Raw genomic sequence first — 56,184 nt, forward strand, 5'->3', positions numbered from 1 at the left:
TTTGAACAAGCAATGCGGTGAGAGTTTTATACCTTGGCTTTGGCCTTCTCGACGGCGTCGTCATCTTGCTGACGTTGTTCGCAGGTCTTGAAACCCTTGTCATCGACATGTCCGGTGGCATCAAAGCGCACGTAGTAGGCCTGTTGCTTGCCTTCTTGGTTGAGGATGTAGTTGTTGCAGGTGCCACCATGAGGCAGATCGATCACCGTGGAAGGGCTGCCGCCAATGGCTATGACCCGTTGCATGGTCATACCGTCCTGCACTTGTTTCACCAGGGGCGCATCACGGTAGGTGACGTAGTCGACGGGGTTTTCCGGGCGGCTGCCGCACGCGGTCAAGGCGGTGGTGGCCAGAAGGATTGCCAGGGTCTGTTTGTACATGGTCATGCTCCTTGCTGAAGGTCTACAGGGTTGGAACCACAGCGAACGTCCGGAGTTCGATTGCGATTGCCATTGAAGTGCCTGTAGTGTTGGACCACTTTCCACGGAACGGGGATTGCAGCCATGGCCCAAGGGCTTGCCACGCGTTATCCACTGGTGCTGGTACCGGGCATGCTTGGTTTCGTTCGACTGCTGCTGTACCCCTACTGGTTCGGTATCGTTTCAGCCCTGCGCCGGGGCGGCGCCAAGGTCTTCGCCATTCAGGTGTCACCGCTCAACTCCACCGAGGTGCGCGGTGAGCAATTGCTGCAGATCATTGAAGACATTCGGCGGCGCACTGGTTGCGATAAGGTCAATCTGCTCGGCCATAGTCAGGGCGCGCTCACCGCTCGCTATGCGGCGGCCAAGCGACCGCAATGGGTGGCTTCGGTGACCTCCATTGCCGGGCCCAACCACGGCTCGGAGCTGGCTGACTACCTACTGGAACATTACCCTGCCGACAGCGCCCGAGGGCGTTTGCTCAAGGCTTTTTTGCATGCACTCGGGATACTGATGGGCTGGCTCGAAACCGGCTGGCACGGCCCCCGGCTACCCATCGATGTGCGCGCTTCGCACCATGCCCTGACATGCGCTGGCGTTGCCCTGTTCAATCAGTCTTATCCACAGGGCTTGCCCAGCACATGGGGCGGTGAGGGGGCGGCCGAGGTCAACGGTGTGCGCTATTACTCCTGGTCCGGTACGTTGCAGCCCGGCCTCACTGACAAGGGCTTGAACCGCCTGGATGGCAGTAACCGTTTCTGTCGTTTGTTTGCGCGCACCTTCGTGCGTGAGTCCGGTCAGTGCGATGGCATGGTCGGGCGCTACAGTTCACACCTGGGCCAGGTGATCGGCGATGACTATCCGCTCGACCACCTGGATATCGTCAATCAGTCATTGGGCGCGGTAGGCAAGGGCGCCGATCCGCTAAGGCTGTTCACCGAACATGCGGCGCGGCTCAAGGCTGCGGGGTTGTAGCGGGTACCGGACGCACTGGGGTTTTCCAGCGTTCGGCAAGGATTACGCCGGCCAGGGTCATCAGGCCGCCGACCAGGTGAAACAGCGCCAGTTGTTCATCCAATACCACTGCCGCGATCACCGCTGTAATCGCCGGCAATAGGTTGAAAAACAGCGTGGTGCGGCTTGGCCCCAGGCGGGTAACCGCCTGCATCCAGGCCAGTGGAGCAACCATCGAGGCGAGCACGCAGGCGTACAGCACCAATCCTATGTTGCCGGTGTCGAGGCCGGTTTTTTCCGAGAACAGAAACAGCGGGAACAGCACAATGATCGCCACCAGCACCTGCAAATACAGCAACAGCAGTGGCGGGAGCCGTAGCTGCCATTTTTTCAGCAAGGTGCTGTACAGCGCGTAAGCCAGCGTGGCGATCAACATCAGCGCATCGCCGCCGTTGAGGCCATGTTGCAGGAGCAAGCCCAGGTCGCCGCCCGACACCACGACCAACACGCCGATAAATGACACCAGCGCCCCGATCAAGGCGCCGAAAGTCAGGCGCAGGCCCAGGCTGAGGATGGCCATTGCCAGGGACATCAGCGGCATCAGCGAGAGGATGATGCCCATGTTGGTTGCACTGGTTACGGCGGCGGCGAAATAGGCCAGGCTCTGGTACACCGCCATACCCAGCACGCCGAGAATGAAAATCTTGCCCAGGTTCGGGCGGATTTGCGCCCAGTTGCGCAGCATCGGCCTCAGCAGGAAGGGCGTGAACAACAGCCCGGCCAGCAGCCAGCGATAGAAGCCGATTTCGGCGGGGAAAATTGCTCCGGCCGACATTTTGGTGATCACGGTGTTGCCGGCCCAGATCAGGATAGCCAGCAGCGGGAACGCATAATTCATGTTGCAGAAACTCGTGTGGGTACAGGACGCTATTATCCACCTGTCTGTCCTGTTGCTTATACTTGTATCCAGACAATCGGCCCATTGATCCAGACAACATGTCACGCAAATACGTCAATATCCCCACATTCGCTGCCTTGCCGGCACCGGTGTACTTCCGCTACGACGAGTTCGGTGCCGATACCCACGGCCCTGCGCATCGTCATGACTGGGGACAACTCAATTACACCGCCCACGGCATCATGCACCTGGAGATTGACGGGCAGCGTTTTGTCTCGCCGCCGCATTATGCGGTCTGGGTGCCGCCGGACACTGAACACAGCTGCTACAACCCTCAGGCCATCGTCTACCGCTCGGTGTATCTGGACCGTGCGTTGTGTCAGGCATTGCCAGCGAAGCCGTGCACACTGGTCATCAGCGAGATCCTCAAGGCCATCCTCGGCGACTTTGCCCGGCGTGACGTCAACATTCCCGAGAACGAAGCTGATCAGCGTCTGGCCCAGGTGCTGGTCGATCAACTGTGCCTGGCGCCAACCCAAACCTGCTTTCTGCCCTTTGCTCGCAGTGCCGGCCTGGATGGCATTCTCCAGGCGCTGCAGGTGGCCCCTGCCGACAATCGTCCATTGGCCGATTGGGCCGCCAGTGTGCACGTCTGTGAACGCACCCTGGCGCGACAATTTTTGCGGGAGCTGGGCATCAGCTTTGGCGAGTGGCGTTTGCGCCTGCGCTTTCTGTGTGCGATCGAGGCGCTGGAGAAGAATCTGCCGATCCAGCAGATTGCCTATGACCTGGGCTACAGCAGCCCCTCGGCGTTTATTGCCATGTTCCAGCGTCATGCCAACTGTACGCCGGAGCAATATCGACGTCAGGCTCGCACTGCTACTATGCCTGCCCGGTGAAGGCTGGCAGACTGCGCCTTTCCCTGCAGTTGTCCTTTGAGGTTGTATGACCTTCACCCCGCGCCAGATCAAAATGGCCAGTTGGATCATCGTGTTCGCCGGCCTGCTGCTGGTGCTTCCGCTCAAGTTGTTGCCCAGCCTGCTGGCGGGCCTGCTGGTGTTCGAACTGGTCAATATGCTCACCCCCAAGTTGCAGCATTTGATTGCCGGAGAGCGTGCGCGCTGGTTGGCGGTGGCGTTGCTCGGCACCCTGGTGGTCAGCACCCTGACGCTGCTGTTTGCCGGCGCGATCAGCTTTTTGCTGCATGAGGCGGAGAATCCTGGTGCATCGCTGGACAAGTTCATGCTGCTGGTGGATCAGGCTCGCGGACAGTTGCCACCTTTCGTTGATGCCTACCTGCCCGCCAGTGCAGCGGAGTTCAAGGTGGCTATCGGTGTATGGCTCAAGACCCACCTGGGAGAGTTGCAACTGGTGGGCAAGGGCGCTGCGCATATGTTCGTCACCTTGTTGATCGGGATGATCCTTGGCGCAATTGTGGCGTTGCAGCGTCTGCCTGATATCTCCCGTCGTAAACCGCTGGCCGCGGCGCTGTTCAATCGCCTGGCGCTGCTGGTGCAGGCGTTTCGCAATATCGTTTTCGCGCAGATCAAGATTTCCCTGCTCAACACCTTTTTCACCGGGATCTTCCTGGCGGTGGTGTTGCCGATGTTCGATGTGCACCTGCCGCTGACCAAAACCCTGATTGTGCTGACGTTCCTACTGGGCTTGCTACCGGTGATCGGTAATCTGATCTCCAACACCTTGATCACTATCGTCGGTTTGTCGTTGTCGATCTGGGTGGCCATGGCGGCGCTGGGCTATCTGATTGTTATCCACAAGGTCGAGTATTTTCTCAACGCACGGATCGTCGGCGGGCAGATCAGCGCCAAGTCGTGGGAACTGCTTTTGGCAATGCTGGTCTGTGAGGCGGCGTTCGGGCTGCCGGGCGTGGTGGCGGGGCCGATCTACTATGCCTACCTCAAGAGTGAGCTGAGGCAGGCCGAGCTGGTGTGAGGCGTTGCTCGCGGGGCAAGCCCGCTCCTGCCGGGAGGGTCCGGTGGAGTGGGCTTGTACAAAAAGCCATCAACCGTAGCGTTTGCGCGCCTCAATCGCCAGACCGCTGCCGATGCTGCCAAAGATATTGCCTTCAACATGGCGTGCATTGGGCAACATGGCTGCCACGCTCTGGCGCAACGCCGGAATACCGCTGGAACCGCCGGTAAAGAACACTGTATCCACCTGGGCGACACCAACGCCAGCCTTGCTCAGCAGTTCGCTGACACTGCCGCGAACACGCTCGAGCAGGTTATCGATAGAAGCTTCGAACAGTGCGCGGGACAGGTCCACGCTCAATCCGGCCTCAACGCGCTTGAGGTCTACCAGGCGGCTGTCGGTATGGGTCAGCTCGATCTTGGTTTCTTCCACTTCCATGGCCAGCCAGTGGCCTGCGCGCTGTTCGATCAGTTTGAACAGGCGGTCGATGCCATTGGTGTCTTCGATGTCGTAACGCATGCTGCCCAGCGCGAGCTGGGATTTTTGCGAATAGACCGAGTTGATCGTGTGCCAGGTGGCCAGGTTCATGTGGTGACTGGTAGGCATGAACGCGCCGCTTTTCATGCGGCTGCCGTAGCCAAACAGCGGCATTACACCTTGCAGGCTCAGTTGCTTGTCGAAGTCAGTACCGCCGATGTGTACGCCGCCCGTGGCTAGAATGTCACTTTGACGGTCATCGATCATGTGGCGCTCAGGGGCCAGGCGAACCAGAGAGAAGTCCGAGGTACCACCGCCGATGTCGACGATCAGCACCAGCTCTTCACCCTGGATGCTCGACTCATAGTCGAACGCTGCGGCAATGGGCTCATATTGGAACGACACTTCTTTGAAGCCGATTTTCTTCGCAACTTCAGCCAGGGTGTCTTCGGCTTCCTGGTCGGCAGCCTGGTCGTCATCGACAAAATGTACCGGGCGGCCCAGCACGACTTCGTCGAAAGCACGGTCAGCGTTGGCTTCGGCGCGCTTCTTCAGCTCACCGATGAACATGCCCAGCAGGTCCTTGAACGGCAGTGCGGTGCCAAGCACGCTGGTGTCGTGCTTGATCAGCTTGGAGCCCAGCAGGCTCTTGAGCGAGCGCATCAGGCGGCCTTCATAACCTTCGAGGTATTCGTGCAGGGCAAGCCGGCCGTAGGCTGGGCGGCGCTCCTCGATATTGAAGAACACTACCGACGGCAGGGTGATCTTGCCGTCTTCCAGGGCGATCAACGATTCCACACCAGGGCGGTGCCAGCCGACGGTGGAATTGGAGGTGCCAAAGTCGATGCCGCAGGCACGGGCCGGGGATGCGTCATTCATGGGTTGTACTTCCGGGGGAAAAACGGCCGCGCAGTTTATGCCAGTGGCCAGCAGAATCAAGACCGATTATCTGCTTTACAGCAAACCCAAGGGTGCCTTGAAAGGCTATGCTTGACCCCAATCTTCAGAAGCATTGAACAACTGATGGTGATTCCTTAGATGGACTTCAAAGACTATTACAAAATACTTGGCGTAGAGCCCAGTGCGGATGACAAGGCGATCAAGACCGCCTACCGCAAGCTTGCGCGCAAGTATCACCCCGACGTCAGCAAAGAACGCGACGCCGAAGAAAAATTCAAGGAAGCCAACGAGGCCTATGAGGCCTTGAGCAACCCGGAAAAACGCGCCGAGTACGACGAGCTGCGCAAGTACGGCCAGCATGGCCGTCCGTTCCAGGGGCCACCAGGCTGGGAAAACCGCAGTTCGGGCGGTTTCGAAGGGGGCGACTTTTCCGACTTCTTCAGCTCGATCTTCGGTGCACGTGGCGGCAACGGCAATCCTTTTGGCCGCGGCCAGCAACGTAGCGCCGGTCGGCGAGGGCAAGACGTGGAAATGGAACTGGCGATTTTCCTTGAGGAAACCCTGTCCGGCGAATCCAAGCAGATCAGCTTCCAGGTTCCGCAGTACAACGCCAACGGCCAGCGTACCGGTTTCACCACCAAGACCCTGAATGTAAAAATTCCGGCGGGTGTGACCGACGGCGAGAAAATTCGCCTTAAGGGCCAGGGTGCTTCGGGTATTGGCGGCGGCGCCAACGGCGACCTGTTCCTGACCGTGCGCATGGCACCGCACCCGCTGTTCGATGTCGAAGGTCACGACCTGATCATCACCGTGCCTCTGGCACCCTGGGAAGCCGCGCTTGGCACCAAGGTGGCGGTACCGACGCTGACCGGCAAGATCAACTTGACCATTCGTCCGGACAGCCAGAGTGGCCAGCGCCTGCGAGTCAAGGGCATGGGCCTGGCGAACAAGCAGGGCGAGCGTGGTGATCTCTACGCGCAGTTGAAAGTGGTAATGCCTAGCCAGAGCGACGACGCAACCCGCGAGCTGTGGAGCAAGTTGGCGCAAAAGGCAGCGTTCAATCCGAGGACTCAATGGAGTAATTGATCATGCGCAGTACCCTGGTCGTTCAACTGGACATGCAGACCCTTTGTCGGGAAGCCGATCTACCGGCGGCCTATGTGATCGAGATCGTCGAACACGGCATTGTTGAACCTTCCGGGCGAACGCCGGAAGAGTGGTTGTTTGACGATCAGGCTGCGGTGTTGGCCACGCGCGCGGCGAAACTGCAGCGCGAGCTTGAGCTTGAGTGGGAAGGGGTGGCCCTGGCCCTGGAGTTGCTGGAAGAGGTTCAGCAACTGCGCAGTGAGAACAGCATGCTCAAACAGCGCCTGGGCAGGTTTGTCCAAGACTGAAAGGCGATCACACCCTCCGCGTGGGGACGGGCTAGTCCCCGCGAGGCCTTACAGTAATTTGTAATACAGGGCTGTGGGCCGATAGCTGCCGTCCGGGCTGCAGGCGTACTGGGGAATTTCTCCGGCCTTGGTATAGCCAAGCGATTGATAGAATGCCTCGGCCCCAGACCCGGCCTCGGTATCGAGGTACAGCAAACCGCGCTGCTTCTGTCGTGCCGAGGCCTCCAGCGCCTGCATCAACTGCTGACCCAACCCCCGGCGCCGTGCCGAGCTATGCACCAGCAACTTTTGCACCTCGGCGCGGTTCAGGCCGTTGAGCTTCTGGCACAGCCCCAACTGTACACTGCCCAGTACTTCCTGGTTGTTGCTGACAACCCAAAGCAGAAGCTCACCGCTGATCATGCGCTGTTTGACTTCATCGAGGTAGCTGTTGGCCTGCTGCGCATCAATGTGTTCCAGAAAGCCTACCGAGGCGCCGTGGCGTACGGCATCAAGCAGCAACGTCAGCAGACCGTCGCGGTAGTGAGTAAAGCTTTCATGGGTGACACGATTGAGGTGCGCTGCATTCATAAAGCTTCACTCCAATGAGCGTGGGGAGGCGCCGGGGTTGAGGATCAACTGCATAAAGGTCAGGTCGAGCCAGCGCCCGAACTTGACGCCCACCTGTGGCATCTGCCCGTTGAGGGTAAAACCCAGGCGCTCGTGCACACGGATAGAGGCCGCGTTGCCGCTCTCGATGGCGGCGACCATCACATGCTTGTCGCACGCTCGGGCGCGCTCGATCAGTGCCTCCATCAGCGTGGGGCCCAGGCCGTTGCCGCGTTGATCGTTGCGGATGTACACCGAGTGTTCGACCGTATGGCGAAAGCCTTCAAAGGGTCGCCAGTCACCGAATGAAGCATAGCCGAGCACTTCACCGCTGATGCTGTCCGCCGCCACCAGAATCGGGTATCGCTGGGCCTGGCGGGCATCGAACCAGGCTTGGCGATTGGCTAGATCAACGGGTTGTTCATTCCAGATCGCCGTGGTGTTGAGCACGGCGTCGTTGTAGATGTCGCGAATGCCCGGCAGATCGGCAGTTCCGGCGTCACGAATCAGATAAGTCATGGCAGCTTCTCGGACGTTTGCAAAATAGTGCTCAGGTTAAATGGTTACCAGGCCGCGTACACCTTCGGCCTCCATGTTTTCGCCGCGTCCGGCCTGCACAATTTCGCCCCGGGACATCACCAGGTACTGGTCGGCAAGCTCGGCGGCAAAGTCGTAGAACTGCTCGACCAGCAGGATGGCCATGTCCCCCCGGGCGGCCAGCTTACTGATAACCGCACCGATCTCCTTGATGACCGAAGGTTGGATACCTTCGGTAGGCTCATCGAGGATCAGTAAGCGGGGCTGACTGGCCAGGGCGCGGCCGATTGCCAGTTGCTGTTGCTGGCCACCGGATAAGTCCCCACCACGGCGGTGCTTCATTTGCAGCAGGACCGGGAACAGCTCATAGATGAATGGCGGGACGCTTTTGGCCTGACTGGCGCCGAAGCGCGACAGCCCCATCAGCAGGTTTTCTTCAACGCTCAAACGCGGAAAAATCTCCCGGCCCTGAGGTACATAGGCAATCCCGGCCTGCACGCGCTGGTGTGGCTTGAGTGCGGTGATGGTCTTGCCTTCCCAGTGCACGCTACCTTCGCGGGTGGGCAACAGGCCCATCAGGCAGCGCAGCAACGTGGTCTTGCCAACACCGTTGCGACCTAGCAGGCAGGTGACCTCACCCACCTTGGCCTCGAACGACAGGCCGCGAAGAATATGGCTGCCACCGTAATATTGGTGCAGAGAGTCGATTTTCAGCATGTAGTTGTCCTTGCCCCGCGATAGGGTCGAATCAGCGCCCCAGATAAACCTCGATCACCCGATCATCTGCCTGCACCTGCTCAAGCGAGCCTTCGGCCAGCACGCTGCCTTGATGCAGCACCGTGACATGGTCGGCAATGCTGCCGACAAAGCCCATGTCGTGCTCCACCACCATCAGCGAATGCTTGCCCGCCAGGCCCTTGAACAGTTCGGCGGTGAACTCGGTTTCGGCGTCGGTCATGCCCGCCACTGGCTCGTCGAGCAGCAGCAGTTGTGGGTCCTGCATCAACAGCATGCCGATTTCCAGAAATTGCTTTTGGCCATGCGAGAGCAAGCCGGCCGGGCGCTGAGCTTGGGTGTGCAGGCGAATGGTGTGCAGGACTTCGTCGATACGGTCCTTCTGCTCGCCGTTCAAGCGTGCGAGCAGGCTCGCCATTACCGACTTGTCAGCCTTCTGCGCCAGCTCCAGGTTCTCGAACACACTCAAGGCTTCGAACACCGTGGGCTTCTGGAACTTGCGGCCAATACCGGCCTGGGCGATCTGCACTTCGCTCATGCGGGTCAGATCCAGGGTTTCGCCAAACCAGGCCATGCCTGTTGTTGGCCGGGTCTTGCCGGTAATCACATCCATCAGCGTGGTTTTACCGGCGCCGTTGGGGCCAATGATGCAGCGCAACTCACCGACGCCGATGTACAGATTCAGGGCGTTGAGTGCCTTGAAACCGTCGAAGCTGACACTGATGTCCTCAAGGGTCAGGACGGTGCCGTGCCGTGTATCCAGACCTTCGCCTCGCGCTTGCCCAAGACCGATGGCCTCGCGCCCGCTACCTGCACCAAGGACCGGTTCGAGCATGAATTCCAGATGGACTGGCGGCAGGGGTATCGCTCTCATTGTTCACCTCGTTTCTTCAACAGCCCGACCACCCCTTTGGGCAGGTACAGGGTGACCAGAATGAACAGCGCCCCCAGGCAGAACAGCCAGTACTCGGGGAACGCCACGGTGAACCAGCTCTTCATGCCGTTGACCAGGCCTGCGCCCAGCAGCGGGCCGATCAGGGTGCCGCGACCGCCCAGGGCCACCCACACTGCAGCCTCGATGGAGTTGGTCGGCGACATCTCGCTGGGGTTGATAATGCCTACCTGCGGCACATACAGCGCCCCAGCCAAGCCACAGAGCACGGCGCTGAGTACCCAGACAAACAGCTTGAATCCCCGTGGATCGTAGCCACAGAACATCAAGCGGTTTTCGGCATCGCGTAGCGCGGTCAGCACCCGGCCGAACTTGCTTCGCGCCAGGCGCCAGCCCAGGTAAAGGCTCAGTACCAGTAATGCGACAGTCAGCAGGAACAGCACCGCGCGGGTGCTTTGCGCGGTGATCTGAAAACCGAGAATACTGCGAAAGTTGGTGAAGCCATTGTTGCCACCGAAGCCGGTTTCATTGCGAAAGAACAGCAACATCCCGGCGAACGTCAGGGCCTGGGTCATGATCGAGAAGTACACCCCCTTGATGCGCGAGCGGAAGGCGAAGAAGCCAAACACCAACGCCAGCAAACCAGGTGCCAGCACTACCAGGCACAGGGCCCAGGCAAAGTGCTGGGTACCCGCCCAATACCAGGGCAGTTCGGTCCAGGACAAGAAGGTCATGAATGCTGGCAAGCCATCACCCGCGGCTTCGCGCATCAGGTACATGCCCATCGCATAGCCGCCGAGGGCAAAGAAGAGGCCGTGCCCCAGTGAAAGCATGCCTGCATAGCCCCAGACCAGATCAAGTGCCAGGGCAACAATGGCGTAGCAGAGGATCTTGCCGACCAGCGTCAGGGTGTAGGCCGACACCTGCAGGCTGTGCCCCTCGGGCAGCAACGACAGCAACGGCAAGGCCAGCAATACCAACAGGACCATAGCGCCAACCGCCAGGGTCCAACGCGCGCCGGCCTTCTGGCTGGCGATAACAAGCAGAGGCTGGTTCATCAGTCGATTACCCGTCCCTTGAGTGCGAAGAGACCTTGCGGGCGTTTCTGGATGAACAGAATGATCAGCGCAAGGATGAGGATCTTGCCGAGCACAGCACCGATCTGCGGCTCCAGCAGTTTGTTGGCGATACCCAGGCCGAATGCCGCCCAGAGGCTGCCTGCCAGTTGGCCGACGCCCCCAAGTACCACCACCAGGAAAGAGTCGATGATGTAGCTCTGGCCGAGGTCCGGGCCGACGTTGCCAACCTGGCTCAGGGCAACCCCCCCAAGCCCGGCAATGCCGGATCCCAGGCCAAACGCGAGCATGTCCACGCGCCCGGTGGGTACGCCGCAGCAGGCCGCCATGTTGCGGTTCTGGGTGACGGCGCGCACGTTCAGGCCCAGGCGCGTGCGGTTGAGCAGCAGCCAGGTCAGCAACACCACGAACAGGGCGAAGCCGATGATCACCAAGCGGCTGTAGGGCAGGACAAGATTGGGCAGCACCTGAATTCCGCCAGAGAGCCAGCCAGGATTGGCCACTTCGACGTTTTGCGCGCCGAACAACAGGCGTATGGCCTGGATCAGGATCAGGCTGATACCCCAGGTAGCCAACAGGGTTTCCAAAGGTCGCCCATATAGATGGCGGATCACCGTGCGTTCCAGCAACATGCCCACGCCGGCACTGACGCAGAAGGCCACGGGCAAGGCGATCAGCGGGTAGAACTCGATGGCGCTCGGCGCGTAGCGTTGCAGCACAACCTGCACCACGTAGGTGGCATAGGCGCCGAGCATCAGCATTTCACCGTGGGCCATGTTGATCACCCCGAGCAGGCCGAAAGTGATCGCCAGCCCCAAGGCTGCCAGCAGCAGAATCGAGCCCAGTGACAGGCCACTGAATGCCTGGCCGAGCAGCTCGCCAATCAACAACTTGCGCTTGACCTGGGCCAGGCTGGTTTCGGCAGCGGTGCGCACCTTGCTGTCGCTTTCTACGCCCGCTTCGAGCAAGGCTTCAAGCCGCGTACGGGCCATGGGGTCGCCGGTTTCACCGAGCAGGCGCACCGCCGCAAGGCGTACGGCAGGGTCGCCGGCAACCAGTTGCAGATTGGCCAGCGCCAGCCCGAGGGCGGCATGTACGGCGGCGTCTGCTTCGCTGGCGAAACGCCGGTCGAGGAACGCTACTTGTGCGGGCTGCGCACTTTTCTGCAACTGCTGGGCGGCAGCCAGGCGTACCTGGGCGTCATTGCTGAGCAGTTGGTGGCTGGCCAGGGCGTTATTCACAAGGCCGCGCAGTCGGTTGTTAAGGCGCAGCTTGCGCGAGTCGGTGGCGCTCAGGCGGCCTTGCTGCAGTTGAGTGAGCAGTTCAAGCCGGGCAGGGTCCGGTTGCGCTGCCCAGTCCTGAAGCAAGCGAGCCTGCTCGTTGGCTTTGGCTGCAATGAAGTAGTCGGCATCGCTGGCCTGGGCGCTGAAGGGCAGCAGCAAGAGACCGAAGAAAAGGCACCAGAGAGCCTTGGGCATGACAATGTCCTTGTGGTGTGGGTGGGGGCGCTATCGCGGGGCAAACCCGCTCCCACAGGCGGTCGCGGTGGTAGCGGGCGTGCTCAGCGATTGGCTCAGTTACCCTTCACCGCATAGTCCGGTCGCTTGTCATTGCCGGGGATAAACGGGCTCCAGGGTTGCGCACGCAGCGGCTGCTCGGTTTCCCAGACCACATTGAACTGACCGTCGTCCTGGATTTCGCCGATCATCACCGGCTTGTGCAGGTGGTGGTTGGTCTTGTCCATGGTCAGGGTGTAGCCCGACGGGGCCTTGAAGCTTTGCCCGGCCAGGGCTTCGCGGACCTTGTCGACGTCAGTGGACTTGGCCTTTTCCACCGCCTGGGCCCACATGTGGATGCCGACGTAAGTGGCTTCCATCGGGTCGTTGGTTACCGCCTTGTCGGCGCCCGGCAGATTCTTGGCCTTGGCGTAGGCCTTCCAGTCACTGACGAATTGGCTGTTGACCGGGTTTTCCACTGACTCGAAGTAGTTCCACGCGGCCAGATGCCCGACCAACGGTTTGGTATCGATGCCGCGCAACTCTTCTTCACCTACCGAGAAGGCCACCACTGGCACGTCGGTAGCTTTCAGGCCCTGGTTGGCCAACTCTTTGTAGAACGGCACGTTGGAGTCGCCGTTGACCGTGGAAATCACTGCGGTCTTGCCGCCTGCAGAGAATTTTTTGATATTGGCAACAATGGTCTGGTAATCGCTGTGGCCGAAGGGGGTGTAGACCTCTTCTATGTCCTTGTCTGCTACGCCTTTGCTGTGCAGGAAGGCGCGCAGGATTTTGTTGGTGGTGCGCGGGTAGACATAGTCGGTGCCGAGCAGGAAGTAGCGCTTGGCCGCGCCGCCGTCTTCGCTCATCAGGTACTCCACTGCCGGAATCGCCTGCTGATTAGGCGCAGCACCGGTGTAGAACACGTTGGGCGACATTTCTTCACCCTCGTACTGTACGGGGTAGAACAGCAGGCCGTTGAGCTCCTCGAACACCGGCAGTACCGATTTGCGCGACACCGAGGTCCAGCAACCGAAGACCACCGCGACCTTGTCCTGGGTCAGCAACTGGCGGCCTTTCTCGGCGAACAGCGGCCAGTTCGATGCCGGATCGACCACCACCGCCTCGAGCATCTTGCCGTTGACGCCGCCCTTGGCATTGATTTGCTCGATGGTCATCAAGGCCATGTCCTTGAGCGAAGTCTCGGAGATCGCCATGGTCCCGGACAGCGAATGCAGGATGCCGACCTTGATGGTCTCGGCGGCCTGGATACTCCAGCTCAGCCCCATCGCCGCGATGGACGCGCTGAGGGTGAATGCCTTGATCAGACTGCGACGCTTCATAGTGCTCTCTCCGATGAGTTCGAATGTGCGGTAAGGCAGATGGCGACTTCTGGAGAGAGCTTTAGCAAGGGCTGTGCCGGAACCTGCAAGGGCTCTGGCACGGGCGTCAGGAGATGGAAAGGCGAAAATCTGCACCGGCCTGGGGCTTTATCCGACAGGCGGTGCAGCCGATTGCGCTGCGTTGGTGCGCAACCGGCTTGAGGATCAGTTCTGCTGGGACTCCAGCTGCTGACGATTACGTCGCACGAACTGATAGGTCACTGCCAGCACAAGGAACCATAGCGGCGTGACGATCAACGCCTGACGGGTGTCGCTTTCCAGGCTCAACAGCACCAGGATGAACGCGAAGAACACCAGGCACACGACCGACATGACACGCCCGCCTGGCATCTTGTACTTCGAGGCCAGGTGCAGCGCCATGCGATTCTTGCGGTAGCTCAGGTACGACAACAGGATCAGGGTCCAGACGAACATGAACAGAATCGCCGACACCGTGGTCACCAGGGTGAAGGCTTCGATCAAGTCGGGAATCACGTACATCAGCGCCGCACCCAGGAGCAGGCAGGTGCAGGAGAAGTACAGGCCGTTGGCCGGCACCTTGCGGCTGGAGAGGTGTTCGAAGCTACGTGGTGCGTCGCCTTGTTGAGCCAGGCCAAAGAGCATACGGCTGGTTGAGAACACACCGCTGTTGGCCGATGAAGCCGCTGAGGTCAGAACCACAAAGTTGATGATGCTCGCCGCCGCCGGCAGACCCGCGAGGACGAACAACTCTACGAACGGGCTTTTGCCCGGGACCACATCGCGCCACGGGGTAACGACCATGATGGTGATCAGCGCGAGCACGTAGAAAATGATGATCCGCACTGGAATCGAGTTGATCGCGCGCGGTAGCGTGCGCTCCGGGTTCTTCGCTTCTGCGGCAGTGGTGCCTACCAGTTCGATACCGACGAAGGCGAATACGGCAATCTGGAAACCGGCGAAGAAACCCATCAGGCCATGGGGAAACATGCCACCATCGTTCCACAGGTTGGCCAGATCGGCGGTGCGACCGGCGGGCGACTCGAAGCCTACCAACACCATGTACAGGCCGGTGCCGACCAGGGCCAGGATGGCGACGATCTTGATCATGGCGAACCAGAATTCGATTTCGCCGAACATCTTCACCGTGATCAGGTTCAGTGACAGCAGCAGACCGACACAGGCCAACGCTGGCGCCCATTGCGCAAGGTCGGGAAACCAGAACTGCGAGTAGGCGGAGATGGCAATGACGTCGGCAATACCGGTAATGATCCAGCAGAACCAGTAGGTCCAGCCGGTGAAGTAACCCGCCCAGGGACCGAGCAGGTCGGCGGAGAAGTCGATGAACGACTTGTATTCCAGATTCGACAGCAGCAGTTCGCCCATGGCGCGCATGACGAAGAACAGCATGAAGCCGATGATCATGTACACGAAGATGATGGACGGGCCAGCCAGACTGATGGTTTTGCCCGAGCCCATGAACAGACCGGTGCCGATAGCGCCACCGATGGCGATTAGCTGGATATGACGATTGGATAGACTGCGTTCGAGGTGTTCGTGTGCATCAGGCGAGGGGTGTTGCGGGGACAGATTCGCGGTCATAGGCTAGGCATTCCGTTCAGTGCAATTTCTTGTGCGCGTTAGGCTAACACGCGCCTTCCTGGCGCAACCGCGACAATATGCCTCAAGACCAAAGCGCGGTTGACGCCGATCAACGCTTGCGCATCAGGGCGATGAAAAACAGACCGCCGGTAGCTGCAGTGGCGATGCCGATGGGAAGGTCCTCGGGCGAGATCAGCGTGCGCGCGGCAACATCGACCCAGATCAGGAACAGGCTGCCGAGCAACAGACACACCGGTAGCAGGCGCGTGTGTTCGGCACCGACCAGGCGCCGGGCAATGTGCGGGATCATCAGGCCGACAAAGCCGATGGAACCGCTGATCGCCACCAGTACACCGGTCAACAGCGAGCAGATCAGAAATGCTGCCAGGCGGACCGAACGGGCATTCAAACCGAGGGTGACCGCGGTTTGCTCACCGGCCATCAGCGCATTGAGCGCCCGGGCCATGCCCAGCAATAGGGTGAGGCCGAGCAATACGCTGATCGCCGGTATCGGCAGCAGCTCCCAGCGAGCCAGGCCCAGGCCGCCGAGCATCCAGAACATGACCGCGGAGCTGGCGCGGTGGTCGCCGAGAAACAGCAGCAGGTTGGCGATAGCCATCATCACGAACGCGACCGCCACGCCGCACAGCAGCAGGCGGTCGCTGTCGAGCCGGCCGCCGCGGCTGGCTATCGCCAGCACCAGCAGCATGCTGCACAGGGCGCCGATGAACGCTGCAAGTGGCAGCGTCAGCATGCCCAGCACTTCACCGATATGCAGTACCACCAATACCGCACCAAGGGTGGCGCCGGAAGTGACGCCGAGCAGATGCGGGTCGGCCAATGGGTTGCGGGTCACCGCTTGTAATACGGCGCCGATCATGGCCAATCCACCGCCCACCAACGCGGCGAGGAGCATACGTGGTACGCGAATGAGCCAGACAATATGCTCCTGACCCGTGCTCCAGGCAGGTACCTGGGGGGCGATACCGAAGACCTTGAACGCCAGCACGCGCCACACGACCTCGACGGGTACCGGCGCTGCACCAAAGCCCAGGGATACCACGCAGGACACCAGCAGCAGGCCAACCAGAGCGAGCAACAGCAACCGATAGCGATTCATGCGCCGTGCAGGCCTGCGGCAATGGCTTCGATGGCCTCGACGTTTTCCAGGCTGGGCGTGGCTGCCACATAGGGAATAACCACGAAGTGCTTGTCGCGGATCGCCTGCACCGACTGCAATGCCGGGTGCTGCTCGAGGAAGGCCTGCTTCTGTGCGGCGCTGATTTCGCCGTAGTCGACGATGACGATCACTTCAGGATTGCGCTCGACCACGCTTTCCCAGTTGACCCGCGTCCAGCTGGCTTCGATATCGTCGAGCACGTTGTGACCACCGGCAGCCTCAATCAGTGCCTGGGGCATCCCCAGGCGCCCGGAGGTCATGGCCCGGTCTTCGCCACTGTCATATAGAAACACGCGCGGGCGCTGTGCAGGCAAGCGCTGTTGCACCACAGCGATGCGTTGTTGCATCTGCTCGATCAACTGCTCGGCTCGCGCTTGCACATCGAAGATTCTGCCCAAGTTGCGCAAGTCGGTATAGGTGTCGTCGAGGCTGGCCGGCGGGCGCTTCATGACAAAGGCACAGGACTCCGTCAGTTCGTACACCGCAATGTCCAGGGGCGCCAGGGTCTGTGGGGTCAGGTCGCCACCGACACGCATACCATAGTCCCAGCCGGCGAAAAGAAAATCGACATTGGCGTTGAGCAGGGTTTCCACCGACGGATACTTGCTGGCCAGCTCCGGCAAGCCATCGAGCTCTTTGCGCAGTTCAGGCGTGACGGCTTTCCAGCCACTGACACCGCTGTAACCGACCATGCGCTGGCGCAGGCCGAGGGCGAGCATCATCTGCGTCATGTTGATGTCATGGCTCAAGGCGTGCTCAGGGGCCTTGTTGAAGGTGACCTGGCGGTTGCAGCTTTGCACGGTCAACGGGTACTGGGTGGCCTGGGCGAAAACGCTGGTGCTGGTCAGCAGGCCCAGCAGCAGGAGCAGGGTGGTTCGAATCATCGCTGGGTTATCCAGGTAAGGCGTGGGTGGTCGGCGAGAGGGTGGCGGTCAATCAAGGCCTGTACACCAAAGACCTTATGCAGTAGTTCGGTTGTGAGGACTTCGCTTGGCGTACCGCTGGCAACGATACGGCCGTGGTCGAGCACATACAGGCGGTCACAGAACGCCGCGGCCAGGTTCAGATCGTGAATACTCGCCAGGGTGCCAATACGCAGGCGGCGCACTTGCTGCAAAAGCTCCAGTTGATAACGAGGGTCCAGATGGTTGGTCGGCTCATCGAGGATCAGCAGCTGTGGCTGCTGAACCAACGCCCGGGCCAGAATCACGCGCTGCTTTTCGCCGCCCGACAGGCTGGCAAAACTGTGCTCGTCAAAACCTCCCAGGCCGACGGCGTGCAGCGCCGCTTTCACCCGTTGGCGATCTTCGTCGTTGTCGCCATCGAACAGGCCTTTGTGCGGCGTACGTCCCATGGCAACCACTTCTTCGACGTTCAGGCCGAAGGCATCGGGAAACTCCTGCAGTACCACAGCGATGCGCTGGGCACACCATCGCGGCGACTGTCGCCATAGATCGTGCTCATCGAGCCTAATCTGGCCGCGCTCGGGTTTGTTGAAGCGGTAGGCACAGCGCAACAGGCTGGTCTTGCCACTGCCGTTGGGGCCGATCAGACCGACGAACTCACCGGCGTTGACCCGCAGGTTGACCTCGCGAAGCTGGAACTGATGATGACAATGGCCGTGGCCCAACGGCGACCAGTGCAGGTCGCTGATGCTCAGGGTACTCATGACAATCCTGTCGTAAACGGGCGGACATGTTAGCAGTTAACAGCTCGGGTCCGGTGTTATGCCATCCGGACCACAGGCTGGCGCCCACTCAAGACACTTCCCCACAGACGCTGCGCATTAACGGTTTCAGTGGGCAGTTGCTTGCACGCTTCGCACCCGCCACATCCGATCGAGCAACCACACCAGCAGCATCGATCCTCCAACCAATGGGAACACCGCACCCAGTATCAGCATGATCACTGTAGCGGTCTTCCAGCGTGGCAGGTCATGACGCAAGGGTGGCACCCCAAGGCCACCCTCGGGACGCCGTTTCCACCACATCACCAGGCCGCTGACGGAGCCGAGCAGGATCATCAGGCACACCAGCAGTATGATGATCTGATTAAGCGGGCCGAACATTTTCCCCTCATGCAACATCACACCGAGTTCCGTGGCGCGGGCAACATTGTTGTAGTCCTGCCAGCGCACATCCACCAACACCTTGCCGGTGTACTGGTCGACATGCAGGGTGGCGTCGTTGCGTGGATCGTCGGCAAATACGGCAATGGTGTACACGCCATCGGCGCTGGTGGGCAGGGTGATGCTGTAGCCCGGTTCGACAGAGCGTGTGCTGGCCAGGTTCTGGATTTGCTCCAGGCTGACCTGCGGGGCAGCAGGCGCACTCATCGCCATGGCGTGACCGGCATGCTCGGCATGAGCGCCGGACTGCGGCATGGGCGTGTTTTCAACAGCCCACGGCACTGTCTGGCGCGTGGCGCTGTTGAGCTCACGGGCCTGCTGGTCGGATTTCGGTACATCGTTCCACATTGCCGCGGGGAAGGTGTTCCACACATCGGCATACTTGGCGCCCCAAAAGCCGGTCCAGGTCATGCCGCTGAGCAGCATCAACAGCAACAGGGCCGAGCCCCAGAAACCGGTGACGGCATGCAGGTCGCGCCATAGCAGGCGCCCGCGGGCATTCAGGCGTGGCCAAAGCACGCCGCCGGTGCGCTTGCCGCGCGGCCACCAGAGGTACAAGCCGGAGACCACCAGCACGATGCCCCAGCCTGCGGCCAGCTCCACCACGCGATCGCCGATGGTGCCGACCATCAGCTCGCCATGCAGGGCCCGCGCAACTGCCTGCAGGTTGTTCTTGGCATCCTGCTCGCCCAGCAACTGGCCGTCGTAGGGGTTGATGAAGACATTCAGTTCGCGACCGCCGTCCTTGACCACGAACTGCGCGCTACGGTCGGTAGCAATGGCCGGCAGATACTGGCTCACCTGACCTTTGGGGTAAGCCTGTTGTACTTGCTGCAGCAAGCTGTCGGCGCTTTGTCTGTGGTGCCCGGTTTCTACCACCATCAGGTTGCGATAGAGCAGCGGGTCAAGCTGTGGCTTGAACAGGTAGATGATTCCGGTGATCGCCAGCAGGATCATGATCGGGGCGACGAAAAGTCCTGCATAAAAGTGCCAACGCCAGGCCAGGTTGTAAAAGCTTATCGGGGGTTTGCTCATGGTGTGCTCCCATGTTGGCAGGGTATGGCGCGATCGACGATCGCGCCTAGAACAGGTTCAGAAACTCAGGTCGACCTTGGTCCAGAGCGTGCGCCCCGGCTCATTGATTGCCTGTGGATCACTTGCGGGATAGCCAAAGCCGGCATTGCCCGCCAGGTTCAGGTGTTCTGCGTAAGCCTTGTCGAACAGGTTGTCGACCCCGGCGCTGAGCTTGAGGTTCTTGCTGACCTTGTAGCTGCCATTGAGCGAAAACACGCCGAAACCCGCACTTTTTTCGTAGTCCTTGCCGACCACATTGCCGTAATTCTCTTCGATACGGTTTTGCGCGGCCACCACGCGCCAGAGTGCGCCAGCGCTCCAGTCGTCACGGGTATAAGTCAGGCCCAGGCGGCTCTCCAATGGCGGCATTTGTGGGAGCGCCGTGCCATCACTGCTGTTCTTGCCCCAAGCGTAGGCCAGGGTTGCGTCAGCTTTCCAGTTGGAGGTCAACCTATACGCTGCACCGAGTTCGCCACCCATGATCCGGGCATCTATGTTCTGCGCACGCGAGCTGCTCATGCCCATCATGTTGGTACGGTAGTCGAACAGAATATAGTCGCGGATCTGCCCGACGTAGCCCGATGCCCAAGCCTGCAGGTCGTCAGTTTGATACTGGATACCGAAGTCCAGCTGGGTGGTCTTCTCCGGCTTTATGCTGTCAAAGGCATTGACCGAGCCTGCGGGGCCCGACTTGGGTGAAAACAGCTCCCAGTAGTCCGGGAAGCGTTGGGCGTGCCCGAGGCCAACGTAGGTGGTGGCCGCGATATCTGTAAGGTCATGCTCGTAGCGAACAAAACCGCTGGGCAGGGTATCTGCTCGGGTATCGCCGTTGGTGGCGCTGGTTGCCCGATAGTCCTTGGCCGACGCGCGGTCCAGACGAGCACCGCTAATAACCCGGTCCTGATCGGCGGCGTACCAGGTCAGTTCGCCGAAGGCACCGTAGTTGTGGAAATCGGCATCTTTGGTCCAGGCCATGTCCTTGTGTACATCGATGCCCATACCGCCGCGCTGGCGATGCTCGTTGGTCTGAGCATCGACGCCTGCGATCAGTTGTAGTTCGCTCCAGCGCCAGGTGCCCTTGATGCGCCCGCCCAGGGTGCGGCGGTCGACGTTGCTGACCATCGGGCTGCCCATCATGCCCATGCCCGAGGGGGTGCGCAGGCTGTAGTTGTCCATCACGTGGTCGGCATAGTTGTAGTAGACCTGGGCTTCGAGCTTGTCCCAGACCTCGCCAATGTTGGACTTTTCAACGCGCAGGCCGAGGCTTTCGCGTTTGAATTGGGAACCGTCCATGCCGCGCCCGGCATAACGCGCCTCGCCGTCGCCCTTGCCGGCGGTAAGCTCGACCAGGGTGTCGGCATCGGGCGTCCAGCCCAACGCCACATCACCGTTCCATTTGTCCCACCGAGACGGCACGGTATCGCCATTACCATCCTCGTAGTCGTCGGACTGCGATTGGTTGCCGACAAAGCGTACGTAGCCAAGCTGGTTACCCGCAGCGGTGTCGAGGACCTTGTCGAAACGGCCGTTGGAGCCGGCCAGCAGGCTTGCGTTGACGCGACTGCCAAGCTCGCCGAATTTTTCCGGATCTCGGTCAAAGAGAATGGTCCCCGCCGATGCGCCGGGGCCCCAGATCACGCTTTGTGGACCTTTGATCACGGTCAGGCGGTCATAGGTTTCCGGCGAGATGTATGAGGTGGGGGCATCCATTCGATTCGGGCAGGCGCCGAGCATCACCCCGCCATTGGTGAGGATATTCAAGCGCGAGCCAAACATGCCACGCAGTACCGGGTCGCCATTGGTGCCGCCAGCGCGGATCGCGGAAAAACCTGGGATGGTTTTCAGGTAGTCCGCACCATCACTTGCCGGTACCGGTTGGCGTGGGTCTTTGGGGTTGGTGACGATGGTCAGCGGCGAGCTTGGAGCAACAGCGGTGATTACTGTCGGGCTCAGTTCGGCATTTTCGTGATTGTGTGCCTCGCCTGGCGGGTTGGCAGCCAGGGCGAGGGGGCTGAGCAGGGTGCCGCAAATCACGGCGAGGGTCCCGCGCAGGGACAGATGAAAGACAGCAGTGCAGCTGGACATAATGATTCCAACATCGATCGGAAATAAGGGCGCGACGGGTCAGCGGCAATACGCCGGACCAGCAAACGCGACAGGGGTGTTCAGACGATGAGGAAGGAGGGTGGCGCGCGGGTCCGGGCTCCCGGAAATACGCTTTGCCGGGCATGGCCTTGGCGGGGTTGAACGATGAGGGTACTGCTGGCAGGCGCTGCCTCGGTATTGAGCAGGCTCAGCGCTTGCGGCAAGGCAGGGCAGTGGAAGAACAGGCTGCAGTAGCCGCACTTCTCCCAAATCACATGCAGGGACTGGTTGCTGTCGTGATGACTGTCGCCGTGGCAGGCAGCGCTGCTGTCCATGGACATCGACATGCCCATGTCATTGGGCATGCCACGGTGATCCATCGGCATCGACTGGGAAACCAGTGGACCGATAAAGATCATCAACATGGCAAACAGGCTCAGCCAGCTGCCGCGTGCCCTTTTTGTGTCAGGGCGCGTGGTGCGGGATAGGCTGTTGCGGACGATGCTCATGGCGAGCTGCAGTCAGCGATCAGTGACTGTGTACTTCACCCTCGGGGGCCTGCTTCTGAACCACGACTTCCACGGTTACATCGCCGGCCTTTTCGAAGTGCATGGTCAAAGGAAAGCGCTTGCCGTCGGTAAGCAGGCTGCGATCCTTGGGCTGCATCAACATCACATGGTAGGCGCCAGGGGCGAACACCAAGTCCTTGCCTGCAGGGACCTCGACGCGTTGCACCTGCTGCATTTTCATCAGACCGTCCTTGTGCACATGTTCGTGCAACTGGGCGTCGTCGCTGATCGGGCTATCCACGCTCAACAAGGTATCGGCCGTCGTGCCGTTGTTATGGACGACAAAGTAGGCGGCAACGTTCGGCGCGTTGGGTGGCAGTTCCTGTGACCACGGATGGGTGATGTGCAGATCGCCCTTGGTGTATTCGTGGGCGTTGGCAAAGGTTGCCGGCAGCATCAGAGCAGCCAGCAGCAGGGCATTCTTGAACATGGTGATTCTCCAGTCAATTCAGGTTCGCAACAGATAGCGTAGTGAATCAGGCCAGAGGGGAGGCGCGTGGGTTCAGGGCCGGCCATAGCTGGCGTGGCGTCGGCTGGCTGGCAGTGAGCAGCACAGGTGGACCCGCGAACGCCTGCGCAGGCAGCAAAAAGCGCGGTGGATGCCCAGGCAGCGCCAACAACGGCGCAGCACCGGAGCAGCACCAGCAATGCTGCATGGTCGAGTGATCATCGTTTTGCTGGGCACCATCGATGGGACCCAGGGAAATGGCGATCAGCTTGGTGCCGCCAGTGGAACAGAACGCGCCCCAAAGCAGTTGTTCGCTCGGAGTTTTTGGCGTGGCAGCAGACAACGGCATAGCCAGCAGATTGAACAGCACTGCAAAGCAGGCGATCCAGGCATGGGCAAGCCGATGTGAGTGCATGGAAAGATCCGGTCAGGAATCGAGTGGTGGCTATTTAGCCAGAGTTGAAAGTATATGTAAAAAAGCCAGGCGTGCGATGAAGTGTCGCAGAGGCCCGGCGTTTTTGATTGTAGCCGGGTATCAAACCGCTTTATTGCGCCCCATCAATCCGCGCACGGTTTCCTGCAGGTCAGCTGGAAGCACCACGACTTTGGCGTTGTTGCTGCTGGCCAGGTTTTCCATGGCACCGATGTAGCGCTCGCCCAGCAGGTACATCGCTGGGGTGATTTCACTGCCTACGGCTTCTTTCACCAGGGTGATCGCCTGTGCCGAAGCTTGCGCCAGGTTGATCTGTGCTTCTGCGTCGAGCTTGGCCGATTGCAGGCGTGCTTCGGCTTCAAGAATGGCGGCCTGCTTGGCGCCCTCGGCGCGGGTGACGTCGGCTTTACGCTCACGTTCGGCAGCGGCCTGGCGTTCCATGGCGGACTGCATGTTTTCCGATGGCTTGATGTCCTGAATCTCGACCGAGCGCACGGTCACGCCCCAGTCTTCGGTCTGCTCCGACATGGCTTCGCGCAGGCGGGCCTTGATCTGTTCACGGCTGGACAGCGCTTCATCGAGGTCCATGGCGCCGACGATGGCACGCAGCGAGGTCATGGTCAGGCTGGTTACTGCGTAGGCGAAGTCTTGTACGCCGTAGGCGGCTTTCTGCGGATCAACGACCTTGGCAAAGCACAGTGCATTGGCGACGATGACCGCGTTGTCACGGGTGATGATTTCCTGCTGCTGCACGTCGAGGATCATGTCCTTGGTAGGCAGGCGATAGGCGACCACGTCCATGTACGGAATAAGAATGTTCAGGCCCGGCTTCAGGGTGCTGTGGTAGCGACCCAGGCGCTCGACAATCCATTCTTCGCCTTGCGGCACGATGCGTACCCCTTTGAACAGGGTAATGATGACGAACGCGGCAATAGTACCGGCGACGATAAGACTGGTCATGAGTCAATGCTTCCTTTTACTGATCAGGCCCGGGTGACCCGGACAATATTGCCTTCGATGGCAGCGATACGAACGCGCTCGCCGGAGGGAATCTGGGCATCTGCGACGCACACCCATTCCTCGTTACCGAGGATCGGCTTCTGAAAACGCACGCGGCCTTTCTGGAACTCAGAGACCTGTGCGGTAAGCAGACCGACTTCACCGATCACATTGTCAGCGGTCCAGCGGGTATCTGGCTTCTTCCTGCGCAAAACCTTGAACCACAACAGTGTGGTGATCGACGAGAACACCGCCCAGAGCAACACCTGCATATCAAGTTGCAGGTTGGGCAGCAGATAGGCGAGGAGTGAAACCAGTACCGCACCAACGCCGAACCAGAGAATGAAGAACGTCGGCAGTGCGAGTTCGAGCACAATCAGCCCGAAACCGAACACCAGCCAGATCCACCATTGCATTTCCATATGGGCGAATTCTTCCAGGGGAGGAGGGGCGTAGTGTAAGGCAGCAGGGTAGTGGCGGGCATTCAGAAAATTCTGAAGCAACTGTAAAAAACGGTGGGTTTTTTAGTTGGCTGGGTTCAGCCAGTCCTCCACTCGCAATCCCGGAACTCGCTGAAATTCGCGTAGATTATTGCTTACCAAAATAAGGCCCAGCGAACGGGCATGTCCTGCGATCATTTGATCGTAGGGGCCGACGGGTGTTCCAGCCTTGGCCAATTCCGCGCGTAGCTGACCACTGTGGGCCGCTGCAAGATTGTCGTAACTGAGAACTTCAAGGCGTGCGGCAAAGCCTTCGACCACGGATAAATTACGCTCAGGGGCGGCAGATTTTTCGGCACCGTAAAACAATTCCATAAGTGTAATTGTGCTGATGCACAGCTGACCGTGATGGCGGTTGAACGCTTCCCGGACTTCCTGAGGCCGGTTCTTAAGGGTGAATATGCAGATGTTGGTGTCGAGCATGTACTTGAGCATCAGAACCCTTCGCGCTCCTGATCAGCGGGTTGCGCCCGTGAAGCCATGAAATCCGCGCTGACGCATTCGCCCTCGAACCAGCTATCCCAAGCTTCGCCTGCAGGTGTAATGATCCGCGTTCGGCCGATGGCGACCACATCCACGCGGGTAATTTCTTCCGGAAGTGCGACGGACTTTGGCAAGCGGATGGCCTGACTGCGGTTGCTTTTGAAGACGGCACCTTGGTCCATTGAGGGCCTCCTTGGAAAGTCTGAATGTATGTCAAAGTCTATGCTGAATAAGGTATATGTCAATGGGATATACGCGCCGCCGCTAACGCAGCAAGCAACTCATCGACAGCAAAAAACGCTCGATCGACTGGCGGCAACTCCGGCCGCTTAAGCACCAGCACCGGTACGCCACGTTCCCGAGCCACTTCCAGCTTGGGCTCGGTGGCAACGCTGCCACTGTTCTTGCTGATCAGCACATCGATCTGCCGGCGCTCGAACAGTGCGCGCTCGTCTTCCAGGCGGAACGGGCCGCGCGCGCCGATGACTTCGCAGCGCTCATTGGCAGGGCAGGATTCGAGGGCGCGTAGGGTCCAGAAGTGTGCTGCGGGAATTTCATGCAGATGTTGCAAGGGCTCGCGGCCCAAGGTGAATAGTGGGCGCCGGAATGCTTGGAGCGCGCGCATTAATTCGGCCCAGTCCGCGACTTCACGCCAGTCATCACCGGGCTGGGCTTGCCAAGCGGGTCGTCTCAGCCCCCAGCAGGCAACGTTGCTGAGCTGTGCGGCGCGGGCTGCATTGGCGCTGATTTGTGCGGCATAGGGGTGGGTGGCGTCGATCAGCAGGTCGATTTTCTCGGCAAGCAGGTACGCGGCCAAACCTTCAGCCCCACCAAAGCCGCCAACGCGCACCTGGCAGTTCAGGTCGGTGGGTATTCGACCAATCCCGGCCAGGCTGTAGACATGCTCAGGCCCCAGGGTTCGGGCGATGGCCAACGCTTCGGTGACGCCGCCCAACAACAGAATACGTTTCATGCAAAGCGCCCTGCATGGCCGACGATGCCGCCCTGGCGATCAATGGCGAACACTTCGACCTGCACATGCACCGGCACCACGCTGCGAGCGAACGCCAGGGCATGGGCGCAAACTGCATCGCCGAGGGCGATGCCTGCAGCGCTGGCCATGGCCAATGCCTGCTGGCTGGTGTTGGCCTGGCAGATCGCGGCTTGTAGCTCGCTGCTGGCACCGATGTCGGCAGCCCAGCGCGCCAGCTGCGGCAAGTCGATGCTGGAGTGACGGCTGTGCAGGTCCATGTGGCCGGCCGCGAGCTTGCTGATTTTGCCAAAGCCGCCGCACACGCTGAGTTTATCCACAGGCACCTTGCGCAGATGCTTGAGCACGGCACCGACAAAGTCGCCCATTTCGATAAGCGCAATCTCCGGTAGGTTGTAGACCCGGCGCATGGTGTCTTCACTGGCGTTGCCGGTACAGGCAGCGATATGCAGGTAACCGTTGGTTTTGGCTACGTCGATGCCCTGGTGGATCGAGGCGATGTAGGCCGAGCAGGAAAACGGCCGGACGATGCCGCTGGTGCCAAGAATTGACAGGCCGCCGAGAATGCCCAAGCGCGGATTCATGGTTTTCAGCGCCAGGCTTTCGCCATCCTGGACGTTTACCGTCACTTCAAAGCCGCCGTTGTACCCGCACTCAACCGCCAGTTGCTGCAGGTGCTCGGTAATCATTCTGCGTGGCACGGGGTTGATGGCCGGTTCACCCACCGCCAGAACCAGGCCTGGACGAGTCACCGTGCCCACTCCAGTGCCGGCAACAAAGCGCACGCCCGGCTCTTGCAGCAGTCGCACGCGGCTAAAGAGCAGGGCACCATGGGTTACATCCGGGTCATCACCTGCATCCTTGAGCGTGCCGGCTTCAGCGCCATTCTGATGCAGGCGACAGAACTCCAGACGCATCTGCACTTGCTTGCCCTTGGGCAGGGTGATCTGCACTGCATCGCTTTCAACACCGCTCAGCAGCAGACGCGCCGCGGCAAGGCTGGTGGCTGTGGCGCAGCTGCCGGTGGTCAGACCGCTGCGCAACGGGGCGGGTTGTTCCTGGGTTTCGTCACGCATCAGCAGGCTTGATCGCTTCTAGCAGGGTGATGGGCAGGGCTTGGCGCCAGGTGTCGAACTCCCCCAGTGGCTGCGCCTGGGCGATGTGGATGCGGGTCAACTCACCGCCATGCTGCTCACGCCAGTTAACCAGAGCCAGCTCGCTTTGCAGGGTGACCGCATTGGCCACCAGGCGACCACCCGGGCGCAAATGCTGCCAGCAGTCTTGCAGCACGCCTTCGCGGGTTACGCCACCGCCGATAAAGATTGCATCGGGACGCTCCAGTCCTGCCAGCGCTTGTGGTGCTCGCCCGCGGATCAACTGCAGGCCGGGAACACCAAGGGCATCGCGGTTGTGCTCGATCAACAGCTGGCGCCCTTCATCGGACTCAATGGCCAGCGCCCGGCAGCTTGGGTGGGCGCGCATCCACTCGATACTGATCGAGCCACTGCCAGCGCCCACGTCCCAAAGCAACTCGCCCGGTTGTGGTGCCAGGCGGGCGAGGGTAATGGCGCGAACATCACGCTTGGTCAACTGGCCGTCATGCTTGAAGGCCGCGTCTGGCAGGCCCGCCAGCGGAGACAGGCGTGGGGCATCGGCGGATGCCAGGCATTCGATGGCGAGCAGATTGAGGTCTGCGACGCGGGTATGCGACCACTGTTCGGCGGTACCTTGCAGGTGGTCTTCTTCAGCGCCACCAAGGTGCTCGAACACATGCAAGCGGCTGGGGCCGAAGCCGCGCTCGCACAACAGGCTGGCGATGGCTGCGGGGCTGCTGCCATCGTTACTCAGCACCAGCAAGCGTACGCCGCTGTATACATGCGCGTTCAGCGCCGCCAGTGGGCGCGCGACCACTGACAGTATCGTCACCTCCTGCAGTGGCCAGCCCAACCGAGCTGCAGCCAGTGCGCAGGAGGAGGGCACCGACAACACGCGCATTTCTTCAGGTGCAAGTTGGCGGGCGAGGCTGGCTCCGACCCCGAAGAACATCGGGTCGCCGCTGGCCAGCACGCACACCGGCTCCCCGCGCAGTGCCAGCAATGGCGCCAGGGAAAAGGGGCTGGGCCACAGCAGGCGTTCGCCGCTAATACAGCGTGGTAGCAGATCCAGCTGGCGCTGGCCGCCAAAAACCCTGGTGGCGCCCAGCAGCGCGCGGCGGGCAGGTTTGCCCAAACCACTGAAACCGTCTTCACCGATACCTACTACTGTCAGCCAGGGCGACATGTGTTTTCCTCAATACCCAGCAATCCGACCGGCAGGCTTTTCATGCCTTTGGACAAAGCAGGCATAATACCGCGCCTTCTACACTGAAGTGCCTTTTCACGATTGTCGGGTGACCTTTTGAACCAGCCTTTTTCGGCCCACCAGCCCCCTGCTCCGTTACGTCCCTCGGGTTGTCCGGGGTTGCTGCGCATCGTCCAGGCCAAGGACGGTGGCATCTGCCGGATCAAACTGGCAGGTGGGGCGATATCGGCCGATCAAGCCGATGCCGTTGCCGCTGGCGCCGAACACTTTTCGGCTGGCGAGATAGAGGCCACCAACCGTGGCAACTTGCAGATTCGGGGTATTGGCAGCGAACAAGCCGGGTTGATCCAGATGTTGCTGGCGAGCGGCCTCGGCCCGCGCGATGCCGCCGGTGATGATGTGCGCAACCTGATGCTCAGCCCTACAGCAGGCGTTGATCCGCTGATGCTATTCGATACTCGGCCGTTGGCCGCGCAGGTCCTGGAGTCGCTGGAAACCACCCCGCGCTTGCATGAGCTGTCGGCAAAGTTTGCTGTGCAAATGGATGGCGGCGAAGGGTTGGCAATGCTTGAACACCACCACGACGTGTGGCTGAGCCCTTTGCGCCTGGACGACGAAATCTGGTTGGCGTTCGGGCTGGCAGGCTGCCCGGCAGACGACTCGCCGCTCGGCGCTGTTCCGCTAGCCCAGGGGCATGAACTGGTGCTGGCGGTGTTGAATCGCTTTCTCGACCTGGCCCGGCCGGAGCAGACGCGGATGCGCCACTTGCTGCTCGAGCAGTCGCCAACAGACGTTGTTGCTGGGTTAGGCCTAGAGGTGCGTGCGGATTCGAGCGTGCTGCAATGGCGGCGCAAAACAACCACAGGCGGCAATTACCTGGGCAGTTATCCGCAGCAACAAGCGGGCATGAGCGCTGTTGGCGGTGCCGCACCACTGGGCCGTTTGAGCCCTGGCATGCTACGTGGCGCTGCGTCGCTTGCGCGCACATGGGGCGATGGCACCTTGCGCGTCACGCCCTGGCAGAGCCTGCTGCTGCCCAATATTGCGCAGTGCCAGGTAGACACCGTGCTTAGCGAGCTGGCCCAATTGGGCCTGCTTTGCTCGGCGGATGAAAAACTCGCCCGCCTGGTTGCCTGCACCGGCTCGGACGGCTGCGCCAAGGCTCAGGCCGACACCAAGGGCGACGCGCGTCTGCTGGCCACATTGCTCGCCAGCGGCGCACCGGCCAGCGTGCACCTGAGCGCCTGTCCACGCTCCTGTGCCTTGGCTCATGCCGCCCCGGCAACCCTGTTGGCACAAAGCCCGGGACACTACGACTTATATCTGCGTGACGCAGGCCGGCCGGGCTTCGGCAGCCTGCGCGCACGCAACCTCACACTGAAAGAAGCCGGCGCACTGCTAGACGCCCGCTCACGGAGCACCCTTGATGATTGATTACATCCGCGATGGTCAGGAGATCTATCGCAATTCTTTCGCGATCATTCGAGAGGAGGCTCGGCTCGATCGCATTCCTGCCGATCTGGAAAAACTCGCGGTTCGAGTCATTCATGCCTGTGGCATGGTCGACGCCATCGATGGCCTGCAGTTCTCACCGGGCGCAGGTGCTGCCGGACGCGAAGCCTTGGCCAAGGGCGCGCCGATTCTCTGTGATGCACGCATGGTGTCCGAGGGCATCACCCGTGCTCGCCTTCCGGCGAACAACGAGGTGATCTGCACCTTGCGGGATGAGCAAGTACCGGCGCTTGCCCGTGAACTGGGCAACACCCGGTCGGCGGTCGCCCTGGAGCTTTGGCGCCCGCACCTGGAAGGTAGCGTGGTGGTGATCGGCAATGCGCCGACCGCCCTGTTCTACCTGCTGGAGATGCTCGATGCCGGCGCACCTAAGCCCGCCTTGATCCTTGGCTTCCCGGTAGGCTTTGTCGGCGCCGCCGAATCCAAGGCGATGCTCGCTGCCGATAGCCGCGGCGTACCTTTTGTGATCATGCAGGGGCGCCTGGGTGGCAGCGCCATGGCGGCTGCGGCAGTCAATGCTCTGGCCACGGAGGTCGAATGATGCAGGCGCGTGGACGTTTGCTGGGCCTGGGCGTAGGGCCAGGCGATCCAGAACTGATAACCGTAAAGGCCCTGCGCTTGCTGCGCGAATCGCCGGTGGTGGCGTACTTCGTTGCCAAGGGCAAGCGGGGCAACGCCTTCGGCATTATCGAAGGCCATTTGCAGCAAGCCCAGACCCTTCTGCCGCTGGTGTATCCAGTGACCACCGAGGTACTGCCAGCGCCGCTGTCCTATGAACAGGTCATCAGCGATTTTTATGATGCTGCCAGCCTGGAAGTCGCCGCGCATCTGGACGCCGGGCGTGATGTCGCGGTGATCTGCGAAGGCGATCCGTTCTTCTACGGCTCCTACATGTACCTGCACGACCGCCTTGCCGAACGTTACGAGGCCCAGGTGATTCCAGGGGTCTGCTCGATGCTCGGCGGCGCCTCGGTATTGGGTGCCCCTCTGGTTTACCGCAATCAAAGCCTGTCGGTACTTTCGGGTGTGCTGCCGCATGCCGAGCTCAAGCGCCGCCTGACCGACGCCGACGCGGCGGTGATCATGAAACTAGGACGCAACTTCCCCAAGGTTCGCGAGGTGCTGACCGAGCTGGGCATGGCAGATCGCGCTTTGTATGTGGAGCGCGCGACCATGGCCAACCAGAAGATCGTCGCACTGGATGAGGTCGACCCGCAGTCGTCGCCGTACTTCTCGCTGATTATTGTTCCCGGTGAAAGGTGGCAGGGCTGATGACTCGTAAAGCACCGGCGATTGTCATTCTTGGCAAAGGCAGCCTGGCCACTGCTCGTAAGATCCAGCAGTTGTACCCCGATGCGTTGATCCACGGTCTGCAAGGGCGGGTCGAGGAGGTTGACTGCAGCTACCCGGGGTTCGGCGCTACGCTGCGACAGCTCTATCAACAGGACACACCGATCATCGCCCTGTGCGCCGCAGGCATCGTGATTCGCACCCTGGCAGGGGTGTTACTGGAAAAAGGCGCCGAGCCGCCGGTACTGGCTGTGGCTGAGGATGGCAGCGCGGTTGTGCCTTTGCTCGGCGGGTTGGGTGGGGTCAACGTCATGGCGCGCGAAATCGCTGCCGGGCTGGGCGTCGCCCCGGCGATTACCACCAGCGGAGAGCTGCGTTTCGGTACCTGCCTGCTCAATCCGCCAACGGGCTACGCCCTGGCCGACCTGGAACTGGGCAAACGTTTTGTTTCCGATTTGCTCGCGGGCGAGTCGGTGCGTATCGAGGGGCATGCGCCTTGGTTGGCACAAGCACAATTGCCGCAAAGCGAGCAGGCACAACTGGCTATTCATGTGGGCTGTGACGCACGGGATGTCTCGGCTCAGGAACTCGTTATTTACCCACGGTGCGTACTGGTTGCGGTGAATGCCGCGGTGCCGGAGCTGGCAACCGTGGTGCGTGATGCGCTGCGCGAGCTACGCATTGCCGAACCTGCACTTGCCTGTCTGTTGGCGAGCGACGCATTGATGGCCGATGCGTCGCTGCACGCGGCAGCAGCAGCGTTGGACATACCGCTACGCTTTGCACCCGCCGCCCAGAGCGCCAGTGCGCTGGCAGAGCAGGTCATGCCGCAATTGCTGCCACCGCAGCCGATTACCGATGGTTTGGCCATTCTGGTTGCCAATCAGCCGATCGACCCAGCGCAAATTGGCCGTGCTCGCGGACGACTGGCGGTGATCGGTTTGGGGCCTGGCGCCGCCGAGTTCATGGTGCCAGCAGTCAAGGCCGAGCTGGCCCGCGCCAATGACATTCTCGGTTATGAAACCTATGTGCGCATGGCTGGCCCTTTTCGCGCCGATCAGGTCATGCACTGCACTGACAACCGTGAAGAGATGCAACGTGCCCGGCACGCCTTCGAGCTGGCTGCGCAGGGGCGTTCGGTGGTGGTGGTGTCCTCAGGTGATCCTGGCGTGTTCGCCATGGCTGCTGCCGTGCTGGAAGCGTTGCACGAATCGAGCGATCCGCATTGGCACGCTGTCGACCTGCAGATGCTGCCCGGTGTTTCCGCTTCCCTGGCAACCGCCGCTCAGGCAGGCGCACCCTTGGGTCATGACTTCTGCGTATTGTCGCTTTCGGACAATCTCAAACCCTGGTCGATCATCGAGAAACGTCTGGATCTGGCTTGCCAGGCCGACCTGGCATTGGCGTTCTACAACCCGATCTCGCGCTCGCGACCTTGGCAATTGGGCCGGGCCCTGGAGATCGTTCGCCAGCATCGTAGCGCAGATACCCCTGTGGTACTTGGCCGAGACATTGGCAGGCCAGGGCAGACATTGAAGGTCGTCTCCCTCGGCGAGCTGCAATCGGAGATGGTCGATATGCGCACCATGGTGCTGGTCGGTTCGTCGACCACCTGCGGTTTCGACCGTGCTGACGGTGGACAGTGGGTGTACACCCCGCGCTGGTATCCAGCACAGGATTGAGGTTGCAGGGGAAAGCTTTCGATCCTGATCCAAACAGCTCTCTCGAATAGTGTGGGGCTCCCAGCGATTCGCCCGGGGCTTCATGAAAAGGACTATTCGCTATGACCGAGAAGACAGAAATCCTGATCAGCAACACTGCTGCAGTCGTTGAACAATCGCTGATGGCTTTCGGCGCCGGCATGTCGCTGCAGAGCCGTACCGATGTGAAGAACGCCTACCACTTTGCCTCGCTGGTCGCCAGCAAGCTTTATGACCAGGAAGGCCAGGGTGAGGCGTGGTTCAAGCAGTTTCTCAAAGTCATGCAGGACTGTGGCTGGGTCACCGCTCGTCGGAGCTACGAGCGGGAAAGTGCCTCCACCCAAGCGCTGACAATCGCGGCCATTACCTCTAAGGCCATCGGTGCCATGGGAACCGCTATTCTGGGTGGCGCACCTGGCGAGCTGTTGAGCAAGCTTGCTGGGGATGCCATGGAGAAACTTGGCCTGGTCGCCGAGGCCCAGAAGCTTTTTGATCGCAACGTCAAAAATAGAAGCACCGCCAATATCGGCTTGGCTTCCTGCATTGAGACCAGCGAAGGTGAGGTGGTGCTGGCAATGGGCTGTGTTCACACCAATACCTCAAAGCACGATCTGGATCTGTTTGTACTCGAGTGGAACTGCACCGCCGAGGCGTTCTATACGGGCACTGCCGCATTGTCGTTTAACAAATCCCTCTATGAACGTGTACGCAGCACCATCGAAGACAAGTTGGGCGAGCGTTCCATGGCCAACGTCCTGGATTACGAAATCTGATCGCTCGGGATGGCTTGTGCATGAGTCATCCCGAATGCTCGAACTGATCTGGACAAGGAAGGGACATGAACACAGACAATTATTCGCTATGGATGGCCGGCGGCACCTTGTTGCTGATAGCACCTCAGGTATCGCTCAGCGAACGCCAGGCGGTGTTCGATTCGCTGTTGTATGCGCAACTGGTGGCCAATAAAGCCGTAGGCTCGCGCTTTACTGATTACACCCAATGGTACAGCCGCTATCGCAGCGAACTGTCCGAGCGAGACTGGATTTTGACCCAGCTGTTTCAGAATACGCAGACGCCAAGTGGCCGAGCATCGATGTTGGCGCCGGTCCAGCCCTTGACCTTGTGGTTGGAAGGCCGTCATGCCGGGGCTTCACGTATTGTCGAGCAGGGCTTGGATATGCTTGGGAGAGAGCAGGATGGCCTGGACATTTTTCGGTCATTTACCTTTGACGGCGATGCCAGCGGTACTCGGGTTGCGCTGGAAATTGGCTTGGTGCACCAGGGACCGACTATCGATATGTGCAGCATCGCGTTGCAGACGTCCTCGCAACTGGAGCAAGTGACGATCGAGCAGCCGCTGTACGCCAATACAATTCAGGGCGAGGTACTTATCAAGGGGCAGTCCGCGCAACTGGACTGTGCATTGTTTGCACCGCGCCGCGAAGAGTTGCGCAGGTTGATCGAGCGTAAACAACAGGAACGATGCTACCTGTTGGAATTGGGCAAGAAGCAAGGAGGCAACCATGAATAAGCCCCAAGCTGCAGTAATCGGGGCAGGTCTTGTATCGTTCATGGCTGATGTGTCCTTGGCCCAAAGAAGTTCGGTGAAACTGGCATTACTGCAAGCCGAACAGCAAACCCGCTTTGCCTATGAGCTTGGTCTGATCACGGACTGGTACGGTTACTACAAGAACAAACTGAAGTTTTATGGCTGGGATGCGTTGCCCGCGAGTGAGGTGCATTGGCCAGACAATGATCGATCCGAAATCGTTGATAAGGCACTGCTGGCTATTTCGGCTGTGGCCGGCAGCCATTACGTGAGTGGGATGCAACTGGCCATGCAGGGGCTTGGTTTAAATACCACGGCCAGGCTGCAGTTCGAGCAGCGTACGCGTGAGCAGGGTGTTTTTCAGTTGTTACCCTGTGCACCGGCCCGCAATGGCTGCGTAGATATGGTGGTCTACCACGAAGCGCTCGAGCAGTCGCAGCTCTCTACAGACTTTCTGTTTCGCGAGCGCACACAACAGCTGGTCAAGGCTGAACTGGTGCGTTTCAACGTGCGTCTGTTTGAACAGCAGTTCCGCGCCAAAGTGGAAAAAAGCCTTGAAGCTGTCGCTCTGCGCGAGATTATCGAGCTGCAGATCTAGGGCACCAGATAGCCCTTGATCCCGGTAAAGATAATCTGTGCGGCCAGCGCGCAAACAAACAGACCCATCAAGCGGCTGACAATCTGCAAGCCCTGGTCACCCAGGATCCGTTCGATGCGGTGAGACAGGTACAGCACCAGGCCGACGGTGAAGCTGGCCAGGGCGATGCTGATGATGGCGAGCAGTTTGTCCTCCCATTCCGGATGGCCAACGCCCATCACCAGCAAGGCGCCGATCGTACCCGGCCCAACGGTCAGGGGAATGGTCAACGGGACAATGGTAACGTCTTGCTGCACATTGTCGGTTTGCACCGTGGATTTACCTTGGGCCATTCCTAATGCGGAAATGAACAGCACACTGCCTGCACCAATGCGAAAGGCATCGGCGGTAATGCCGAACACCCCAAAGATGGCCCGGCCAAACAAATACAGCACCACGCTTGCGATCAGCGCCGCAAATGCCACGCGCCAGGCCAATTGCTTGCGCTCTTTGGTGGAGTGGCCGCGGGTCAGACTGATGAAGCACGAGAGCACGAAGAATGGGCTGTAGAGCACAAGCATTTTCATGTAAACGCTGAACAACTCATGGAGCATAGTGGTGGCTCGCGGCAGAAGGGACAGTCAAGCAAGTGTATCAGCGCCTGTCGCGCTCAAGAGGTCGGTATCTCATCGGTTTCGGCTTCTCGGTGTGCAACCCAATGTTCGATCAGTGCACGCAGTTGCGACAGCTCTACTGGCTTGGCCATGTGGCCATCCATACCGGCCAATCGTGCGCGCTCCTTGTGCTCTGCCAGGATGTGCGCAGTCAGGGCTACCACGGGCGTACGCTTGCGCTGAGTGCTGATTTCCCAGATGCGTAGTTGCTGCGTGGCGGAGAAACCGTCGAGCACAGGCATTTCGCAATCCATCAACACCAGGTCATAGCGGTGGGCCTTCATCAACTGCAGCGCTTCTTCACCGTTGCTGGCGGTATCGGGCTCCAGGCTGAGTTTGCCGAGCATGCCGCGGATGACCTTGGTGGAAATACTGTTGTCTTCAGCCACCAGGATGCGGAAGTCACTGGGCAGGTGCAGCAGCGCGCCGAGGTTTACCGGAGCCGGGATGATCGGCTGGTCTTTGCTGCGTTGCGACAGCTCCTCCGCAAGGGTGGTCTTGAGGGTGTAGCCCGCGACCGGTTTGGCCAGGATCCGCTTGACCCCCGCATTACGTGCAATCACCTTGCTTGGCGCATTGCTGATGCCAGTAAGCATGATCAGCAGAATGTCGTGGTTGAGGCTCGGGTCTTCTTTGATCTTGGCGGCCAACTGCATGCCGGTCATGCCTGGCATGTTCTGGTCAAGCAGCACGGCATCGAAGTAATCGCGCAGGTGTGCCTTGGTGCGCAACATGGCCAGGGCTTCCTTGCCGGAAGGCACGGCGCTGACGTTCATGCCCCAGGCACTGCACTGCTGCACCAGGACCTTGCGACAGGTGTCATTGTCATCCACCACCAGTACTCGAGCGCCGCGCAGCGGGACATCGAGGTCGGCTGCAGGCTGTTCCAGGCGTTGAGGGTCCAGCGGCAAGGTCAGCCACAAGGTGTTGCCCAGGCCATGGTTGGCCTTGATACCGAATTCGCCCTGCATCAGGGCAATCAATTGCTTGGCAATGACCAGGCCCAGATGCCCGCCCAGTTTGTTGCTGGAAAGGAAATTCTTGCTGTGCAGTTCGGCCTGCAGCAGCGCTTCACGCTCGCCGGGCGCCATGGCCTCGCCGCTGTCTTGCACAGCGATGCGCAGACGCGGAGAGTTGCCGCGTTGATCGAGTGCAACAACCAGGAGGATTTCGCCTTGCTCGGTCTTTTTCAGGGCGTTTTCCAACAGGCTCAATAGCGCCTGGCGCAGGCGTGTCGGGTCGCCACTGATGACCCTTGGCACTTGTGGCTGGGTGAAACTGATCAGCTCGATATTCTGCTGTTCGGCCTTGGCACGGAAAATACTCAAGCAATCTTCGATCAACGCGTTGAGGTCGAACTGCACATCGTCGAGTTCGATCTGCCCCGATTCAAGTTTGGAAATGTCGAGAATTTCGTTGATCAGGGTGAGCAGTTCGTTGCCTGCACTATGAATGGTCTGTACATAGTCACGTTGCTTGACCGACAGGGGAGTGCCCAGCAGCAACTCGGTCATGCCCAGCACGCCGTTCATGGGCGTACGGATCTCATGGCTGATCTTGGCCAGGAACTCGGCCTTGGCGTTGATTTCGGCGTTGCTGGCTGCCAGTTCGCGACTGGCGCTGGAGCGTTCCTCGCTGATCCGCCGCAAGCGCTCGCTGACTGACAGGTTGAGCAGCAATCCGCTCAGGCTGGTCAAGCCCAGCAGGGTGAACAGCAACCATTGTGTCGGTGTGCGGGTCAGCCCGAGCAGCGCAGGTAGAACCACCAGGCAGCCAAGGTTGAAGAGCAGCATCGCCAAGGCGAACATGCGTGCAGGCGCATAGCCCTTGTACCAGTGGTAACCGGCAATAAGCAGCATGCTCACGCTACCCAGGCCGAACAGCACGTAGGTCATCAGGTTCAGCGGCAGGGTATCGACAAACAGCAGCAGCAAGCCGCAGAGCCCGATCAGGATCATTTCTGCCTGCAGCAGACGGCTCAGACGCGGTTGGCCGCAGGGGGCAAAAAAACGCAGGGTGAAGGTCAGCCCGGCCAGGCTCGCCAGCAACGCCGTAAGGTAGGCTGCCGGGGTCTGAGCTGAGTGCCAGAGGCTCCACCATGGGCCACTGAGGTTGAGCAGGATTAGCGCGCTGAGCAGCATCAACCCGTGATAGGCCGCCAGGCTCAAGCTGGTTGAGGAGCGCGAATAGGCAAAGCGGATGAGGTTGTGCAGCATCAGCATCAGCAGGCAGCCAATCAACAGGCCGAACATCAGGGTCTGGCGTTGGTCTGCGGCGACCTTGGTGGCTGGCTCAAGGCTGATACTGGGGCGCAGTTGGTGCTCGGAAACCAGTCGCAGGTAGACATCCAGTGTGCGCGCACTGTTGGGCAGCGCCAGTTGATGGTCGCTGCTGCGAACGCTCAGTTCGCCGTTATCGGACACCCGGCCATTGTGTATGTGTTTTACCAGGTGATCGCCGTCCAGCGCATACAGGTCCAGGCGGGAGAGGTCCGGAGCAAAGACTCGCAGCAACTGTTCGTGCTGTCCGGGGTCCAGGCGGTAATGCAGCCACAGCGCCTCGTTTGGCGTTGCGGCATCAAGTTGGTCTAGCTGGATTGGGCTAAATTGCGTGCGGTAGCGTTCGGAACGTACGTCACTGAGTTGCAGGCTTGCCTGCTCGTCGAGCAAAACGGCCCAGCCACTGCCTTGTTCGGCCGCAGCCGGAAACAGGCAGAGCATTGTCAGCAAACTGACGGTGAGGCCTATGGCGATCCTGAGCCAACGCACGACGAGATCCCTTCTTAGCAAAGTGCCGAATGATAACTATGCGCGGCGCGCCAAGGTGAAGGCAAGGCCCACGTGGGGCCCTGTCGACAGGCTGGAAGCAGGCCGCCATTGGCAGCGCTGCTTTCTGGCGCTTTGTTACTGCTGATGTTCACCGCGTTCGCGGGCAATGGCGCGGTAGCCGATGTCTGTGCGGTAGAAGCTGCCTTCCCAGCTGACTTCTGCGGCCAGGCGGTAAGCCTGCTGTTGCGCAGCCTCGACGGTTTCGCCCATGGCAGTGGCACAGAGTACCCGGCCACCGGTGGCGACCACGTTGCCGTCCTTCAGGGCGGTACCGGCGTGGAACACCTTGCCGGCCAGTTTGGCGGCAGCGTCCAGACCGTTGATGACAGCACCTTTGCTGTAGTCACCCGGATAGCCGCCAGCGGCAAGGACAACGCCCAGGCTAGGCTGCGGGTTCCACTGCGCTTCGACCTTGTTCAGGGCCTTGGCAAATGCGGCCTCGATCAGCAGCACCAGGCTCGACTCCAGGCGCAGCATGATTGGCTGGGTTTCCGGGTCGCCGAAGCGGCAGTTGAATTCGATGACTTTCGGGTTGCCGGCCTTGTCGATCATCAAACCGGCATACAGGAAGCCGGTATAGACATTACCTTCTGCAGCCATGCCACGCACGGTTGGCCAGATCACCAGATCCATCACGCGCTGATGTACTTCGCCAGTGACTACCGGGGCAGGCGAGTAGGCACCCATGCCGCCGGTGTTCGGGCCGGTATCGCCGTCGCCAACACGTTTATGGTCCTGGCTGGTGGCCATTGGCAATACGTTTTCACCATCGACCATGACGATGAAGCTGGCTTCTTCGCCGTCGAGGAACTCTTCGATAACCACGCGCGAACCAGCTTCACCAAAAGCGTTGCCCGCGAGCATGTCACGTACGGCGTCTTCGGCTTCGGCCAGGGTCATGGCGACGATCACGCCTTTACCGGCGGCCAGACCGTCGGCTTTGATCACGATCGGAGCGCCTTTTTCACGCAGGTAAGCCAGGGCAGGCTCGACCTCGGTGAAGTTCTGGTAGTCAGCGGTAGGGATCTTGTGGCGGGCCAGGAAGTCCTTGGTGAACGCCTTGGAACCTTCCAGTTGGGCTGCGCCCTTGGTTGGACCGAAGCAGTCCAGGCCGCGGCTGCGGAACAGATCAACAACACCTGCAACCAACGGACCTTCCGGGCCAACGATAGTCAGGGCGACGTTCTTTTCGGCGAAGTCGGCGAGTTGTTCCAGGGCAGTGACGTCGATATCGACGTTCTCGCACTTGGCTTCGATGGCTGTGCCGGCGTTGCCTGGAGCGACGAAAACTTTCTCGACTCGAGGATCCTGAGCGACTTTCCAGGCCAGGGCGTGTTCACGACCGCCGCTACCGATAATCAAAATGTTCATGAAGGCTCCTTCGCAGACGCTGCAAGCTGCAAGCTAGAGGATTAAGTAGCCAATACGGCCTTCTGCGTAGCTTGCAACTCTGAAATTTAAGGGGCTGCAACTGCAAGGGGACGCGACGCGATGCGCATTTCTTGCAGCTTGCAGCTTGAAGCGTGTCGCAGGCTCACTCAGTGACGGAAGTGGCGCATGCCGGTGAAGACCATGGCGATGCCGGCCTCGTCGGCTGCAGCAATCACTTCGGCATCACGCATCGAGCCGCCTGGCTGGATCACCGCAGTGATACCCACTTTAGCCGCGTTATCGATACCGTCACGGAACGGGAAGAAAGCGTCCGATGCCATGACTGCGCCTTGGACCTGCAGGCCAGCATGCTCAGCTTTGATTGCAGCGATACGAGCGGAGTTGACGCGGCTCATCTGGCCTGCGCCGACACCGATGGTCTGGCGGTTCTTGGCGTAGACGATGGCGTTGGACTTGACGTACTTGGCCACTTTCCAGGCGAAGATCAGGTCGTGGATTTCCTGCTCGGTCGGCGCACGCTGGGTGACAACCTTGAGGTCATCGGCACCGATCATGCCTATGTCGCGGCTCTGTACCAGCAGGCCGCCAGTTACGCGCTTGAAGTCCCAGGCAGCAGCGCGCTCGGCCGTCCATTCGCCGCAAGCGAGCAGGCGTACGTTGGCTTTAGCGGCTACCACGGCACGGGCTTCGTCGCTGACGCTTGGCGCAATGATCACTTCGACGAACTGACGCTCGACGATGGCCTTGGCGGTTTCGGCGTCCAACTCGCGGTTAAAGGCGATGATACCGCCGAATGCCGATTCGGTATCGGTCGCATAGGCCAGCTCGTAGGCCTGGCGGATACCGCCTTCGGCGTCCGGGCTTACGGCTACGCCGCACGGGTTGGCGTGCTTGACGATGACACAGGCTGGCTTGACGAAGCTCTTCACGCATTCCAGCGCAGCGTCGGTATCGGCCACGTTGTTGTACGAAAGTTCTTTGCCTTGCAACTGCACGGCGGTAGCGATACCGGCCTCGGCAGGCTTGGCTTCGACATAGAACGCCGCGCTCTGGTGCGGGTTCTCGCCGTAGCGCATTTCCTGAGCCTTGACGAACTGGCTGTTGAAGGTGCGCGGGAATTCGCTGCGGCCTTCAGTGCTCAGGGTTTCAGCCGTTTGGTTAACGGTGCCCATGTAATTGGCGATCATGCCGTCGTAGGCGGCCGTGTGTTCGAAGGCCTTGAGCATCAGGTCGAAACGCTGGGCGTAGGTCAGGCCACCGGCCTTCAGGCCTTCGAGCACCTGGGCGTAGTCGCTGGCGTTGACGACGATGGCGACGTCCTTGTGGTTCTTGGCTGCCGAGCGAACCATGGTCGGGCCACCGATATCGATGTTTTCGATGGCGGTAGGCAGGTCACAACCTGGCTTGGAGATGGTGGCTTCGAACGGGTAGAGGTTGACCGCGACCAGATCGATTGGCTTGATGCCATGCTCGGCCATGATGGCGTCGTCGGTGCCGCGACGACCAAGGATGCCACCGTGGATTTTCGGGTGCAGGGTCTTGACCCGGCCGTCCATCATTTCGGCAAAGCCGGTGTAGTCGGCAACTTCCACCGCGGCAACGCCGTTGTCCTGGAGCAGCTTGAAGGTGCCGCCAGTGGACAGGATCTCGACGCCGAGCTGTTGCAGCTCTCGGGCGAACTCAAGAATTCCGGTCTTGTCGGAGACACTGATCAAAGCGCGGCGGATCGGCAGGCGGGTAGTCTGGTCGGTCATTTCAGATTCCATAACGCGGTGGAGTCAGCAAAAAAGGCGACCTCATCGAATGGGAGCCGCCTTTTCTGGTTTGGATGCTTGCTTACAACAAATCGTACTGCTTAAGCTTTTTTCGCAAGGTGCCTCGGTTGAGTCCGAGCAGCTCACTGGCCTTGGTCTGGTTGCCCTTGACGTAATTCATTACGCTTTCGAGCAGTGGCGCCTCGACTTCCGAGAGCACCAGGTTGTACACGTCCGTGACGGCCGCGCCCTCAAGATGGGCGAAATAGTTGTGCAGCGCCTTTTCCACACTGCCGCGAAGGGTCTGACCTTCTTCGCTCGGTGTATTCAGGTGCTGTTTCAGGTTGACGTTGTCGCTCACGGGCGTTGTTCCACTCACTAAAGTCTCGGTCATCATCGTCATGCGGCCACCCCTTGTCCGTCCTCTGTCTCAAGGCTCTGTTCACGATCGCGGAAAAAACCGCGAACGTCGGCGCACTGCGCTTGCGTATCTTCCAAACGATTGAACTGGGCGCGAAACTCCTTGGCGCCCGGAAGCGTTGCCAGGTACCAGCCGACATGCTTGCGGGCGATGCGTACGCCCATCACATCGCCGTAAAAGGCGTGCAGTGCAGTCAGGTGCTCCAGCAAAATGCTTTCCACTTCTTTCAACTGCGGCGCTGGTAATTGCTCACCGGTGCGCAGGTAATGCTCGATCTCGCGAAAAATCCATGGCCGCCCTTGGGCTGCCCGGCCAATCAGCAGGCCGTCGGCTCCGGTCGCGTGAAGCACGTCCCGGGCCTTTTCTGGCGAAGTGATATCGCCATTGGCAAAAACCGGGATCGACACCGCCTGCTTGATTGCAGCGATGGTGTCGTACTCGGCGTCACCGGTGTAAAGGTCGGCGCGGGTTCGTCCGTGTACCGCCAGTGCCTGGATCCCGGCCTGCTCGGCAATCTTTGCCACTATCAGGCCGTTCTTGTTCGCTCTGTCCCAACCCGTGCGGATTTTCAGTGTGACCGGCACATCCACGGCGGCAACTACCGCATGGAGGATCTCACTGACCAGAGCTTCATCTTTCAATAAAGCAGAGCCTGCAGCCTTGTTGCAGACTTTTTTTGCCGGACAGCCCATATTGATGTCGATGATCTGTGCCCCGGCCTCGACATTGGCCCGGGCTGCAGCGGCGAGCATCTGGGCGTCTCCACCGGCGATCTGTACCGAACGTGGCTCGGGATCACCTTCGTGAATCATGCGCAGACGCGACTTGCGGCTGTTCCACAAGCTCATGTCACTGCTGACCATCTCCGACACCACCAGGCCTGCACCCATTCGTCGGCACAGCTGACGAAAGGGTTGGTCCGTAACCCCGGCCATTGGCGCGAGGATCAGGTTGTTCTGCAGTGTATATGGGCCGATGCGTACCGCCGACATAGGAGTTCCCTGTTGTGGGGCCGGATCATTAGAGTTCGAAAAAGGGTGGGCATGATACCCGCTCTCGGTGACCGGATAAAGATAGATTTGGATAAAATCTGAACAACTGCGGCGTTAGGCCGCGAAGTTGTAAGCGCCAAACATCAAGCTGCAAGCCAAGGAAGATCGGCGTATGGCCGAGTTTTCATGTGGCTTGCAGCTCGGCGCTTGTAACCGCCCGATCATTCCGGCGAGCGGAAGCTCAAGCTGTAATTGACCGCCTTGGGCCCCGGATCGAGGATGTCCAGGGCGATGTGGATAGGCACCTGGCTAGGCATCTCACCCTTGCCGGCCAGTTCACCGCTGAGGTACTCGGCGGGTTTGAAGCGTCGGCTGGCAATCAGTTGACCATTGAGGTCGGCGAAACGCAGTTCCAGCAACGGGAACGGCTGGGAGAAGGGCGCACGGTTGTAGATGATTGCATCGACGATCAGGGCGCCATTGAAGTCCGGATGGCTGCGTACCACCAGGTTGCTACTTTTGATCCGCTCGATGTCGACGCGTGACGGCACTTTGCAGCCCACTTGCGGGCAGATCTGCTGGAACCACGGGCGATACTGGTCTTGGCGGGCCAGTTCATCGAAGTGGTACCAGATGTATTGGCCCGCCAGGGCGCCCGCAGCCAGCAGCACCAGCAGGATCCATAGTAGACGCTTGCCCCAGTGCGCCTTGGGTTTCTGCCAGTCCAGTTGCAGGGGGTCGTCGACCAGGTCGAGCAGCGGCTCTTTGCGCGCGGGGCGGCTTGATACTGGGCCCAGGCCAGGTTCGCGGCGCTCGTCAAGATCGCTATCGAGTGCGTCGAGATCGTCCTCGGGCGCTTTGGCCGACAGGCGCTCGCCGGGCATTTCATCGAGATCGTCTAAAATCGGCTGGGGATGATGTGGGGTTTCGTCCAGATCGTCATCGAGGATCTCCGGATCCAGCGACAGCGACGGCTCGGTGCGCTCGCCCGGAGCCGGGGCGAGGTCCAGTGGTTCTTGCTCAATCAACGGCGGCTGTGGCTCGTCGAGCGTTTCGGCCAGGGTTTCGCGCTCACTGGCTGGGGTGCTGAACAGGCTGTCGGGCCAGTGCTGGTCGTCGCTCTCCGGCTCGTCGCGTTGAGCGCTGAGGCTGTCCTCGCGAGGAGGAACAGCCCTGAACTCGGTGGTCGGCTGGATTTCCCGTTGTTCCAGGCGCGCCAGCTCTTGGTCCAGGTCAAGCTGGTCGAGGTCCAGCTCGGCAGCGCTCCATTCGCGCGCACTGGCAGGCGCCGCAGGAGCGGGAACCGGTGTAGGGGCAGGCACAGGCACTGCTGGCTCAACGCTAGTGGGTTCGACCACAGGCTGTTGCGCCGCACTTTGCTCCAACAGCTGTTTGGCGGCGTTGAACACCTGCAGGCAGGCGCCGCAACGCACCACGCCGCGCGCCACGCTCAACTGGTTGTGGTTGACGCGAAAGCTGGTCTGGCAATGCGGGCACTGGGTGACGAAACTATCGGTCATGCGGCGGTCCGGGTTATACAGAAGTTTATTCTAGGCGCGCTTAACGGCGGCGACCACTGATGCGTACCCAGCCGTCACGAACGGTGATCGGGTCGAGATCGAAGTCCTTGGTGTAAGCTGCGGCAACCTCGTCGCCTTGTTCGGCGAGGATTCCGGAAAGTGCCAGCAGTCCACCTGGGCGGACCAGCGTCGATAATTGCGGCGCCAGGGAAACCAGCGGGCCAGCCAAAATGTTGGCGACCAGCACATCAGCCTGCATGGCCGGCATGTGTTCTGGCAGGTACAAGGCGAACTTCTCGTCGGCAATGCCATTGCGCCCGGCATTGTCGCGGGAGGCTTCCAGGGCCTGGACATCGATGTCAGTGCCCACGGCTTCGCGGGCGCCAAGTAGCAGCGAAGCGATGGCCAGAATCCCGGAACCACAACCGAAGTCGAGGACCTGGGCGTCTTTGAGGTCCTGGCCGTCCAGCCACTCAAGGCACAGGGCGGTGGTCGGGTGGGTGCCTGTGCCGAAGGCCAGGCCTGGATCGAGCAACAGGTTGACGGCGTCTGGCTCCGGCGCGGTATGCCAGCTTGGCACGATCCACAGGCGTTGACCGAAACGCATCGGCTGGAAGTTGTCCATCCAGCTACGTTCCCAATCCTGGTCTTCGATGACTTCTGCCTGGTGCTCGGGCAATGCCGCGTCGGTCAGCAATTGCAGGTGGGCGAACACGGCGTCGGCATCGGTATCGGCTTCGAACAGCGCCAGCAGGTGCGTGTGCGACCACAACGGTGTGGTGTTGAGGTCCGGTTCGAAAATCGGCTGATCTTCGGCGTCCATGAAGGTGACCGAAACCGCGCCTACTTCGAGCAGGGCATCTTCATAGGTTTCGGCTTGTTCCGGGCTGATGGCCAGACGTACTTGCAGCCAAGGCATGGCGGGCACCTTTGGAAAAATCTACTGGGGCAGCTCAAGGCTGCGCGAAGCCCGCCAGTTTACTTGAGTGGAGGCGGTTTGTGGAAATGCATCGCCTGCTGCGGTGTGCTGAAAAATCGGGTGCAAAAAAAAGACCCCGGTCAATGGACCGGGGTCTTTTTTACATCACTTGCCGAATCACTCCTGGTTAGCCAGTTTGTGTTCCAGATAGTGAATGTTTACGCCACCTTTGCAGAAACCTTCATCACGCACCAGGTCGCGGTGCAGCGGGATGTTGGTCTTGATGCCGTCGACGACGATTTCGTCCAGGGCATTGCGCATGCGGGCCATGGCTTCGTCACGGTCTTTGCCGTAGGTGATCAGCTTGCCGATCAGCGAGTCGTAGTTCGGCGGTACCGCGTAGCCGCTGTACAGGTGCGAATCGACGCGAACGCCGTTGCCGCCTGGAGCGTGGAAATGCTTGACGGTGCCAGGGCTCGGGATGAACTTGCGTGGGTCTTCGGCGTTGATCCGGCACTCCAGGGAGTGACCACGAATTACCACGTCATCCTGGGTGAACGACAGCTTGTTGCCTGCGGCGATGCTGAGCATCTCCTTGACGATGTCGATACCGGTGACCATCTCCGAAACCGGGTGCTCCACCTGAACACGGGTGTTCATTTCGATGAAGTAGAAACTACCGTTTTCGTAGAGGAACTCGAAGGTGCCGGCGCCACGGTAGCCAATCTCGATGCACGCATCGACACAGCGCTTGAAGACTTCCTGGCGGGCTTTTTCATCGATACCTGGTGCCGGCGCTTCTTCCAGAACCTTTTGGTGGCGGCGCTGCAGCGAGCAGTCGCGATCACCCAGGTGTACGGCATTGCCCTGGCCGTCGGACAGGACCTGGACTTCCACGTGGCGTGGGTTGGTCAGGAACTTCTCGAGGTAGACCATCGGGTTGCCGAACGCAGCGCCAGCTTCGGTGCGGGTCAGCTTGGCCGAGGCGATCAGATCCTCTTCCTTGTGCACCACGCGCATACCGCGACCACCGCCGCCGCCGGCGGCCTTGATGATCACCGGGTAGCCAACCTTGCGGGCGATTTCCAGTGCGGTTTCTTCGTCTTCCGGCAACGGGCCGTCGGAGCCCGGAACAGTTGGGACGCCAGTCTTGATCATCGCGTCCTTGGCTGAAACCTTGTCGCCCATCAGGCGAATGGTATCAGCTTTTGGGCCGATGAAGGCGAAGCCGGAGTTTTCCACTTGCTCGGCGAAGTCGGCGTTTTCCGCGAGGAAGCCGTAGCCTGGGTGAATGGCGGTTGCGCCGGTGACTTCTGCGGCGGCGATGATCGCCGGGATATGCAGGTAGGAGTCCTTGGAGGACGCCGGGCCAATGCAAACCGATTCGTCGGCCAGGCCCAGGTGCATCAGTTCACGGTCGGCCGTGGAGTGTACGGCGACGGTCTTGATGCCCATCTCTTTGCAGGCACGCAGGATCCGCAGGGCAATTTCCCCGCGGTTGGCAATCAGGACTTTTTCCAGCTTCGCAGACATCGTTGGCTCTCCGCGGTTCAAACGATGGTGAACAGCGGCTGGTCGTACTCAACCGGCTGACCGTCTTCTACCAGAATGGATTCGATCACACCGCTGGCTTCAGCTTCGATGTGGTTCATCATTTTCATGGCTTCGACGATGCACAGCGTGTCGCCTTTTTTCACGGTCTGGCCGACTTCGACGAAGGATGGCGAAGTAGGCGAGGCTTTACGGTAGAAGGTGCCGACCATTGGCGAACGAGCAACGGTGCCGTTCAGTTTAGGCGCGGCGGGTGCTTCGGCGGCGGCAGGTGCTGCGGCAGCAGCAGGCGCGGCAACTGGAGCAGCGGCGACTGGAGCCGGAGCGTAATACTGCTGGGCTGGAGTTTTGCTGTGACGGCTGATCCGTACGGATTCTTCGCCTTCCTTGATCTCCAGCTCGTCGATGCCAGACTCTTCCAGCAGTTCGATCAGTTTCTTGACTTTACGGATATCCATTAATCATCAACTCCCAAGGTTCGGTCAGGGGCGTAAATATAAAAACGTGTTAGCAAACGTTTCTTGTGAGCCCCGGCCTACAGGCCAGGTTCTCGTCATCAGGGCTTTGCGTTAGCAGCCAGGTGTTCCAGGGCAGACTCCAGGGCCAGCCGATAACCGCTGGCGCCCAGGCCGCAGATCACGCCTACAGCAACATCTGAAAAGTAGGAGTGATGGCGAAAAGGTTCACGCTTGTGCACGTTAGAGAGATGCACTTCGATGAATGGGATGCTCACAGCCAGCAATGCGTCACGTAATGCGACGCTTGTATGCGTGAAAGCAGCCGGATTTATCAGGATAAAGTCGACACCTTCGCTGCGCGCGGCATGGATGCGGTCGATCAATTCGTACTCGGCATTGCTTTGCAGATACTGCAGGTGATGGCCGGCGGCGCGAGCCCGCTGCTCCAGGTCCTGGTTGATCTGAGCCAGAGTAATGGCGCCATAGACCCCCGGTTCGCGGGTGCCAAGCAGGTTCAGGTTGGGGCCGTGCAGCACCAGAAGCGTTGCCATCTGTGTTTCCTTTTATCGTTAGGCACAAACGTTGCGCGGCGACTATGCCGTAAACCGGCGGGCAGTGTCCAGTTGCCGACAATAGCCAGCACGATGACCGAGATTCACGCCAAATATGTGACTAATTTATTAATTTCGGTCATCGCTGATGGCATTTCAGCAGCCAGAAGAAGTTATAGACCCAGATCGGCGCCAATGCGCGTCAGATGCTCGGCAAATTCGCCGGCGTTTGTCTCACCTACTACCCGAGCGCTGGTTTTTTCGCTGCCGTTCGCATCAAAGAACAAAAGAGCGGGAGGGCCGAACAACTGGTAGCGGTCGAGCAAGGCACGTTGGTCGGCGTTGCTTTCGGTCATGTCGAAGCGCACCAGGGTGTACTTCTCAAGCTGACGTTGCACCGCCGGGGCGGTCAGCACCTCGTGCTCGATGACCTTGCAACTGATGCACCAGTCGGCGTACCAGTCCAGCACCACCGGCTTCGCTGCAGCCTTGGCCTGAGCCAGGGCGCTGTCGAGGGCTGCCGGGGTGGTCACGGTCTGCCAGTCGTTGTGGTTACTGGCCTGGGTGACCGCGCCCGAGGCCGATGCTGTGGCGTGTGGCAAAGGCCGCAGAGGATCGGTCTGGCCACTCAATGCGCCGTACCAGCAGGCCAGGGCATAGACCAGCAGCAAAAGGCCCAGTAATTGGGCCAAGCGCTGGCGCGTGGTTTTTACTGTGAACTCCAGGGCGCCAAGGAACACGGCAACGCCAGCACTCAGCAAACCCACCAGCAGCAGGGTGATCTGGCCAGGCAGTACCCGGCTGAGCAGGCCGATGGCCAAGCCCAGCAATAGCACGCCGATGGCGTTTTTCACGGTAACCAACCAAGGACCGCTTTTCGGTAGCCAGGCCGCCCCGCCTGTCGCGACCAACAGCAGTGGCGCGCCCATACCCAAGCCCAGGGCGAACAGTTTCAGCGCGCCGCCCAGGGCATCGCCACTGGCGCTGATATAGAGCAAGGCTCCGGCCAGCGGTGCCGACACACAAGGTGAAACCAGCAGGCTTGAGAACACGCCGAGCACGGCCGCGCCGAGCAGCGATCCGCCTTTGGTCTGGCCAACAAGTCGTTCGAGACGATGACTGATGGCGTGCGGCAGCTTCAGTTCGAATAGGCCGAACATCGCCAGCGCAAACACAACGAAGAACAGCGAAAACGGCACCAGCACCCAGGCCGACTGCAGGCGCGCCTGCAGGTTCATGCCTGCGCCGAACAGCCCCATCAATGCACCGAGAAGAGCGAAACAGACGGCCATGGGGAGTACGTAGGCCAACGACAGACTGAAGCCGCGCCAACCGCCCACCTGTCCGCGCAGAACCACGCCGGAGAGAATCGGCAGCATGGGCAATACGCACGGAGTAAAGGTCAGGCCGACACCCGCGAGGAAAAACAACAACAGCTCTTTCCAGGTCCAGACCTTTGCCGCTCCCTGCGGCACATCGATGGCAGCAGGTGCGATACCGCTGCCATCGATACTCAGGCGCGCGGTTTCCGGTGGATAGCACAATCCTTTATCGGCACAGCCCTGGTAGCCCACCAGCAAGGTAAAGGGGCGCTGCTCGGTCGCCGGACGGGGAATATCGATATCAAGGATGCCGTGGTAAACCTCGACGTCGCCGAAGAACTCGTCGTGCTTGGCTTCACCCGGCGGGATCAGCGCTGTGCCCAGGGCGATGTCCGCAGGCTCGGTGCGAAACTGGAAGCGATGACGGTACAGGTAGTAGCCATCGGTAGCGACAAAACGCAGTTTTATGGTTTGCGCGTCGCTTTGGATCACGCTCAATTTGAACGCTTCGTGCACCGGCAGGAAGTCGGCGCTGTTGTTCAGGGATGCCGCTCCCAGCGTCGCACTGGGGCGGTTGTCGAGCAGGCCGGCACCGAAGGCGGGTAGGGCCAGGACCAGGAAAATCAGGCAAAACAGGCGGCGCATGGCGGTCTCGCTGTACAGAACAGCCTGCATGATAACGGAGTTTTGCCAGCGCAGCAGGCGGCCGGCGATTTGCGCTCTGGTGGGCACAGGCCTTGCCTGCGCTATGGCACTACAGCCGAAACGCCCGCACTGCGGTGTTCAGCTCGCCGCCCAACCTGAGCAATTGCTCACCCTGTTCACGGCCTTCACCAATGCGTTGAAGGTTGTCTTCGCCCAGATCATGGATGCGCTCGCTGTGGTTGCGAATCTCGCTGACCGCGCCACTTTGCTGCGCGGTTACATCGGCAATGCGCACTGCAGTCGCGGAAATGGTCTGGATCGCTGCGACAATTTCATCCAGTGCGCCATCGGCTGCCTGCGCCTGGCTAGCCGTGGCTTCAGCATGTTCAAGCTGGGCGCGCATACCTTGTACAGAGTCGCGGGCAGCTTGCTGCAAGCGGCCGATCAAGGTCTGGATTTCACCGGTAGCCCCGGTAGTACGCTGCGCCAGTGAGCGCACTTCTTCTGCGACCACGGCAAAGCCACGGCCCATTTCTCCGGCCCGCGCCGCTTCAATCGCCGCGTTCAAGGCCAGCAGGTTGGTTTGCTCGGCAATTGAGCGAATGACGGTGAGTACGCCACCGATGGTGGCCGACTCTTCAGCCAATTGTTCGATCATCTGTGCGTTGCCTTGCACTTCATCAACCAGCGCGTGCAGGCCGGTCAGACTCTGGCCGATCACCACCTGGCTTTGCTGCACCGCATGCCCGGCATCATGGCTGGCGTCGGCGGCATGACTGGCATCGCCAGCCACTTGAGAAATGGTGGCCTCCAACTCGCCCAAGGCATCACGTATCTGCGCGGTGTCAGCGGCCTGGCGTTCGGCACCAGCGTGCAACGCGCTGCTCATACCCGCCAAGGCACGACTACTGCCGGCCACTTGTTCGGCATTGTTGCGAAGGGTCCCGACCAGCTCCACCAGGTACAGGCGCAGGCGATTGAGTGAATCCTGAATGTCGTGCATTTCGCGGTTGCTTTTGCCCAGTGCGATGGCGTCAGCGAAATTACCTTCGGCCCAGCGCGAAAGGGCCGGTGCCAGGTTGGTCAGTACCCGTGCCAGGCGCCGTTGCAGCGTGTCGATCAAGAGCGCGATCACCAGAATCAGTGCAATCATCAGACCTTGGATCAGTCGTACTTCGCCGTTAATCGCGGCGTGCTGGCTGCGTACTTCAGGTTCAAGTGCAGCAATGGACTGTTGCATGGCATCAAGCTGTTGGTGTGTGCGCTCGGCCAGTCCGCTGCGGCGCTGGATTTGCTCGCGGGTGCGCTGCAATTCACCGGGGTAGCGCTTGATCAGGCTGTTCAGCTCGCGCTTTAGCGCAACCCCGGTGTCTTCGGTCTCACCGCTGGCCTGGGTCTCCAGCCCCATGAGGGCAGCAAAGTCATCGGCGTTCGACTCCCGTGCGGCAGTGACGCCAAGCAGCGGCAGTTCATCGAGTGCCTGGGCCTGGGCGAGGATTTGCTGAAGCTCGCGTTCCACCTCGTCCGCCAGCGCGCTACGGCCACTGCTGACCAGCTTGTCGCGGGCAAGCGACAACCGCGAAAGGTGCAGGGATGCCTGGAACAGCGGTGCCCAGTAGCGCGGGGCATCGCTACTGTTGCTGGTTTGAGCGTAGCCGGCCAATTGTTCGAGGCTTGCCCCCAGTTCGCGCTCTGCTTGAAGCAATAACGCCTGCGGATCTCCCGCCAACTTGCCGGCGGCCAGGAGTTCGTTGCCCGCAAAACCCTGCAGGCTGTCCAGGCTTGGTCGTAAAGGCGCGGCCAGCGCTGCCGGGAGTTGCGCAAGCTGCTCTTGCAGCGCAGTGGTCGCCTGGACCGCAGCGGCATGGCGCAAGGCGTCACCGTTGTTGAGGTAGTCGAGGATATTGCGGGCTGCCTGGTTCTGAAACTGCTGCGACAGTGACAGGTAACGCTCCATGATCAGGTAAGGGCGCTCCAGGGCGCGCTGTGACCACCACAATGTAGCGCCCAGGGCGATACAGACGGTTACCAGCAACAGGGTATTGAAATTGGTGAGCAGCTTCAGGCGCATGCGCAGGATCTACCAACGGTCGAATGGTAAGCGCCTGAAGTTATTGCGTTTTTGTGACCGGGTTATGACGAAGCAAGGCCTGAGATTAAAAAAAGTGGCACTTTGCCTTGTTTAATCGACGCGCTGTACCCGATTGCGCCCGGCACCTTTGGCCCGGTACAGGGCTTCATCGGCAGAGGTGGCCATGCTCAGGGCATCAAGCTCGCCACTCAACTGCACCACGCCGGCGCTGAAGGTGCAGGAAAGATCCTTCGGTTGAGCAGGGTAGTGGATCTCGGCAAAGCGTCGACGGATCTCATCGAGCACCTTATGGGCGGCGCTCAGGTCGGTATTGGGCATTACGATGGCGAATTCTTCTCCACCGTAGCGGCCGATGAAGTCGGTCTTGCGTAAACGCTGTTTGAGAAACAGCGCCAGGCTCTTGATCACGCGATCACCCATGGGGTGGCCGTGGCTGTCATTGACCTTCTTGAAGTGGTCGATGTCGAGCATGGCAAAGCTCAGCGGCTGTTCTTCGCGTCGAGCGCGGAAGCTGCAGTCTTCGAGCAATTGCAGGATATGGGTGTGGTTATACAGGCCGGTGAGGCTGTCGCGAACCATCCGTGCTTTCAGATTGCGTGCCCGCGAGGCGCGGTTGCGCACCGTGGTAATCAGGTGACGCGATCGGATCGGCTTGGTCAGGAAGTCATCGCCGCCTTCGCTCATGGCGTCGAGTTGCTTGTCGAGGTCATCCTCGGCTGACAAATAAATGATCGGCACGCTGACATAACGGTCGTTGTGGCGAATCACCTTGGCCAGTTCCGTGCCGGTGCAGTCGGGCATATACATGTCGAGGATGATCAGGTCGGGCTGGAAGTCTGCCAGCTCGGCCATGGTCCGGATCGGGTCGGTGAGCGCCCGGGTGACGATGCCGGCACTGTTGAGCAACCGCTCGGTGTGCATGGCCTGTGCCCGGGAGTCGTCGATGATCAGCACCTTGAAAGGCTCGTATTGGGTGACGCTGGTCAGGAGTTCAACCTTTTCCAACAGGCTGGAGGCTTCCAGCGTGCCGGTCAGAAATTCCTGGCCCCCGGCGCGAACTGCGGCAAGCCGCGTGGGTGTGTCGGTTTCATGCAGGCTGAAGAACAGCAACGGTACGCGTTGTTCCAGGCCTTGCTGGGCCTGGGCTGCCAATTGCAGGCCAATACCGCTGCCCGTGAAGTCGACATCCATGACAATGACCGACGGCAAGCGCTCGCTCATGGAGGCGCGAAAGGCTTCAGCGCTGTACAGGGCTTGTACACCCAGGCCGAAGAACTCCAATTGTTGAGCCAGGCGTTCTGCGCGGTCGTGGTCCTGGAGCATGATGTAGACCGGCTTGCGCAGGGGTGGCAGCGGCACCTGTTCAAGCAGGTCGCCCTGGCGCAGGCCAGTGCGCGACAAGCGCTGCATCAAGCGGTTTAACTCACTGATGAGGGTACTGCTCAAGCGTGCGCTGTTGGCTTCGACCGCCGCCAGGGTTTGGCCGATGGCCTCGGCCAGCTGGCTATGTTCCGGCTGTTCGAAGCGTTCTGCGTAGCGTTGCAGGCGCAGGTTGGCCTCGCACAGTTCGCCCAGATCGCCAGTCGACCACTCGCTGCGCTGCAGGCGCTGCCAGATTTCCAGGATCTGCCGAGCCTGGTGAATGACCCGCTGGGCAAAGTGCTGTTTGAGGCGCTCACGATTGGGGTCTTCTGGCTCGGTCATGTCCTGACTACTTATTTAAGGGTGAGGCAGTTCGAGTAATGGCTCTATGCTAGCACCACTTGCTGGACAATCGAGTGTCTTGTATCAATTATCTGTATAGGTTTGCTTATTCATTTGTTGACTCGATAGTCGCTTATGCGAACCGACCTCCTTGATTTATAGTGCAGCGATACTTGCCGACCCCGGCAGGCGGCGCGCGCGGAAAAACCGTACAGCGCTGGCACGAAGCCCGGGGGTTGCGGTCGAACCCCTTGAACCGACGTGACAGAAAGGACAACGCCATGCTGGATTGGAAAAACCGTACAGGCAAAGCCGAGGCGCGTGAGCGGGTAGAGCCGCGCAGTGCCGCCACTCGCAGTTATTTCGGCGGGTTGTTCTTCAGCCGAGCCCTGGGCACGCTGATTGGCCTGTATCTGTTGGTGTGCATCGGTCTTGGCTGGTACTGGAGTGCCGAGCCGGACTTGTTCCCCGTCCAGCAGAATGCCCAGGCTGCCGCCGAGAAGACCGGCCAGCAGATGGTGGTTGGCTACACCACCGTTGAAACCCTGAAAACCGTTGCGGGTACCTTGCTCAACAAGCCGGGTGGCTACATTTCCAACGACCGCTTTCCACCAGGATTGTGGATGGACAACATGCCGAGCTGGGAATACGGCGTACTGGTTCAGGTCCGCGACCTGAGCCGGGCACTGCGCAAGGACTTCGCTCGTTCGCAATCGCAGTCGGCCGAAGACGCTGATCTGGCCAAGGCCGAGCCGCGCTTCAACTTTGACAACAAGAGCTGGATCCTGCCCTCGAGCGAGTCGGAGTTCCAGGAAGGCATCAACTCCCTGAGCCGCTACCAGAAACGTCTGGCTTCCCCGGATCAGCAGGGCGCGCTGTTTTATACCCGTGCCGACAACCTCAACAACTGGCTGGGCGACGTTGCCACTCGTTTGGGTTCGCTCTCACAGCGCCTGTCGGCCAGCGTGGGTCGGGTCAAGCTCAACAGCAGCCTGAAAACCGAGACAGTGATCGCCGGCCAGGCGCCGCAGCTGGACGAAGAAGTGGTGGAGACGCCTTGGCTGCAGATCGACAACGTCTTCTATGAGGCCCGTGGTCAGGCCTGGGCGCTGTCGCACCTGCTGCGCGCCATCGAGGTGGACTTTGCCGATGTTCTGGCGAAGAAGAACGCCACCGTCAGCGTACGCCAGATCATCCGCGAGCTTGAGGCTTCCCAGGAACCGCTGTGGAGCCCAATGGTGCTCAACGGCAGTGGCTTCGGCATGTGGGCCAACCACTCGCTGGTCATGGCCAACTACATCTCGCGTGCCAACGCTGCGGTGATCGACCTGCGCCAACTGCTGTCCCAAGGCTGATCGATGGCTATCTCCACGCAGGAGGCTGCGCACCGCGCGGCCTCCGATGCCGAGCTGATTGCCTGGGTAGACGAAAACGACAAGCTCCTGGGCGCCGTACCCCGCGCCCAGTTGCGTGAAAAGGGCTTGATCGGACGCGGCACCTACATTCTGTTGTTCAACACGTCCGGTGAGCTGTGCGTGCACCGGCGTACCGAGAGCAAGGCGATTTATCCCGGCTACTGGGATGTGGCCGCCGGAGGCATGGTCCAGGCCGATGAAAGCTTTGCCGAGTCTGCCGCCCGTGAGCTGGAAGAGGAGTTGGGCGTGGCAGGTGTCGAGTTGACTGCCCACGAACGGTTTTTCTTCGACCAGCCCGGCAACCGGCTCTGGTGTGCGGTGTTTTCAGCTGTCTGGGACGGGCCTTTGCGCCTGCAACCGGAGGAAGTCAGCGAAGCGCGTTTTGTACCCGTCGAACAGGCGTTGGCAGAGAGTCTGCAGCAGCCTTATTGCCCCGATTCACTGGCTGCGTTGCAACGCTATATCGACCGTCGGGCCTGAAGTCGCCAATAGCGTGCAAAATGGCGCAGTTTTGTACTTAGCATTCGCTGCATTTATCGTTACACTGCGCGGCCTTTCAAGGCTGCCGCACCCTGTGTGCGGCAGTTGCGCTGCCCCTGCCAGAGTGGGGCTTCGCGGTCGATACCCCGCCCAGGGCATCGACCAGTTTTTGTCCTCACCGTACGAGGATCAAAAGTGGCCAAAAAAGCCGCATCATTTGCCGCCCTTGGTGGCTTGGTGTTCTCCACTGATGCAGGTCGGCATTGTCCGGACTGCAGCAAACCCATAGATGCCTGCATCTGCAAACAGACGCTCATCCCCGAAGGCGATGGCATTGCTCGCGTGCGCCGCGAAAGCAAGGGCCGTGGCGGCAAGACGGTGACGAC

The 56,184-nt window shown here is 60.3% G+C and carries 55 protein-coding genes (1 of these 55 cut by a window edge); 15 read left to right on the forward strand and 40 right to left on the reverse strand.

What is annotated here, in order from left to right:
• Positions 1–26: 26 nt before the first annotated feature.
• Positions 27–380: an osmotically-inducible lipoprotein OsmE gene (osmE, locus tag H8F21_RS25710; protein ID WP_203478830.1), complete on the reverse strand. Its 354-nt coding sequence runs from the start codon at positions 378–380 to the stop codon at positions 27–29.
• A 123-nt stretch (positions 381–503) separates the two neighbouring features.
• Between osmE and H8F21_RS25715 the strand changes: the two genes are divergently transcribed.
• A complete protein-coding gene (locus tag H8F21_RS25715) occupies positions 504–1,394 on the forward strand; it encodes a lipase family alpha/beta hydrolase (RefSeq protein WP_203478832.1) in 891 nt (296 codons plus the stop codon).
• Here H8F21_RS25715 and H8F21_RS25720 read toward each other — a convergent pair.
• A complete protein-coding gene (locus H8F21_RS25720; protein WP_203478834.1) occupies positions 1,375–2,271 on the reverse strand; it encodes a DMT family transporter in 897 nt (298 codons plus the stop codon). The genes H8F21_RS25715 and H8F21_RS25720 overlap by 20 nt on opposite strands.
• 98 nt (positions 2,272–2,369) lie before the next feature.
• Here H8F21_RS25720 and H8F21_RS25725 point away from each other — a divergent pair, with 98 nt between their 5' ends.
• Complete coding sequence (locus H8F21_RS25725) at positions 2,370–3,170, forward strand: AraC family transcriptional regulator (RefSeq protein ID WP_203585617.1); 801 nt, start codon at positions 2,370–2,372, stop codon at positions 3,168–3,170.
• Between the two features lie 46 nt (positions 3,171–3,216).
• Entirely contained in the window at positions 3,217–4,224 is a 1,008-nt protein-coding gene (locus H8F21_RS25730; protein WP_203478843.1) for an AI-2E family transporter, read from the forward strand.
• A 69-nt stretch (positions 4,225–4,293) separates the two neighbouring features.
• Here the strand turns inward: H8F21_RS25730 and H8F21_RS25735 are convergent, their stop codons facing one another.
• Positions 4,294–5,559 (reverse strand): Hsp70 family protein, encoded by a 1,266-nt coding sequence (locus H8F21_RS25735; RefSeq protein ID WP_203585618.1) that lies wholly within the window; start codon positions 5,557–5,559, stop codon positions 4,294–4,296.
• Positions 5,560–5,718: 159 nt separating this feature from the next.
• On the opposite strand from H8F21_RS25735, the gene cbpA reads away from it, so the two are divergent.
• Positions 5,719–6,666 carry a curved DNA-binding protein gene (cbpA, locus tag H8F21_RS25740; protein WP_203478847.1) on the forward strand — a complete coding sequence of 316 codons (948 nt, stop codon included), beginning with the start codon at positions 5,719–5,721 and terminating at the stop codon, positions 6,664–6,666.
• A 2-nt stretch (positions 6,667–6,668) separates the two neighbouring features.
• Positions 6,669–6,974, forward strand: a complete 306-nt coding sequence (locus H8F21_RS25745; protein WP_203585619.1) for a chaperone modulator CbpM — start codon at positions 6,669–6,671, stop codon at positions 6,972–6,974.
• A 48-nt stretch (positions 6,975–7,022) separates the two neighbouring features.
• Here the strand turns inward: H8F21_RS25745 and H8F21_RS25750 are convergent, their stop codons facing one another.
• The 23 genes from H8F21_RS25750 to cbiE all read right to left on the reverse strand — a co-directional run bounded on the left by H8F21_RS25750 (position 7,023) and on the right by cbiE (position 28,431).
• Positions 7,023–7,544 (reverse strand): GNAT family N-acetyltransferase, encoded by a 522-nt coding sequence (locus tag H8F21_RS25750; protein ID WP_203542850.1) that lies wholly within the window; start codon positions 7,542–7,544, stop codon positions 7,023–7,025.
• 6 nt (positions 7,545–7,550) lie between these two features.
• A complete protein-coding gene (locus H8F21_RS25755; protein WP_203542851.1) occupies positions 7,551–8,081 on the reverse strand; it encodes a GNAT family N-acetyltransferase in 531 nt (176 codons plus the stop codon).
• Positions 8,082–8,117: 36 nt separating this feature from the next.
• Positions 8,118–8,816, reverse strand: coding sequence for an urea ABC transporter ATP-binding subunit UrtE (urtE, locus tag H8F21_RS25760; protein WP_203585620.1), 699 nt, complete (start codon positions 8,814–8,816; stop codon positions 8,118–8,120).
• 31 nt (positions 8,817–8,847) lie between these two features.
• Entirely contained in the window at positions 8,848–9,708 is an 861-nt protein-coding gene (gene urtD, locus H8F21_RS25765) for an urea ABC transporter ATP-binding protein UrtD (RefSeq protein WP_375547297.1), read from the reverse strand.
• Complete coding sequence (gene urtC, locus H8F21_RS25770) at positions 9,705–10,784, reverse strand: urea ABC transporter permease subunit UrtC (RefSeq protein WP_203542852.1); 1,080 nt, start codon at positions 10,782–10,784, stop codon at positions 9,705–9,707. Before urtC ends, urtD begins: the two co-directional genes overlap by 4 nt.
• A complete protein-coding gene (gene urtB / locus H8F21_RS25775; protein WP_203478862.1) occupies positions 10,784–12,280 on the reverse strand; it encodes an urea ABC transporter permease subunit UrtB in 1,497 nt (498 codons plus the stop codon). The genes urtC and urtB overlap by 1 nt, the downstream gene beginning before the upstream one ends.
• Before the next feature lie 95 nt (positions 12,281–12,375).
• Positions 12,376–13,641, reverse strand: coding sequence for an urea ABC transporter substrate-binding protein (gene urtA / locus H8F21_RS25780; RefSeq protein ID WP_136478363.1), 1,266 nt, complete (start codon positions 13,639–13,641; stop codon positions 12,376–12,378).
• Positions 13,642–13,845: 204 nt separating this feature from the next.
• A complete protein-coding gene (gene cycA, locus H8F21_RS25785) occupies positions 13,846–15,261 on the reverse strand; it encodes a D-serine/D-alanine/glycine transporter (RefSeq protein WP_203478863.1) in 1,416 nt (471 codons plus the stop codon).
• A 109-nt stretch (positions 15,262–15,370) separates the two neighbouring features.
• On the reverse strand, positions 15,371–16,381 hold the full coding sequence (locus H8F21_RS25790; RefSeq protein WP_203542855.1) for a FecCD family ABC transporter permease: 1,011 nt from the start codon (positions 16,379–16,381) through the stop codon (positions 15,371–15,373).
• Positions 16,378–17,325 carry an ABC transporter substrate-binding protein gene (locus H8F21_RS25795; RefSeq protein ID WP_203585621.1) on the reverse strand — a complete coding sequence of 316 codons (948 nt, stop codon included), beginning with the start codon at positions 17,323–17,325 and terminating at the stop codon, positions 16,378–16,380. Before H8F21_RS25795 ends, H8F21_RS25790 begins: the two co-directional genes overlap by 4 nt.
• On the reverse strand, positions 17,322–18,110 hold the full coding sequence (locus H8F21_RS25800) for an ABC transporter ATP-binding protein (protein ID WP_203585622.1): 789 nt from the start codon (positions 18,108–18,110) through the stop codon (positions 17,322–17,324). Before H8F21_RS25800 ends, H8F21_RS25795 begins: the two co-directional genes overlap by 4 nt.
• 126 nt (positions 18,111–18,236) lie before the next feature.
• A complete protein-coding gene (locus tag H8F21_RS25805; RefSeq protein ID WP_203542857.1) occupies positions 18,237–19,604 on the reverse strand; it encodes a PepSY-associated TM helix domain-containing protein in 1,368 nt (455 codons plus the stop codon).
• A 57-nt stretch (positions 19,605–19,661) separates the two neighbouring features.
• Complete coding sequence (locus H8F21_RS25810) at positions 19,662–21,728, reverse strand: TonB-dependent copper receptor (RefSeq protein WP_203585623.1); 2,067 nt, start codon at positions 21,726–21,728, stop codon at positions 19,662–19,664.
• A gap of 80 nt (positions 21,729–21,808) precedes the next feature.
• Positions 21,809–22,237, reverse strand: a complete 429-nt coding sequence (locus H8F21_RS25815) for a DUF2946 domain-containing protein (protein ID WP_203585624.1) — start codon at positions 22,235–22,237, stop codon at positions 21,809–21,811.
• 19 nt (positions 22,238–22,256) lie between these two features.
• Positions 22,257–22,727 (reverse strand): copper chaperone PCu(A)C, encoded by a 471-nt coding sequence (locus tag H8F21_RS25820; protein WP_203478876.1) that lies wholly within the window; start codon positions 22,725–22,727, stop codon positions 22,257–22,259.
• A gap of 46 nt (positions 22,728–22,773) precedes the next feature.
• Positions 22,774–23,160 carry a DUF2946 domain-containing protein gene (locus H8F21_RS25825; RefSeq protein WP_203542861.1) on the reverse strand — a complete coding sequence of 129 codons (387 nt, stop codon included), beginning with the start codon at positions 23,158–23,160 and terminating at the stop codon, positions 22,774–22,776.
• Between the two features lie 120 nt (positions 23,161–23,280).
• Positions 23,281–24,138 carry an SPFH domain-containing protein gene (locus H8F21_RS25830; RefSeq protein ID WP_203478878.1) on the reverse strand — a complete coding sequence of 286 codons (858 nt, stop codon included), beginning with the start codon at positions 24,136–24,138 and terminating at the stop codon, positions 23,281–23,283.
• A 23-nt stretch (positions 24,139–24,161) separates the two neighbouring features.
• A complete protein-coding gene (locus H8F21_RS25835; RefSeq protein WP_203585625.1) occupies positions 24,162–24,599 on the reverse strand; it encodes an NfeD family protein in 438 nt (145 codons plus the stop codon).
• A 102-nt stretch (positions 24,600–24,701) separates the two neighbouring features.
• Positions 24,702–25,112, reverse strand: coding sequence for a type II toxin-antitoxin system tRNA(fMet)-specific endonuclease VapC (gene vapC, locus H8F21_RS25840; protein ID WP_136478351.1), 411 nt, complete (start codon positions 25,110–25,112; stop codon positions 24,702–24,704).
• Entirely contained in the window at positions 25,112–25,342 is a 231-nt protein-coding gene (gene vapB, locus H8F21_RS25845) for a type II toxin-antitoxin system VapB family antitoxin (RefSeq protein ID WP_136478350.1), read from the reverse strand. The genes vapC and vapB overlap by 1 nt, the downstream gene beginning before the upstream one ends.
• A gap of 59 nt (positions 25,343–25,401) precedes the next feature.
• The gene (locus H8F21_RS25850) at positions 25,402–26,133 is read right to left on the reverse strand and encodes a cobalt-precorrin-6A reductase (RefSeq protein ID WP_203478880.1); all 732 of its coding nucleotides are present in this window, start codon (positions 26,131–26,133) and stop codon (positions 25,402–25,404) included.
• The gene (locus tag H8F21_RS25855; RefSeq protein ID WP_203585626.1) at positions 26,130–27,227 is read right to left on the reverse strand and encodes a cobalt-precorrin-5B (C(1))-methyltransferase; all 1,098 of its coding nucleotides are present in this window, start codon (positions 27,225–27,227) and stop codon (positions 26,130–26,132) included. The genes H8F21_RS25850 and H8F21_RS25855 overlap by 4 nt, the downstream gene beginning before the upstream one ends.
• On the reverse strand, positions 27,220–28,431 hold the full coding sequence (gene cbiE / locus H8F21_RS25860; protein WP_203585627.1) for a precorrin-6y C5,15-methyltransferase (decarboxylating) subunit CbiE: 1,212 nt from the start codon (positions 28,429–28,431) through the stop codon (positions 27,220–27,222). The genes H8F21_RS25855 and cbiE overlap by 8 nt, the downstream gene beginning before the upstream one ends.
• Positions 28,432–28,548: 117 nt before the next feature.
• On the opposite strand from cbiE, the gene cobG reads away from it, so the two are divergent.
• The 7 genes from cobG (at position 28,549) to H8F21_RS25895 (ending at position 35,101) form a co-directional block, all read left to right on the forward strand.
• On the forward strand, positions 28,549–29,886 hold the full coding sequence (gene cobG, locus H8F21_RS25865) for a precorrin-3B synthase (RefSeq protein ID WP_268963110.1): 1,338 nt from the start codon (positions 28,549–28,551) through the stop codon (positions 29,884–29,886).
• On the forward strand, positions 29,879–30,505 hold the full coding sequence (locus H8F21_RS25870) for a precorrin-8X methylmutase (RefSeq protein WP_203478886.1): 627 nt from the start codon (positions 29,879–29,881) through the stop codon (positions 30,503–30,505). The genes cobG and H8F21_RS25870 overlap by 8 nt, the downstream gene beginning before the upstream one ends.
• Complete coding sequence (locus H8F21_RS25875; protein ID WP_408004463.1) at positions 30,502–31,236, forward strand: precorrin-2 C(20)-methyltransferase; 735 nt, start codon at positions 30,502–30,504, stop codon at positions 31,234–31,236. The genes H8F21_RS25870 and H8F21_RS25875 overlap by 4 nt, the downstream gene beginning before the upstream one ends.
• Positions 31,236–32,936, forward strand: a complete 1,701-nt coding sequence (gene cobJ, locus H8F21_RS25880) for a precorrin-3B C(17)-methyltransferase (RefSeq protein WP_203585628.1) — start codon at positions 31,236–31,238, stop codon at positions 32,934–32,936. Before H8F21_RS25875 ends, cobJ begins: the two co-directional genes overlap by 1 nt.
• 101 nt (positions 32,937–33,037) lie before the next feature.
• Entirely contained in the window at positions 33,038–33,727 is a 690-nt protein-coding gene (locus H8F21_RS25885) for a hypothetical protein (RefSeq protein WP_203478892.1), read from the forward strand.
• Positions 33,728–33,792: 65 nt separating this feature from the next.
• Positions 33,793–34,485 carry a hypothetical protein gene (locus tag H8F21_RS25890; protein WP_203585629.1) on the forward strand — a complete coding sequence of 231 codons (693 nt, stop codon included), beginning with the start codon at positions 33,793–33,795 and terminating at the stop codon, positions 34,483–34,485.
• Positions 34,478–35,101 (forward strand): hypothetical protein, encoded by a 624-nt coding sequence (locus H8F21_RS25895; RefSeq protein ID WP_203585630.1) that lies wholly within the window; start codon positions 34,478–34,480, stop codon positions 35,099–35,101. Before H8F21_RS25890 ends, H8F21_RS25895 begins: the two co-directional genes overlap by 8 nt.
• On the opposite strand, the gene H8F21_RS25900 is transcribed toward H8F21_RS25895, so the two are convergent.
• From H8F21_RS25900 to H8F21_RS25965, 14 genes are all read right to left on the reverse strand, one after another.
• Positions 35,098–35,694, reverse strand: a complete 597-nt coding sequence (locus H8F21_RS25900; RefSeq protein WP_136478340.1) for a MarC family protein — start codon at positions 35,692–35,694, stop codon at positions 35,098–35,100. The genes H8F21_RS25895 and H8F21_RS25900 overlap by 4 nt on opposite strands.
• A gap of 56 nt (positions 35,695–35,750) precedes the next feature.
• The gene (locus tag H8F21_RS25905; RefSeq protein WP_203585631.1) at positions 35,751–38,522 is read right to left on the reverse strand and encodes a hybrid sensor histidine kinase/response regulator; all 2,772 of its coding nucleotides are present in this window, start codon (positions 38,520–38,522) and stop codon (positions 35,751–35,753) included.
• A 135-nt stretch (positions 38,523–38,657) separates the two neighbouring features.
• Entirely contained in the window at positions 38,658–39,953 is a 1,296-nt protein-coding gene (purD, locus tag H8F21_RS25910) for a phosphoribosylamine--glycine ligase (protein WP_203478901.1), read from the reverse strand.
• A gap of 167 nt (positions 39,954–40,120) precedes the next feature.
• Positions 40,121–41,728, reverse strand: coding sequence for a bifunctional phosphoribosylaminoimidazolecarboxamide formyltransferase/IMP cyclohydrolase (gene purH, locus H8F21_RS25915; RefSeq protein WP_136478337.1), 1,608 nt, complete (start codon positions 41,726–41,728; stop codon positions 40,121–40,123).
• A gap of 82 nt (positions 41,729–41,810) precedes the next feature.
• Entirely contained in the window at positions 41,811–42,131 is a 321-nt protein-coding gene (fis, locus tag H8F21_RS25920) for a DNA-binding transcriptional regulator Fis (RefSeq protein WP_003186237.1), read from the reverse strand.
• Positions 42,128–43,141 (reverse strand): tRNA dihydrouridine synthase DusB, encoded by a 1,014-nt coding sequence (gene dusB, locus H8F21_RS25925; RefSeq protein ID WP_203478906.1) that lies wholly within the window; start codon positions 43,139–43,141, stop codon positions 42,128–42,130. The genes fis and dusB overlap by 4 nt, the downstream gene beginning before the upstream one ends.
• A gap of 221 nt (positions 43,142–43,362) precedes the next feature.
• The gene (locus tag H8F21_RS25930; RefSeq protein WP_203585632.1) at positions 43,363–44,661 is read right to left on the reverse strand and encodes a DUF3426 domain-containing protein; all 1,299 of its coding nucleotides are present in this window, start codon (positions 44,659–44,661) and stop codon (positions 43,363–43,365) included.
• Between the two features lie 40 nt (positions 44,662–44,701).
• Positions 44,702–45,580, reverse strand: a complete 879-nt coding sequence (gene prmA / locus H8F21_RS25935) for a 50S ribosomal protein L11 methyltransferase (protein ID WP_203478908.1) — start codon at positions 45,578–45,580, stop codon at positions 44,702–44,704.
• Positions 45,581–45,757: 177 nt separating this feature from the next.
• A complete protein-coding gene (gene accC / locus H8F21_RS25940; protein ID WP_203478909.1) occupies positions 45,758–47,113 on the reverse strand; it encodes an acetyl-CoA carboxylase biotin carboxylase subunit in 1,356 nt (451 codons plus the stop codon).
• 17 nt (positions 47,114–47,130) lie between these two features.
• Entirely contained in the window at positions 47,131–47,589 is a 459-nt protein-coding gene (gene accB, locus H8F21_RS25945; RefSeq protein ID WP_203478910.1) for an acetyl-CoA carboxylase biotin carboxyl carrier protein, read from the reverse strand.
• Between the two features lie 98 nt (positions 47,590–47,687).
• Entirely contained in the window at positions 47,688–48,140 is a 453-nt protein-coding gene (gene aroQ, locus H8F21_RS25950) for a type II 3-dehydroquinate dehydratase (RefSeq protein ID WP_203478911.1), read from the reverse strand.
• 173 nt (positions 48,141–48,313) lie between these two features.
• Positions 48,314–50,107, reverse strand: coding sequence for a protein-disulfide reductase DsbD (locus tag H8F21_RS25955; protein ID WP_203478912.1), 1,794 nt, complete (start codon positions 50,105–50,107; stop codon positions 48,314–48,316).
• 109 nt (positions 50,108–50,216) lie between these two features.
• On the reverse strand, positions 50,217–52,178 hold the full coding sequence (locus H8F21_RS25960) for a methyl-accepting chemotaxis protein (protein WP_203585633.1): 1,962 nt from the start codon (positions 52,176–52,178) through the stop codon (positions 50,217–50,219).
• Between the two features lie 111 nt (positions 52,179–52,289).
• Positions 52,290–53,903, reverse strand: coding sequence for a response regulator (locus tag H8F21_RS25965; RefSeq protein WP_203585634.1), 1,614 nt, complete (start codon positions 53,901–53,903; stop codon positions 52,290–52,292).
• Positions 53,904–54,184: 281 nt separating this feature from the next.
• On the opposite strand from H8F21_RS25965, the gene H8F21_RS25970 reads away from it, so the two are divergent.
• The 3 genes from H8F21_RS25970 to H8F21_RS25980 form a co-directional block, all read left to right on the forward strand.
• Positions 54,185–55,258: a DUF2333 family protein gene (locus tag H8F21_RS25970; RefSeq protein ID WP_203585635.1), complete on the forward strand. Its 1,074-nt coding sequence runs from the start codon at positions 54,185–54,187 to the stop codon at positions 55,256–55,258.
• A 3-nt stretch (positions 55,259–55,261) separates the two neighbouring features.
• Complete coding sequence (locus H8F21_RS25975; protein WP_203585636.1) at positions 55,262–55,798, forward strand: NUDIX hydrolase; 537 nt, start codon at positions 55,262–55,264, stop codon at positions 55,796–55,798.
• A 195-nt stretch (positions 55,799–55,993) separates the two neighbouring features.
• On the forward strand, positions 55,994–56,184 hold the 5' portion of the coding sequence (locus H8F21_RS25980) for a translation initiation factor Sui1 (RefSeq protein ID WP_136478326.1). It continues 181 nt past the right edge of the window; the window shows 191 of its 372 coding nt (coding positions 1–191); its start codon is at positions 55,994–55,996; its stop codon lies beyond the right edge, outside the window.

Origin of the sequence: Pseudomonas arcuscaelestis (genome assembly GCF_016881005.1) — a bacterium.
Classification (GTDB): Bacteria; Pseudomonadota; Gammaproteobacteria; order Pseudomonadales; family Pseudomonadaceae; genus Aquipseudomonas; species Aquipseudomonas arcuscaelestis.

Excerpts from the sequence above, each read along its gene's own strand:
- urtE (WP_203585620.1), bottom strand. The coding sequence starts at position 8,816 with ATGCTGAAAATCGACTCTCTGCACCAATATTACGGTGGCAGCCATATT.
- H8F21_RS25720 (WP_203478834.1), bottom strand. The coding sequence starts at position 2,271 with ATGAATTATGCGTTCCCGCTGCTGGCTATCCTGATCTGGGCCGGCAAC.
- cbpA (WP_203478847.1), top strand. The coding sequence starts at position 5,719 with ATGGACTTCAAAGACTATTACAAAATACTTGGCGTAGAGCCCAGTGCG.
- H8F21_RS25855 (WP_203585626.1), bottom strand. The coding sequence starts at position 27,227 with ATGCGTGACGAAACCCAGGAACAACCCGCCCCGTTGCGCAGCGGTCTG.
- H8F21_RS25850 (WP_203478880.1), bottom strand. The coding sequence starts at position 26,133 with ATGAAACGTATTCTGTTGTTGGGCGGCGTCACCGAAGCGTTGGCCATC.
- H8F21_RS25835 (WP_203585625.1), bottom strand. The coding sequence starts at position 24,599 with ATGGAAATGCAATGGTGGATCTGGCTGGTGTTCGGTTTCGGGCTGATT.
- aroQ (WP_203478911.1), bottom strand. The coding sequence starts at position 48,140 with ATGGCAACGCTTCTGGTGCTGCACGGCCCCAACCTGAACCTGCTTGGC.
- H8F21_RS25825 (WP_203542861.1), bottom strand. The coding sequence starts at position 23,160 with ATGCACTCACATCGGCTTGCCCATGCCTGGATCGCCTGCTTTGCAGTG.
- accB (WP_203478910.1), bottom strand. The coding sequence starts at position 47,589 with ATGGATATCCGTAAAGTCAAGAAACTGATCGAACTGCTGGAAGAGTCT.
- H8F21_RS25870 (WP_203478886.1), top strand. The coding sequence starts at position 29,879 with ATGATTGATTACATCCGCGATGGTCAGGAGATCTATCGCAATTCTTTC.
- vapB (WP_136478350.1), bottom strand. The coding sequence starts at position 25,342 with ATGGACCAAGGTGCCGTCTTCAAAAGCAACCGCAGTCAGGCCATCCGC.
- purD (WP_203478901.1), bottom strand. The coding sequence starts at position 39,953 with ATGAACATTTTGATTATCGGTAGCGGCGGTCGTGAACACGCCCTGGCC.
- cycA (WP_203478863.1), bottom strand. The coding sequence starts at position 15,261 with ATGACCGCGAATCTGTCCCCGCAACACCCCTCGCCTGATGCACACGAA.
- H8F21_RS25795 (WP_203585621.1), bottom strand. The coding sequence starts at position 17,325 with ATGATTCGAACCACCCTGCTCCTGCTGCTGGGCCTGCTGACCAGCACC.
- H8F21_RS25960 (WP_203585633.1), bottom strand. The coding sequence starts at position 52,178 with ATGCGCCTGAAGCTGCTCACCAATTTCAATACCCTGTTGCTGGTAACC.
- urtA (WP_136478363.1), bottom strand. The coding sequence starts at position 13,641 with ATGAAGCGTCGCAGTCTGATCAAGGCATTCACCCTCAGCGCGTCCATC.
- H8F21_RS25900 (WP_136478340.1), bottom strand. The coding sequence starts at position 35,694 with ATGCTCCATGAGTTGTTCAGCGTTTACATGAAAATGCTTGTGCTCTAC.
- vapC (WP_136478351.1), bottom strand. The coding sequence starts at position 25,112 with ATGCTCAAGTACATGCTCGACACCAACATCTGCATATTCACCCTTAAG.
- H8F21_RS25745 (WP_203585619.1), top strand. The coding sequence starts at position 6,669 with ATGCGCAGTACCCTGGTCGTTCAACTGGACATGCAGACCCTTTGTCGG.
- H8F21_RS25875 (WP_408004463.1), top strand. The coding sequence starts at position 30,502 with ATGATGCAGGCGCGTGGACGTTTGCTGGGCCTGGGCGTAGGGCCAGGC.
- H8F21_RS25805 (WP_203542857.1), bottom strand. The coding sequence starts at position 19,604 with ATGAGCAAACCCCCGATAAGCTTTTACAACCTGGCCTGGCGTTGGCAC.
- H8F21_RS25885 (WP_203478892.1), top strand. The coding sequence starts at position 33,038 with ATGACCGAGAAGACAGAAATCCTGATCAGCAACACTGCTGCAGTCGTT.
- urtC (WP_203542852.1), bottom strand. The coding sequence starts at position 10,784 with ATGAACCAGCCTCTGCTTGTTATCGCCAGCCAGAAGGCCGGCGCGCGT.
- H8F21_RS25895 (WP_203585630.1), top strand. The coding sequence starts at position 34,478 with ATGAATAAGCCCCAAGCTGCAGTAATCGGGGCAGGTCTTGTATCGTTC.
- H8F21_RS25810 (WP_203585623.1), bottom strand. The coding sequence starts at position 21,728 with ATGTCCAGCTGCACTGCTGTCTTTCATCTGTCCCTGCGCGGGACCCTC.
- urtD (WP_375547297.1), bottom strand. The coding sequence starts at position 9,708 with ATGAGAGCGATACCCCTGCCGCCAGTCCATCTGGAATTCATGCTCGAA.
- H8F21_RS25735 (WP_203585618.1), bottom strand. The coding sequence starts at position 5,559 with ATGAATGACGCATCCCCGGCCCGTGCCTGCGGCATCGACTTTGGCACC.
- H8F21_RS25755 (WP_203542851.1), bottom strand. The coding sequence starts at position 8,081 with ATGACTTATCTGATTCGTGACGCCGGAACTGCCGATCTGCCGGGCATT.
- osmE (WP_203478830.1), bottom strand. The coding sequence starts at position 380 with ATGTACAAACAGACCCTGGCAATCCTTCTGGCCACCACCGCCTTGACC.
- H8F21_RS25965 (WP_203585634.1), bottom strand. The coding sequence starts at position 53,903 with ATGACCGAGCCAGAAGACCCCAATCGTGAGCGCCTCAAACAGCACTTT.
- H8F21_RS25790 (WP_203542855.1), bottom strand. The coding sequence starts at position 16,381 with ATGAATCGCTATCGGTTGCTGTTGCTCGCTCTGGTTGGCCTGCTGCTG.
- H8F21_RS25750 (WP_203542850.1), bottom strand. The coding sequence starts at position 7,544 with ATGAATGCAGCGCACCTCAATCGTGTCACCCATGAAAGCTTTACTCAC.
- cbiE (WP_203585627.1), bottom strand. The coding sequence starts at position 28,431 with ATGTCGCCCTGGCTGACAGTAGTAGGTATCGGTGAAGACGGTTTCAGT.
- H8F21_RS25800 (WP_203585622.1), bottom strand. The coding sequence starts at position 18,110 with ATGAGTACCCTGAGCATCAGCGACCTGCACTGGTCGCCGTTGGGCCAC.
- fis (WP_003186237.1), bottom strand. The coding sequence starts at position 42,131 with ATGACGATGATGACCGAGACTTTAGTGAGTGGAACAACGCCCGTGAGC.
- purH (WP_136478337.1), bottom strand. The coding sequence starts at position 41,728 with ATGACCGACCAGACTACCCGCCTGCCGATCCGCCGCGCTTTGATCAGT.
- H8F21_RS25930 (WP_203585632.1), bottom strand. The coding sequence starts at position 44,661 with ATGACCGATAGTTTCGTCACCCAGTGCCCGCATTGCCAGACCAGCTTT.
- H8F21_RS25970 (WP_203585635.1), top strand. The coding sequence starts at position 54,185 with ATGCTGGATTGGAAAAACCGTACAGGCAAAGCCGAGGCGCGTGAGCGG.
- H8F21_RS25730 (WP_203478843.1), top strand. The coding sequence starts at position 3,217 with ATGACCTTCACCCCGCGCCAGATCAAAATGGCCAGTTGGATCATCGTG.
- H8F21_RS25830 (WP_203478878.1), bottom strand. The coding sequence starts at position 24,138 with ATGACCAGTCTTATCGTCGCCGGTACTATTGCCGCGTTCGTCATCATT.
- prmA (WP_203478908.1), bottom strand. The coding sequence starts at position 45,580 with ATGCCTTGGCTGCAAGTACGTCTGGCCATCAGCCCGGAACAAGCCGAA.
- H8F21_RS25890 (WP_203585629.1), top strand. The coding sequence starts at position 33,793 with ATGAACACAGACAATTATTCGCTATGGATGGCCGGCGGCACCTTGTTG.
- urtB (WP_203478862.1), bottom strand. The coding sequence starts at position 12,280 with ATGCCCAAGGCTCTCTGGTGCCTTTTCTTCGGTCTCTTGCTGCTGCCC.
- H8F21_RS25820 (WP_203478876.1), bottom strand. The coding sequence starts at position 22,727 with ATGTTCAAGAATGCCCTGCTGCTGGCTGCTCTGATGCTGCCGGCAACC.
- H8F21_RS25975 (WP_203585636.1), top strand. The coding sequence starts at position 55,262 with ATGGCTATCTCCACGCAGGAGGCTGCGCACCGCGCGGCCTCCGATGCC.
- H8F21_RS25955 (WP_203478912.1), bottom strand. The coding sequence starts at position 50,107 with ATGCGCCGCCTGTTTTGCCTGATTTTCCTGGTCCTGGCCCTACCCGCC.
- H8F21_RS25725 (WP_203585617.1), top strand. The coding sequence starts at position 2,370 with ATGTCACGCAAATACGTCAATATCCCCACATTCGCTGCCTTGCCGGCA.
- cobJ (WP_203585628.1), top strand. The coding sequence starts at position 31,236 with ATGACTCGTAAAGCACCGGCGATTGTCATTCTTGGCAAAGGCAGCCTG.
- accC (WP_203478909.1), bottom strand. The coding sequence starts at position 47,113 with ATGTCTGCGAAGCTGGAAAAAGTCCTGATTGCCAACCGCGGGGAAATT.
- H8F21_RS25715 (WP_203478832.1), top strand. The coding sequence starts at position 504 with ATGGCCCAAGGGCTTGCCACGCGTTATCCACTGGTGCTGGTACCGGGC.
- H8F21_RS25815 (WP_203585624.1), bottom strand. The coding sequence starts at position 22,237 with ATGAGCATCGTCCGCAACAGCCTATCCCGCACCACGCGCCCTGACACA.
- dusB (WP_203478906.1), bottom strand. The coding sequence starts at position 43,141 with ATGTCGGCGGTACGCATCGGCCCATATACACTGCAGAACAACCTGATC.